This window comes from Gracilibacillus oryzae, from assembly GCF_009498735.1.
In the GTDB taxonomy this organism is placed as follows: domain Bacteria; phylum Bacillota; class Bacilli; order Bacillales; family Amphibacillaceae; genus Gracilibacillus; species Gracilibacillus oryzae.
This window is the reverse complement of record NZ_ML762424.1, coordinates 44,298-85,717: the sequence shown is the minus strand read 5'-3', so window position 1 is coordinate 85,717 and position 41,420 is coordinate 44,298. Positions and strand designations below refer to the sequence as shown.

The 41,420-nt window shown below is 39.3% G+C and carries 42 protein-coding genes, 2 pseudogenes and 2 riboswitches; of the genes and pseudogenes, 36 read left to right on the top strand and 8 right to left on the bottom strand.

Going from position 1 to position 41,420, the window contains the following annotated elements:
* The 6 genes and pseudogenes from narH to F9U64_RS00415 form a co-directional block, all read left to right on the top strand.
* A pseudogene (gene narH, locus F9U64_RS22725) lies at positions 1 to 436 on the top strand (nitrate reductase subunit beta); the annotation flags it as partial.
* A gap of 14 nt (positions 437 to 450) precedes the next feature.
* Positions 451 to 1,080: a nitrate reductase molybdenum cofactor assembly chaperone gene (narJ, locus tag F9U64_RS00435; RefSeq protein ID WP_153400809.1), complete on the top strand. Its 630-nt coding sequence runs from the start codon at positions 451 to 453 to the stop codon at positions 1,078 to 1,080.
* A gap of 14 nt (positions 1,081 to 1,094) precedes the next feature.
* The gene (gene narI, locus F9U64_RS00430) at positions 1,095 to 1,775 is read left to right on the top strand and encodes a respiratory nitrate reductase subunit gamma (RefSeq protein WP_153400808.1); all 681 of its coding nucleotides are present in this window, start codon (positions 1,095 to 1,097) and stop codon (positions 1,773 to 1,775) included.
* 177 nt (positions 1,776 to 1,952) lie between these two features.
* Positions 1,953 to 3,320 carry a tetratricopeptide repeat protein gene (locus tag F9U64_RS00425; protein WP_153400807.1) on the top strand — a complete coding sequence of 456 codons (1,368 nt, stop codon included), beginning with the start codon at positions 1,953 to 1,955 and terminating at the stop codon, positions 3,318 to 3,320.
* Positions 3,321 to 3,368: 48 nt separating this feature from the next.
* Positions 3,369 to 3,542, top strand: coding sequence for a YozQ family protein (locus F9U64_RS00420; protein ID WP_228275533.1), 174 nt, complete (start codon positions 3,369 to 3,371; stop codon positions 3,540 to 3,542).
* A gap of 265 nt (positions 3,543 to 3,807) precedes the next feature.
* On the top strand, positions 3,808 to 4,377 hold the full coding sequence (locus tag F9U64_RS00415) for a biotin transporter BioY (protein ID WP_153400806.1): 570 nt from the start codon (positions 3,808 to 3,810) through the stop codon (positions 4,375 to 4,377).
* A 208-nt stretch (positions 4,378 to 4,585) separates the two neighbouring features.
* Here the strand turns inward: F9U64_RS00415 and F9U64_RS00410 are convergent, their stop codons facing one another.
* Entirely contained in the window at positions 4,586 to 5,449 is an 864-nt protein-coding gene (locus F9U64_RS00410; RefSeq protein WP_153400805.1) for an AraC family transcriptional regulator, read from the bottom strand.
* A gap of 124 nt (positions 5,450 to 5,573) precedes the next feature.
* Between F9U64_RS00410 and F9U64_RS00405 the strand changes: the two genes are divergently transcribed.
* Positions 5,574 to 7,850 (top strand): beta-L-arabinofuranosidase domain-containing protein, encoded by a 2,277-nt coding sequence (locus tag F9U64_RS00405; protein ID WP_407647251.1) that lies wholly within the window; start codon positions 5,574 to 5,576, stop codon positions 7,848 to 7,850.
* 52 nt (positions 7,851 to 7,902) lie between these two features.
* On the opposite strand, the gene F9U64_RS00400 is transcribed toward F9U64_RS00405, so the two are convergent.
* From F9U64_RS00400 to F9U64_RS00385, 4 genes are all read right to left on the bottom strand, one after another.
* A complete protein-coding gene (locus tag F9U64_RS00400; protein ID WP_153400803.1) occupies positions 7,903 to 8,052 on the bottom strand; it encodes a YjcZ family sporulation protein in 150 nt (49 codons plus the stop codon).
* A gap of 347 nt (positions 8,053 to 8,399) precedes the next feature.
* Positions 8,400 to 9,200 carry an HAD family hydrolase gene (locus tag F9U64_RS00395; RefSeq protein ID WP_153400802.1) on the bottom strand — a complete coding sequence of 267 codons (801 nt, stop codon included), beginning with the start codon at positions 9,198 to 9,200 and terminating at the stop codon, positions 8,400 to 8,402.
* Positions 9,201 to 9,215: 15 nt separating this feature from the next.
* Positions 9,216 to 10,163, bottom strand: a complete 948-nt coding sequence (gene lipA / locus F9U64_RS00390; protein ID WP_153400801.1) for a lipoyl synthase — start codon at positions 10,161 to 10,163, stop codon at positions 9,216 to 9,218.
* Between the two features lie 12 nt (positions 10,164 to 10,175).
* Positions 10,176 to 10,994, bottom strand: a complete 819-nt coding sequence (locus F9U64_RS00385) for a lipoate--protein ligase family protein (RefSeq protein ID WP_153400800.1) — start codon at positions 10,992 to 10,994, stop codon at positions 10,176 to 10,178.
* A 284-nt stretch (positions 10,995 to 11,278) separates the two neighbouring features.
* Here F9U64_RS00385 and F9U64_RS00380 point away from each other — a divergent pair, with 284 nt between their 5' ends.
* From F9U64_RS00380 to F9U64_RS00255, 26 genes and pseudogenes are all read left to right on the top strand, one after another.
* Positions 11,279 to 12,190 carry an AEC family transporter gene (locus tag F9U64_RS00380; protein WP_153400799.1) on the top strand — a complete coding sequence of 304 codons (912 nt, stop codon included), beginning with the start codon at positions 11,279 to 11,281 and terminating at the stop codon, positions 12,188 to 12,190.
* A 21-nt stretch (positions 12,191 to 12,211) separates the two neighbouring features.
* Positions 12,212 to 12,958, top strand: coding sequence for a sulfite exporter TauE/SafE family protein (locus tag F9U64_RS00375; RefSeq protein WP_153400798.1), 747 nt, complete (start codon positions 12,212 to 12,214; stop codon positions 12,956 to 12,958).
* Positions 12,959 to 13,047: 89 nt separating this feature from the next.
* Positions 13,048 to 14,332, top strand: a pseudogene (locus F9U64_RS00370) (O-acetylhomoserine aminocarboxypropyltransferase/cysteine synthase family protein); the annotation flags it as partial.
* A gap of 258 nt (positions 14,333 to 14,590) precedes the next feature.
* A complete protein-coding gene (locus F9U64_RS00365) occupies positions 14,591 to 15,703 on the top strand; it encodes a sugar ABC transporter substrate-binding protein (RefSeq protein ID WP_153400796.1) in 1,113 nt (370 codons plus the stop codon).
* Positions 15,704 to 15,804: 101 nt separating this feature from the next.
* Complete coding sequence (locus tag F9U64_RS00360; RefSeq protein ID WP_153400795.1) at positions 15,805 to 17,313, top strand: sugar ABC transporter ATP-binding protein; 1,509 nt, start codon at positions 15,805 to 15,807, stop codon at positions 17,311 to 17,313.
* Positions 17,310 to 18,320: an ABC transporter permease gene (locus F9U64_RS00355; protein WP_153400794.1), complete on the top strand. Its 1,011-nt coding sequence runs from the start codon at positions 17,310 to 17,312 to the stop codon at positions 18,318 to 18,320. Before F9U64_RS00360 ends, F9U64_RS00355 begins: the two co-directional genes overlap by 4 nt.
* A 13-nt stretch (positions 18,321 to 18,333) precedes the next feature.
* The gene (mtnK, locus tag F9U64_RS00350) at positions 18,334 to 19,551 is read left to right on the top strand and encodes an S-methyl-5-thioribose kinase (protein ID WP_153400793.1); all 1,218 of its coding nucleotides are present in this window, start codon (positions 18,334 to 18,336) and stop codon (positions 19,549 to 19,551) included.
* Between the two features lie 12 nt (positions 19,552 to 19,563).
* Complete coding sequence (mtnA, locus tag F9U64_RS00345; RefSeq protein ID WP_153400792.1) at positions 19,564 to 20,628, top strand: S-methyl-5-thioribose-1-phosphate isomerase; 1,065 nt, start codon at positions 19,564 to 19,566, stop codon at positions 20,626 to 20,628.
* Positions 20,629 to 20,650: 22 nt separating this feature from the next.
* Positions 20,651 to 21,448 carry a class II aldolase/adducin family protein gene (locus tag F9U64_RS00340; protein WP_153400791.1) on the top strand — a complete coding sequence of 266 codons (798 nt, stop codon included), beginning with the start codon at positions 20,651 to 20,653 and terminating at the stop codon, positions 21,446 to 21,448.
* Complete coding sequence (locus F9U64_RS00335; protein ID WP_153400790.1) at positions 21,449 to 22,969, top strand: aldehyde dehydrogenase family protein; 1,521 nt, start codon at positions 21,449 to 21,451, stop codon at positions 22,967 to 22,969.
* Positions 22,970 to 22,979: 10 nt separating this feature from the next.
* Positions 22,980 to 23,300, top strand: a complete 321-nt coding sequence (locus tag F9U64_RS00330; RefSeq protein WP_153400789.1) for a BMC domain-containing protein — start codon at positions 22,980 to 22,982, stop codon at positions 23,298 to 23,300.
* Positions 23,301 to 23,322: 22 nt separating this feature from the next.
* Positions 23,323 to 23,610, top strand: coding sequence for a BMC domain-containing protein (locus F9U64_RS00325; RefSeq protein ID WP_153400788.1), 288 nt, complete (start codon positions 23,323 to 23,325; stop codon positions 23,608 to 23,610).
* Positions 23,607 to 23,987, top strand: coding sequence for a BMC domain-containing protein (locus F9U64_RS00320; protein WP_153400787.1), 381 nt, complete (start codon positions 23,607 to 23,609; stop codon positions 23,985 to 23,987). The genes F9U64_RS00325 and F9U64_RS00320 overlap by 4 nt, the downstream gene beginning before the upstream one ends.
* The gene (locus F9U64_RS00315) at positions 23,980 to 24,252 is read left to right on the top strand and encodes a BMC domain-containing protein (protein WP_153400786.1); all 273 of its coding nucleotides are present in this window, start codon (positions 23,980 to 23,982) and stop codon (positions 24,250 to 24,252) included. Before F9U64_RS00320 ends, F9U64_RS00315 begins: the two co-directional genes overlap by 8 nt.
* A gap of 286 nt (positions 24,253 to 24,538) precedes the next feature.
* Positions 24,539 to 24,814 carry a BMC domain-containing protein gene (locus tag F9U64_RS00310; RefSeq protein WP_153400785.1) on the top strand — a complete coding sequence of 92 codons (276 nt, stop codon included), beginning with the start codon at positions 24,539 to 24,541 and terminating at the stop codon, positions 24,812 to 24,814.
* A gap of 13 nt (positions 24,815 to 24,827) precedes the next feature.
* Entirely contained in the window at positions 24,828 to 25,493 is a 666-nt protein-coding gene (gene pduL, locus F9U64_RS00305) for a phosphate propanoyltransferase (RefSeq protein ID WP_194287233.1), read from the top strand.
* A 28-nt stretch (positions 25,494 to 25,521) separates the two neighbouring features.
* Complete coding sequence (locus F9U64_RS00300; RefSeq protein WP_153400784.1) at positions 25,522 to 25,776, top strand: EutN/CcmL family microcompartment protein; 255 nt, start codon at positions 25,522 to 25,524, stop codon at positions 25,774 to 25,776.
* Between the two features lie 33 nt (positions 25,777 to 25,809).
* Positions 25,810 to 27,141 carry a CoA-disulfide reductase gene (locus F9U64_RS00295; RefSeq protein ID WP_153400783.1) on the top strand — a complete coding sequence of 444 codons (1,332 nt, stop codon included), beginning with the start codon at positions 25,810 to 25,812 and terminating at the stop codon, positions 27,139 to 27,141.
* Positions 27,142 to 27,165: 24 nt separating this feature from the next.
* Entirely contained in the window at positions 27,166 to 27,999 is an 834-nt protein-coding gene (locus F9U64_RS00290; RefSeq protein WP_153400782.1) for a CoA transferase subunit A, read from the top strand.
* Complete coding sequence (locus F9U64_RS00285; RefSeq protein ID WP_153400781.1) at positions 27,993 to 28,712, top strand: CoA-transferase subunit beta; 720 nt, start codon at positions 27,993 to 27,995, stop codon at positions 28,710 to 28,712. Before F9U64_RS00290 ends, F9U64_RS00285 begins: the two co-directional genes overlap by 7 nt.
* 107 nt (positions 28,713 to 28,819) lie before the next feature.
* Positions 28,820 to 29,857, top strand: a complete 1,038-nt coding sequence (locus F9U64_RS00280; protein ID WP_153400780.1) for a BMP family lipoprotein — start codon at positions 28,820 to 28,822, stop codon at positions 29,855 to 29,857.
* A gap of 117 nt (positions 29,858 to 29,974) precedes the next feature.
* On the top strand, positions 29,975 to 31,480 hold the full coding sequence (locus F9U64_RS00275; RefSeq protein WP_153400779.1) for an ABC transporter ATP-binding protein: 1,506 nt from the start codon (positions 29,975 to 29,977) through the stop codon (positions 31,478 to 31,480).
* Entirely contained in the window at positions 31,473 to 32,525 is a 1,053-nt protein-coding gene (locus F9U64_RS00270; protein ID WP_153400778.1) for an ABC transporter permease, read from the top strand. The genes F9U64_RS00275 and F9U64_RS00270 overlap by 8 nt, the downstream gene beginning before the upstream one ends.
* A gap of 1 nt (position 32,526) precedes the next feature.
* Positions 32,527 to 33,450: an ABC transporter permease gene (locus F9U64_RS00265; protein WP_153400777.1), complete on the top strand. Its 924-nt coding sequence runs from the start codon at positions 32,527 to 32,529 to the stop codon at positions 33,448 to 33,450.
* A 20-nt stretch (positions 33,451 to 33,470) separates the two neighbouring features.
* Positions 33,471 to 34,136 (top strand): sulfite oxidase-like oxidoreductase, encoded by a 666-nt coding sequence (locus F9U64_RS00260; protein WP_153400776.1) that lies wholly within the window; start codon positions 33,471 to 33,473, stop codon positions 34,134 to 34,136.
* A 1-nt stretch (position 34,137) separates the two neighbouring features.
* Positions 34,138 to 34,854 carry a nucleoside phosphorylase gene (locus F9U64_RS00255; protein ID WP_153400775.1) on the top strand — a complete coding sequence of 239 codons (717 nt, stop codon included), beginning with the start codon at positions 34,138 to 34,140 and terminating at the stop codon, positions 34,852 to 34,854.
* A 545-nt stretch (positions 34,855 to 35,399) separates the two neighbouring features.
* Here F9U64_RS00255 and F9U64_RS00250 read toward each other — a convergent pair.
* A complete protein-coding gene (locus tag F9U64_RS00250; RefSeq protein WP_153400774.1) occupies positions 35,400 to 36,572 on the bottom strand; it encodes an aminotransferase class V-fold PLP-dependent enzyme in 1,173 nt (390 codons plus the stop codon).
* Entirely contained in the window at positions 36,565 to 37,692 is a 1,128-nt protein-coding gene (locus tag F9U64_RS00245; RefSeq protein ID WP_194287232.1) for a methionine biosynthesis PLP-dependent protein, read from the bottom strand. Before F9U64_RS00245 ends, F9U64_RS00250 begins: the two co-directional genes overlap by 8 nt.
* A gap of 107 nt (positions 37,693 to 37,799) precedes the next feature.
* Positions 37,800 to 37,901: riboswitch (SAM riboswitch) on the bottom strand.
* 247 nt (positions 37,902 to 38,148) lie between these two features.
* Positions 38,149 to 38,249, top strand: a riboswitch (SAM riboswitch).
* Positions 38,250 to 38,331: 82 nt separating this feature from the next.
* On the opposite strand from F9U64_RS00245, the gene F9U64_RS00240 reads away from it, so the two are divergent.
* Together F9U64_RS00240 and cobA are read left to right on the top strand one after the other, a co-directional pair.
* A complete protein-coding gene (locus F9U64_RS00240; protein ID WP_153400772.1) occupies positions 38,332 to 39,411 on the top strand; it encodes an inorganic phosphate transporter in 1,080 nt (359 codons plus the stop codon).
* Positions 39,404 to 40,156, top strand: a complete 753-nt coding sequence (gene cobA, locus F9U64_RS00235) for a uroporphyrinogen-III C-methyltransferase (RefSeq protein WP_153400771.1) — start codon at positions 39,404 to 39,406, stop codon at positions 40,154 to 40,156. The genes F9U64_RS00240 and cobA overlap by 8 nt, the downstream gene beginning before the upstream one ends.
* A gap of 176 nt (positions 40,157 to 40,332) precedes the next feature.
* Here the strand turns inward: cobA and F9U64_RS00230 are convergent, their stop codons facing one another.
* Complete coding sequence (locus F9U64_RS00230) at positions 40,333 to 40,599, bottom strand: hypothetical protein (protein WP_153400770.1); 267 nt, start codon at positions 40,597 to 40,599, stop codon at positions 40,333 to 40,335.
* A 131-nt stretch (positions 40,600 to 40,730) separates the two neighbouring features.
* Between F9U64_RS00230 and F9U64_RS00225 the strand changes: the two genes are divergently transcribed.
* Positions 40,731 to 41,162 carry a cell wall hydrolase gene (locus tag F9U64_RS00225; RefSeq protein WP_153400769.1) on the top strand — a complete coding sequence of 144 codons (432 nt, stop codon included), beginning with the start codon at positions 40,731 to 40,733 and terminating at the stop codon, positions 41,160 to 41,162.
* The last annotated feature ends 258 nt before the right edge of the window (positions 41,163 to 41,420 follow it).

The following is a 41,420-nucleotide window of genomic DNA, read 5'->3' as shown; positions in this document are numbered from 1 at the left end:
AATGCCAATGGTTTGGTATATTCCGCCATTAAGTCCTGTGATGAATATGATTGAAGGAAAAGGAAGCACTGCAGATGTTGACGATATTTTCCCTGCGATTGATGATATGCGGATTCCAATTGAGTATCTTGCCAACCTGTTAACAGCAGGTAATCAGGATCATATCCGAACTGTACTGAAGAAAATGGCGGTAATGAGAAGCTTTATGCGTGCGGAAACAACAGGCAAAACGTTTGATGATGAAATTATTCTTGATCTTGGACTTGATCGAGAAGAAATTCGCAAAATGTACCGTTTATTAGCAATTGCCAAATATGATGATCGTTTTGTTATACCGAAAAGCCACCGTGAAGAAGTACGTGACTTATATGATGACCAAGGAGCATGTGGTCTTGACTTTGCTGGCGGACCAGGCAGCTGTGGTGTTTTATCTTAAGGAGGCAGAAGCACATGAAGCAGGAATTTATCGCACCAACCTACCAACTGATCAGTTTCTTGCTCCGTTATCCGACAGATGAGCACATGCTGGCAATGGAGGAAATCGAAGCATTTATACACGAAATCGAGACAGGGTCTGTTAGCAGATCGCTGACAGACTTCCTCCACTCCATCACTGATTGGAACAAAGAGCAATGGGTGGAACATTATATTGAAGTATTTGATTTTGGCAAAACTTCTAATTTATATATGACATATTTAAAACTTGGTGAACAGAAAGAGCGTGGCCTCGAATTACTGCGTTTAAAGAATTATTATCAAACAGCAGGATTTGAAGTAACAGATAAAGAGCTCCCCGATTACTTACCAGTCATGTTAGAGTTTTGTTCCCAAGTAAGTAAAGAAATCCGCTGTGATTTATTAGAAAAATATACATTGGCTATTGTGGAAACAAAAGAAAAACTTGCTGAATTTAACAGCCACTATGCTAAGGTGTTGGAAGCATTGCTTGGTGTGATGAAAGAAGAAGGCATGCAAGTAGAAGAAGTCGGAAAGATGTACCAGGAACAGCCATTGTCATTAGAAGATGCACGGATCATGCAAACGATGAGAGACCAGCTGATTCGCAATCAGTTAGGCTAGAAAGGAAGATAGGTATGAATAACTCAATAGATTGGCTCTTATGGGGAATTATTCCATACATTGTTTTAACGATTTTTATCGGCGGCCATATTTACAGGTACCAAAAAGATCAATTTGGCTGGTCCTCCAAGTCCAGTGAATTTTTAGAGAAAAAGTATCTTCGTATCGGATCGATAATGTTTCATTTCGGAATATTTATGGTATTAGGCGGCCACTTTCTCGGAATCCTTGTACCTGTAAGTGTGTATAATTCACTTGGTGTTACGGAACATCAATACCATGTAATGGCACTGGTTTTCGGGATACCAGCAGGGATAGTTGCTGTGATCGGTTTAGCTATTTTGTGCTATCGCAGATTATCTGTCAAACGGATTATGAAAACAACATCAAAAGGTGACTGGGCTGTCCTGTTTTTCTTAATGGTTGTCATCATATCAGGCCTTTCCGCTACTTTTTTAAATGTTGATTCCCATGGATTTGATTATCGGACAACAATAGCGCCATGGTTTCGCGGACTGTTCGTTTTCAATGTTCAGCCAGAATTAATGGCTGAAGTCCCGGTCTGGTTTAAGATCCATTTGATTGCGAATTATGCCTTTGCATCGATTTGGCCGTTTACCAGAATGGTTCACGTTTTCAGTTTTCCTGTAAGATACTTATCAAGAAGCTTCGTGATTTATAAAGCGAGACTTTGATCAGTGGGGGGATTTTATATCCCCCACTGATCATTAGCGAAACTTATCAGGATGCTTAGCGTCTGTTATTCCCCTCTTACCATATTAGTGTTACTCGAGACTTGAAGGGGGGATTACAGACGGTTAGCGCTGTGACAAACGCCAAGTGAAAAAACAAGCATAAGGTGGTGATTTTGAATGAAGACTTCCGCAATTATTAACTTAGAAAATCAGGTGAAAGACGAGAGCTTAAGCGGTGTAGATCGTTTGTACCTTCATGATAAAATTGCTCGGTTTTATATGGAAGAAGATAATTATGCATTAGCATCCCACCACTTCCAGCAGGCAACAAAAAACCGCTATACTAATACAGAATCAGAAAAAGTCTGGCTGGAGGCGCATTCGGCTTTTGCCAAATTAGCGGAACAGTTTAAACAGTATAACCAGGCACGAATGACTTTGGCTAAAGTGTTGCAATACCTGGAGAAAAATAATAAGCCGATAGAAGCAATAGCAAGTGTCTGCCAGCGTATAGGGTGGCTCTTCTTCAGAGAAGGGGAATATCATCAGGCACATACTCAATTAGAACAGGCGCAGAAACTTTTCCTGGAAGTGCTAGATGGGAAAGATCCACGAGTGTTGCGGGTAAATGATCAGCTGGCAGATGTTTATATCGGGTTAGAGCAGCCAGAGTTGGCGATTCGTCTACATGAAAAACATTTTGAAACAAATAGTCAGTTCTTGAAAGAGGAAGAAAAAGCCTTACTTTTAATAAAAATCGGTGAATTATCTTTTCATACAGATTTGAAAAAGGCACGCAAAACGATTATAGAAGGCATGGAACGTGTGAAGGAGGAAAATCCGCTATTTATTAGAGGATCAATGCTCCTGGCAGAAATTGAAGAAACACTTGGGGCATTTCCGCGAGCGATAAAATATTATAAAGACGCCTTATGTGTAGTGGAAGAGCCTTTTCTAGTTGTATTTCTTCATGCAAAACTCGGCACACTTTATTTGAAGACAGCACAAAAAGAAGAGGCACAATCTTTCTTGGAAAAAGGTCTTCCATTATCTGCTGACTATCCAAAGATAAGGATGCAATTCCTTTACGCTTTAGGAAAAATTTATTCAGACCAAAAGAATTATGAGCTGGCCTTTGAAATGTATACAAGCTTCCTGCAAGGGTTGGATGCAGAAGGAAAGACAAGGACATTGGCATATGCGAACACTTTACAGGCAATTGCTTATAATTATCTGGTTCAAGAAGATATTAATAATGCATTAGTCAGATATAGTGAAGCTTTAAACATATATAATAAGTTGGGTTCTAATTGCCGCGAAGAAAAAGGATTAGCTGCTATTCGTTTAGCCTACTGCTACCGTGAGATGGGGGATTTATCCAAAGCAGAAGTCTATTATAAACAAGGTACAGCGGTTGTGGAAAAAGTAAAAGATAAAGGATTAAAAGAAGAAGCATTAATGGCAATCATTGATTTTTACCGGATGACAAATCAATCAGGCAAAAGCAGTGTGTATGAAAATAAATTAATCAAACTATCGTCATAACGCATAATTGGCTATATTTTTCACAACCTATATCCAGAGGTGGTTATTGTGAAAAATAATAAAATAAATAAAAAAAGCAACCAAATTGCAGAACGTAATTATACTACAGAAGATTACACGAAAGATGATGAACTGAGCCAGGCTTTATCCCAAACACATGAGCAAGCATCAGATGCCTATATGCAGCACGGTACGCGCAATGAAGAAAGAACTTCCAGATAAAATGGGAGTTCTTTTTTTATGAAGGTGCAAATCGGAGTAGCCGTTTCAATGCCAAACAGTGGTGGGGAAAATCCAATTTTACATTGAGCAATTGTTAGCAAAATATAGGAACAGCTATCCCTTCACTACCGGCCGGCATCATTACTAACACTAAAAGATAATAGTCAGAAAATATATTGCAACTATTCCGTTTTTATGTTAACTTATAAAACATATAAGTTAACGTTAACTAAAATTAATTAAAAGTATACAAAGAGGTGTGCTAATGCAATCAAACAATTTAAGAGGAATTATTTTATCTAGTATTTTTGCAGCGATCACAGCAATTCTCGCACAGGTGCAATTCGATGTATCTATTGTGCCTTTTAGTGGGCAAACATTGGCAGTCGGCTTAACAGCAACCATTATAGGGAGCAGACTGGGAAGTCTTTCCATGATCTGTTACATGCTGCTTGGTGCAATTGGATTGCCTGTATTTTCTGGATTTTCCGGCGGTCCGCAGATTATTGCCGGCCCAACTGGAGGGTTTATTATCGGATTTATTTTTACAGCATTTGTTACTGGATGGATTTTGGAGAAGACAAAATTTACTATTCCAGTCGCGATTTTTGCGAATATTATCGGCATGATTATCACCTTAACCTTTGGAGTAGTTCAGTTAAAATATATTGCAGATATGTCATGGAATGCTGCCATGGCTACAGGGGTATATCCTTTTATCATTGTCGGAATAATGAAAGCTGTCTTAGCAAGCTGGATCGGGATTATCGTCCGCAGAAGACTAGAGAAAGCCAGATTATTATCGATAACGAGTGAAGAAAGAAAAATAGCGTAACGAGGAAGAATCTATCGGCTCCTCACAACAAATAATCTCCTTCTCTGCTGCAGGAGATTTGTTCTTAATCTTCAAATGAGAAGAAGGAGTTCTCATTAGAGTAATGTCGGAAAATAAAGACAGGAATAAATAATCCGAATGTTTGCGAATAAACATTCGGATTATACTTTGCACAATATCCATTTGTCCAAACCTCTTCTATTTAATCTCATCTCCGGTAAATCCGTTCCAGATAAGTAGTTGGAGCAACTCCGGTTACTTTCTTGAAAACTCTGCTAAAATAAAAAGGGTTGGAAAAAGCTAATCTGTCACTAACTTCCGAAACATTGTAATTCTCATTTTTAAACAACTGAATGGCGTGTTCAATTAATATTTCATTTTGATATTGAGTGATGCTTTTACCTGTATGTTTTTTAAAAAGGGAAGATAAATAGGAATAGTTCATCCCTAATTCCTGTTCAATCTGATTGCTTGTCAACTTTTTTTCTTTATTCTTATGAAATAAGTCAATCATCTTTGTGACAATCCGATTGGTAGTTGAATAGGAATCTGTTCTTTTTTCCATATAAAGTTTCAGAAATAGTTCATATATCTCCATGCTTGCATTAATCGGACGCAAAGGATGGGGTGATTCAAATATCTCCATTATCTGTTCCAGTTTCGATTCTATATAAGTGATCTGGTCTGTGACCCCGCTTTTTGGCAAGGGGAGGGTTGTATCATATAGCTTACTGGGAATAATGGATGTCTGGCGATAGGTAGAAAATGTTTTTTGTTTATTATCAATGTCTTTACTGTAAAAATGAATATAGAACCATGCGGAGCCCTGTTCGTAAAATTCTTCTCCCCAATGATGCTTGTTTTTGCAAAGAAAAAGATAGGAACCTTTCGTTAAGTCATAAGATATTCCTTCTTCAATTACCTTTAATCTGCCGCTGACCACATAAATAAATACATGTAAATCTGACATAACCCGATCTGGATGGAGAAATACTCCTTTATCATCTCGGACATAGCCAACCTCATGAATTAATGGTAAAGAATTAGTTGCTATTTCGATTTGATGTTCCACAATAATTCCCCCTTGTTACTATCATACTTATAAATCCAAAAAAAAGATAGGTATTCCGATAAAATGAAATGTACTTTTTCTATTATAACCTTCATACTAAAATAAAGCACTTACAATGGAGGTATTGTCATTTGAAAAAATAATATTAAAAGAAGGTTTATTTAAACAATCCCAGGAAAAAGGGAAAGAATATTTACTATACTTAGATGTTGATAGATTAATAGCGCCATGCTATGAAGCGGTAAATCAGCCAGCAAAAAATGAAAGATATGGCGGCTGGGAAAAAACGCCGATTGCAGGACATTCCATTGGTCACTGGCTCTCTGCTGCTGCCCAGATGTATGCTGTCACCCATGATCCGCAGCTTAAAGAAAAATTAGACTATGCGCTGACAGAATTAGAGCGCGTCCAATCATTTGATGAGGATGGTTATCTGAGCGGCTTTTCACGCGCAGGCTTTGATCAGGTTTTTACAGGTGAATTTGAAGTCGAGCATTTCAGTCTTGCTGGTTATTGGGTTCCCTGGTATTCGATTCATAAAATATATGCAGGTTTAATAGATATTTATCAATTATTAGGCGACGAAAGGGCACTGCAAATTGTAACTAAGATGGCAGACTGGGCTTACAATGGCTTGAAAAACCTGACTCATGAACAATTTCAGAAAATGTTAACATGTGAGCACGGTGGAATGAATGAGTCGTTTGCTGATCTATACAATATTACGAAAGATGAGAGATATCTAGAACTTGCCGAGAAATTTTATCACGAGCATGTACTGGAACCACTTGCTATAGAAAAAGACGACTTGGAAGGCAAGCATGCCAATACACAAATCCCGAAAATAATTGGTGTAGCAAAATTATATAATATTACCGGAAAAGAAAAATATAAAGCAATCGCCACATTTTTCTGGGACCAAGTTGTTCAGTATCGCACATATGCGATTGGCGGAAACAGCATTCGGGAACACTTTGGACCGGAGAATGCGGAAGAGCTTGGTGTATTAACAACAGAGACATGTAATACGTACAATATGCTGAAATTGACAGAATTACTGTTTGGCTGGTCTCATGAGGGTAAATTTTATGATTTTTATGAAAAAGCATTATACAACCATATCTTGGCATCGCAGGATCCTGAATCAGGAATGAAGACATATTTTGTTTCTTCAGAGCCAGGTCATTTTAAGGTGTATAATTCAAAAGATCATTCGTTCTGGTGTTGTACTGGAACAGGGATGGAAAACCCTGCAAGATATAATCGCGGCATTATTTCCAAACAAGATCATACGGTCTATGTGAATTTATTTATTTCTGCTAATTATGAAACAGACAATATCAACATCAGCCAGCAAACAGACTTCCCGCAAGTAGATGAGACAGAATTATCGCTGGAGAAAATAACTCCGGAAACAAAGATTGCGATTCGAAAACCATACTGGTTAGCTGAAGAAATAGTAATTGAACATAATGGCAAGAAAATTCACTATACTGAAGAAAGTGGTTATCTTTTTATTGAAGAAAACTGGCAAAATGGTGATCAATTAAAGATGAAGACACCAATGAACTTACACAAATATATTGCAAAAGATGATCCGAAAAAACAGGTGATTATGTATGGTCCTGTCGTTCTTGCTGGTGCATTAGGCCGGGAAAATTACCCTGAAACAGACATATTAGAGGATCATCAGGCATTAAATAATTATCCGTTAATTGAGGTGCCTGCACTTGTTACAAATAAAGATAAGTTAGATCAGTGGATTCATGTGAAGGATAAAGAAAAACTGATTTTTGAAACGGATGCTGTCGGACAGCCAGGTGATCAAAAGCTCACACTGAAGCCATTCTATGATATTCACCATGAAAGATATACAATTTACTGGAATATCATGAATGAAGAAAGCTTCCAGAATTTTGTTGACGAGGAAAAAGCATTGCGTGACCGCATTCAGAAGGTAACAGTTGATGTTGTTACACCACATGAGCAGCAGCCGGAAGTTGATCATCAGATGGAATCAGATAATTCTTCCTCTGGTTATTTGAATGTTGTTCATAGTGGTTATCGGGATGCAAAAGATGGCGGATTCTTCAGTTATGAAATGAATGTAGATCCATCAAGAGAAATGTTTGTACTAGTTACTTATTTTGGCGGGGATATGCCGATGCATACTGATGGGAAATGGATGCAGCGAGAATTCTCCATTCTGGTTGATGAAGAGAAGATTGGTGAACAAACGCTTGATAACAATAAGCCAGGTCAACTATTTACTGTCAGCTATCCAATCCCAGGTCAATTAACAGAAGGGAAAGATAAAGTACGGGTAAAATTCCAGGCAGACAAGGATAAGATTGCCGGAGGAGTATATGAAGTACGGATCCTGAATGAACGTAATATATAGTGGATAACAAATTGCAGCGCCCGATTACTCGGGCGCTGCAATGTTAACTAAATTAGCTGTAGAATGAAGCACCTACAATGATCAATAAGATAAATAGTACAACGATCAAAGCAAATCCGCTTCCGTAACCGCCACCATAACCGTAGCCGCCACCGTATCCACTGCCGTATCCTCCACATGGATTACATCCGTAGTAACTCACAAATATCAACCTCCTTCATTGTTTTCACTAATTAATGTATGTCAATTCGTCTAATCGGTTAGGGTAAATGTCTATATTTATGAAAAATGGGCGGTTAACAATTGTGGGGAAAAAGAGTGTAAGATATTATGACAAGAGAAGAGGCAACGGATTATTCGTTTGCTATAGTATGGATAACACCTAGTTGTTACATGTAAGTTAAAAAATACTTAGTCCACTTTTTTCAGCTTATATGTATGATGCTAGTTGCTCCCCAATCCATTTAAGGTGTGCTTTCACTGCAGGCAAAGTAAAAACCAGGCTGGTAACCCAACCTGATTTATACTTTGCTCTTTTTTTGTTTATGGTTAATCATCATCTTTAATTATTCCCAGTGTCTTCAATCCATTATAGATCCCGGATTCTTCAACAGAACTAGTCTGATACCTGGAATGTTTCAGTAATTCCGGATGGCAGTTTCCCATGGCAAAACTGTTGCCGACATATGCAAGCATTTGTTTATCATTCATACCATCACCAAATGCTATTGCTTCATCTGGTGAAATATTCAGTTCTATCAGGATTTTTTCAACTGCAATTCCTTTATTGACATTCTCCCTGATAACATCATAGCAATGCTCCATCCCTTTTACATTAACTTGGGATAAGTAAATCTCATCTCCATCCAGGTTGTATAATGCCGGCTCTTTTGGTTTTACATTCATAATGGTAATACCAAGAATATCATTGGCAAATTCTTCGGAATAGAGCTGGACATCCCCTAAGTGAAAATAGTCAATAAACTGCTTGACAACTTCCTTATCTAAAGATGTTAACAAATTCAATTTATTTGTATATAAGATCAATTCATGATTGTTTTCTTTTGCAACCTTTAAGTAATGTTCAATCATTTCAGCAGGCATTGTTTCATTAACCAGCACCTGATCTTGATAAAGGGCGTAAGCACCATTGTAACCGATAAAGGATGTAATATTTAGCGCTTCTGCGATATCACTAATCTCATGTAAGGGTCTTCCTGTTGCCAGAAATACTTCTATTCCCTGAGATTGTGCTTGTTTTACTGCAATTTTAGTAGAATCTTCAATGGAATGGTCTTCCCGCAAAATGGTACCATCAATATCTAAAAACAATGCTTTAGACTCTGCCATTGATATGCTCCTTTATTAAAATGTAAGGTTTGTCAGCTTTTCTCCGCTTGTTTCCTCATAGCCTTTCACATAATTCAAGCGGCGTTGTGCTGTTGATTTGTTTACTTGCTCATCCGCATGATAAGACGAACGAACAAGTGGCCCGGCTTCACAATGTTTGAATCCTTTTGAAAATGCGATCTCTTTTAATTCTTTGAATTCATCTGGATGATAATAACGTTCCACCTTCAAATGCTTTTTCGTTGGCTGCAGGTATTGACCGATTGTCATAATATCTACATTGTTTGCTCGAAGGTCATCCATTGCTTCAATAATTTCTTCTTTTGTTTCACCTAAACCAACCATAATGCTTGACTTAGTCGGAGTATTAGGAGCAATTTCTTTTACACGGCGTAATAATTCCAATGAACGATCATACATCGCAATAGCACGGACTTTTTTGGTTAACCGTCTTACTGTTTCAATATTGTGGTTAAAAATGTCTGGCTGACCGTCCATTAATGTATGTAAGCTTTCATAATCACCTTTCATATCAGAAGGCAATATTTCAATCGAACAGCCTGGTACTCTTTCGCGAATTTGACGTACTGTTTCCGCGAATACAGCTGCACCGCCATCTTTTAAGTCATCACGGGCAACAGCTGTTACCACAACGTGTTTCAGACCCATGATCTCTACAGATTCAGCAACACGTGCCGGTTCGCCCCAGTCTAATTCATTCGGCAGACCGGTTTTTACTGCACAGAAACGACAGCCTCTTGTACAAGTGTCCCCTAAAATCATAAATGTCGCTGTCTGGCGCTCACTCCAGCATTCGTGGATATTCGGGCATTTCGCTTCTTCACAGACAGTGTTTAGTCTTTTATCACGCATTAAGTGTTTTAATTTGTTATAAGATTTGTTTGTGTTAATTTTAATTTTCAGCCATTCTGGTTTACGTAAGTGTTCTTCTTTATTTGCCATCAACATCGTCTCCTATCTAGATAAGTTCCAGGAATCATCCATATACTTTGTTTTCATCAGTTCGTCAATTTCTTTTAATTGGGACTCTGAAAAATCATATGCAACGAAATCAATATTTAATCCTTTTGCAAAACCTTGGTGAAATGCCTTTTTGGTATCTTCCATTGTGACTTTTTTGGATAACACATCTTGAATAGCAACAGCCTTATCTTTAAAAGCTTTCTTTGCCCTTTCTTTTACCTTTTCATTTGAATAAAGGAAAAAATCATACAATTTGTCATCATCGATCGTAATCGGAATCGACCCATGCTGCAAAATAACTCCTTTTTGCCTTGTCTGCGCACTGCCTGCTGCTTTTTTGCCATCGATCACTAATTCATACCAGGAAGGTTCTTCAAAGCACACAGCGGATTGCGTTGTTTCCAGTTTTCCTTCAGGGATAGCGAATGAAGCATCAACCCCCAGCAGGTGAAAACCTTCCAGAAGACCTTGAGATATCACCCGATAAGCATCCTTTACCGAATGCGGCATGTCCGGATGATCTTCTGAAACAACCACACTATATGTCAGTTCCTTGTCGTGCAGTACTGCTCTTCCTCCAGTTAACCTTCGAACTAGCGGAATATTCTGCTTTTTTAATGCGTCTAAATCAATCTTATTTGTTGTTTTTTGGAAATACCCGACAGATAATCCTGCAGGCTCCCATTCATAAAAACGGATGACTGGCGGGATCTCTCCCTTGCTGTGCCAATTTAACAGACATTCATCAACCGCCATATTATAAGCAGGATGACATTTGCCTGAGTCGATAAAATACCATGTTTCTCCCATTGATATTAGGCGATGACCGTTATGAAATCATTCGCCCATTCCCCCCCACTGCTAGAAGTATTATGTAAAATTAAAGTTGAAAGAGGAACTGAATTATCACAGTGCTGAACGTCTGCATTAACCACTGCTGATTATAGCAACATTATACCATTTTCAACCATTATCATCGTACAACTTATCAGGTATCCTGTCAAAAATAGAATATTACATTGTGTCTGTATTCTGTTAGTATATACTTATGTGCATTTGGCACCATTTTCAGATAAAAAGAGAAGGAGCAGCATATGAGTGGATTTAATGAACAGTTTTTCATTTCAGTACTTATTATAGCAATCGGTTTTCTGCTGAAAAAGGCGAATATCGTAAAAGAATCAGATGGGGAAGGCGTCGCTCGAATCATCTTTAATATCACATTGCCGAGTCTTATTATTGTTACTTTTAGTGATGTTGAATTTACTTCTTCTTTATTCTACTTAATCGTGATTTCATTTGTTTATGGAATTATGGGTGGATTTATCGCATTATTTATCTTTAGAAAACAATCAAGACATGATCGTGGCATGTTCAGTATGATGGTGCCTGGCTTAAACATTGGCCTGTTTGCTTATCCATTAGTGGAAGGGCTCTTTGGTTTTGAAGGGTTAAAGTATTTTGGCATGTTTGATGTCGGGAATGCGTTTATCGTATTTGGGCTCAGTTATATTATTGCAGGAATTTATTCAGAGAATAACGGTATGTTGGAAACAAGAGGAATTATCTATAAATTGGCTAAATCCATCCCTTTGCAAACTTATATTATTATGTGTTTACTAAGCGTTTTTGATTTTAGTCTCCCTGATTTTGTTGTGGATGTTTCCAGTGTGATATCAATGGCAAATATGCCTTTATCCTTATTATTACTTGGTCTTTATTTGAATTTCTCCTTTGCGAAAGGATATGGCAAATTAATCACATCATTTCTAGTAACAAAGTATGGAATCGGATTAGCACTTGGTTTATTAAGTTATTATTTCCTTCCTGCTGATGAAATGTTTCGTTTTACATTGTTAATTGGCTTTATTTTGCCAACATCGATGTCTGTTTTACCATATTCGATCCTTTTTGGATATAATCAGCGTCTTGTCGGTACGGTATCGAACATGACAATGATGATCAGTTTTATCTTAATCTGGCTGATTGTAAATCTAATAGTGTAATAGCTTGAAAGGTGGAGAAGCATGTTTGATTTAACCTTAATGGAATGGATTGTCGTTATTTTTTCTGCACTGTTATTAGGATTTTCTAAAGCAGGTGTAGCAAGCATGGGAATTCTTGTTGTAACAATCTTTATGATTATCTTCCCTGCAAGAGAATCTGTCGGAATTTTACTTCCATTGTTAATTGCCGGTGACTTATTTGCTGTCACTTATTACCGCAAAAATGTTGTCTGGAAATATCTTTTCTCTTTAATTCCATCTGTTTTGGTTGGTATTATAGCAGGATATGGTATACTGAGTTTTGTTACAAGTGAGCAATTAAAGCCGATGATCGGGATTCTAATCCTTGTTTTGATTGTTCTCCATATCAGCAGGGACCGATTAGGGGAAAGATTTAATCAGCTTTTGCCAGAATCGAAACTGTTTACTTTTACAATGGGCGTATTAGCTGGATTTGCCACAATGATTGGCAATACAGCAGGTGGTGTTATGGCGATTTATTTTCTTGTCAAAGGCCTGCCGAAAAAAGAGTTTGTTGGAACGGGTGCCTGGTTTTTCCTTATGGTTAACGTCATAAAAGTACCATTTTATATTTCATTAGGCATCATTACAGCAGATTCAATTCTGTTTAATTTATGGCTGATACCTGCTGTCCTGGCAGGTGCTGTTATAGGTGTAAGCGTGCTGAAAATCATTCCGCAGCGCTTGTTTCAGATCCTTGTCTTAGCATTTGCGGTAATTGGAGCGATTCGTTTAATTATTGGTTAATAAGTATGTGAAAAATTTCGACAAAATTCTGAAAATTTATGGTATGATATCCTTAGTCAAATAGTCGAACAGTTTTGGAGGTTTCATTTATGAACAATAAACGTTTAGAAACGTTATTATTACATGGCGGGCAGACACCTGATCCGACAACAGGATCGCGTGCTGTACCGATATATCAAACAACTTCATACGTGTTTGAAGATACAAATCATGCAGAGAAATTATTCTCGCTGCAAGAGAATGGAAATATTTACAGTCGATTAATGAATCCGACTTTAGATGTATTTGAAAAAAGAATGGCATTGCTGGAAGGGGGAGCAGCTGCTGTTGCCACCGCTTCTGGTATGGCAGGTATTTCGATGGCGATTATGAATATTGCATCAGCAGGTGATGAAATCGTCGCAGCAACCAATCTTTATGGTGGTACATATAACTTATTTGCGATAACTTTACCTCGCTACGGAATTAAAGTGCATTTTGTTGATCCGACAGACCCAGATAATTTCAGGAAAGCCATTAATCACAAAACAAAGGCACTCTTTGCAGAAACGATTGGTAACCCAAGTCTGCATGTGCTGGATATTCCGGAAGTATCGAAAATTGCCCATGATGCCAACATTCCGTTAATTGTTGACAATACATTTGCGACACCATATGTTTGCCGTCCGATTGAACAAGGTGCAGATATTGTCGTACATTCTGCAACAAAATGGATTGGCGGACATGGTACATCAATCGGCGGTATCGTTGTAGATGGCGGGAATTTTAATTGGAATCAGTCAAAGTTTCCTGGCTTTATTGAACCAGACCGCAGTTATAACGGGATTGTTTATGCAAAAGATTTTGGCGATATTGCATTTGCGACGAAATTGCGTGTGCAGTTATTAAGAGACCTTGGCGCATGTTTAAGTCCTTTCAATGCGTTTCAATTATTACAAGGGCTGGAAACATTGAATTTGCGTGTGGAACGTCATAATCAAAACGCGTTAGATTTAGCCCAAAGACTGGAACGCCATCCTGCAGTAAGCTGGGTAAGCTATCCTGGTCTTGCTTCACACCCATCCCATCAATATGCCAAGAAGCATTTAGAGAATGGATTTGGTTCTGTCGTTGTGTTTGGGATTAAAGGCGGCAGGGAAGCAGGAAGTGCGTTAATTAATAATATGCAGTTATGGTCACATCTGGCGAATGTAGGCGATGCAAAGAGCTTGATTATTCATCCAGGCACAACTACCCATTTGCAATTATCGAAGGAAGAATTGGAAGCAACAGGTGTAACAGAAGACTTGGTGCGATTATCTGTTGGTCTGGAGAATATCGATGATCTTTATGAAGATTTGGATCAATCATTACAAAAGGCAACAGGTATGAGCCAGCAGACTAAAGCATCCAATCAGGCTGAGAACAATACAGAAGACATCGTTCAATTACTAACACAAGAAGTAATCAAACAACTGCAGCAGAAGAGAATCTGATCATTCACCATGATAAAGTACAAGCTTCTATTTCTTATTGGAACATGGGGCAAGTCCCCTTGTTTCTATTAAAGTGAGATCATGGATATACCGTATCGACTACAAACAAAAAATCGATACGTTTATCATAATATAATACTATATAGGGGGAGTTCGTATGAAAGGTTCAAAACTTTTCGCGCTATTATTTGCAGCATTTTTCGTGTTAATACTAGCAGCATGTGGGACTGGCGATGAATCATCATCTGACAGCGGTTCAGAAGAGCCAAGTGATACTGCTGACTTGGAAGGAGTACCAGAAGCATTTCAGGCAGAGGAAGCATTAAAGATCATGGTTGTCCGCAAAATCGGCGGAGATGACCATACTGCCCAATTCCTTGCTGGTGCACAGCAGGAAGCAACTGCATTAGGAATGGAAGTAGATACATTCTCTGCAAACGGAGACACAGAGACATTCTACAACACTATTCAGCAGGCAATTGATCAGCAATATGATGGACTTGTTATCTCACACGGTGATGATGCAAGAACAGTTGAAATGGTTCAGCAGGCAAGAGATGCAGGGATCGAGGTTGTGACATTTGACTCTGAACCAAAATTAAAAGATGTGGAAGGTGTTACATTAACTTCACAAAACGATGAAGCACTGGCACAGCTCGTACTTGATAAATTAGTGGAAGAACAAGGCCCAGAGGCGAAAATCGGATATTTATGGGTTGATGGATTTCCACCAATGGTAAGAAGAAATAATGTGTATACTAGCGTGTTAGAAGAAAATCCGGGTATTGAAGAAGTAAAACGTTTTGGAGATGCAACAGATCCGCAAATGAAAACACAAAACGCTGTTTCCGCATGGTTAACAGAATTGCCTGAAGGGGAACTTGATGCAATCTTTGCTACATGGGATGCTTTTGCGACAGGAGCAACACGTGCGTTAATCGAAGCTGGACGTGAAGAAGTTGCAATTTACGGTATTGATGTCTCAAATGCTGATCTTCAATTAATGCAGCAAGAAGGAAGTCCATGGAAATATACAGCGGCTGTAGATCCGAAATTAATCGGTGCTGTCAATGTTAGATTACTAGCAAAGAAACTAGCAGGTGAAGAAACACCACAAGAATACTCTTTAGAACCTTCTTTAATTTCACAGGAAGAATTAAATGCTTCCGGCGAGGAAGTGAACATGGAAACATTAAGCGAAGTTATCGAAGGCTGGGGGCAGTCTGATGCCTTCCTTGAAGACTGGATGGTTACATTAAAGGAAAATTAATCGAAAAAGCAAACATGATAGAAAGCAATGGTCCGGCCATTTGCTTTCTATCTTTTACATATGCCTTGCTAAACGAATTGAGAGCAAAGTAGGTGAAAATGATGTCAATTGCATTGCAAATGAAAGATATAACAATAGATTTCCCTGGTGTGCGTGCACTGGATCAGGCAACTTTTCAAATTGATTCAGGGGATGTTCACGCATTGATTGGGGCAAATGGTGCAGGAAAATCAACGTTGATGAAAGTATTATCAGGAGCGTATACCCATTATTCAGGAACAATCGTAATAGATGGAAAACAAGTAGAGATACGCTCACCAAAAGATGCGAAAGCCCACGGTATTCAGATTGTTTATCAGGAAGTTGATACGGCATTAATTCCATATCTAACGGTAGGAGAGAATATTATGCTGAATCATCTCGTCAGTGATATGGGAAAAAGCCAGTGGGTAAATTATCAAAAAATTCATCAGGAAGCGAGCAGAGTGTTAGAGGATCTGCGTATTAACGTTTCCTCAAAGCAATTAGTCAGTTCATTAACATTAGCAGAGAAACAAATGGTGTTAATTGCACGAGCTATTTCAAGTAAGTGTCGTTTCTTGATTTTAGACGAACCAACAGCTCCTTTAAGTACAGCAGAGACAGATCAGTTATTTCGAATTGTAAGAAAGTTACAGGAAGAGCATGTTGCCGTTATATTTATATCCCACCGCCTGCAGGAGCTTTTTGAAATATGTAATTATATTACCGTCATGCGAAATGGCAGGTTTATTAGTGAGGATACGATTCAATCAGTTACAGTGAATGAGATTGTGGAAAAAATGCTTGGTAAGAAAATGGATGAACAATTTCCTGTAATCGAAAAAACGACAGGTGAGTCTATCTTAGAAGTAAACAGATTAAGAGATGCAGATAAAGTTAATGATGTCAGCTTCCATGTGCGAAGCGGGGAAGTAATTGGACTTGCTGGATTAGTTGGTGCAGGAAAAACTGAGATTTGCAAAGCACTTTTTGGGGCTTCAGAGAAAGTAGAAGGATCGATTACGTTACATGGCAAAAGAATCAAACCAAAGATACCAGCACATGCTGCAAAAGCAGGACTGGCATTTGTACCTGAAGAAAGACGGAAAGAAGGAATATTAGTGGAAGAAGATGTCGTCACTAATATGACTTCCGCTAATTTAAAAGACTTTACCAGATTTTTCTCTTTCCTGAATTTTTCCAAAGAGAGAAAGGTTACTAGTCAGATGGTGGAAAGGCTCGGGGTTAAGACACCAACGATTGAGACAAAGCTGCAAAACCTGTCTGGCGGTAACCAGCAAAAGGTAGCTATTGGCAAATGGCTTGTGACAGATGCAGATGTTTATATTTTTGATGAACCAACAAAAGGAGTGGATGTTGGCTCCAAAAAAGATATTTTCACATTGATTCTCGAACTTGCCAAGCGAGGCAAAGCTATCATCTATGCATCTAGTGAACTGGCAGAAATAAAAGGAATTACGGACAGAGCCTATATCATTTTTGATGGAAAAGTAGTTAAAGAAGTAAATACAAAAGATGTGACAGAGGAAGATTTATTATTTTATTCGACAGGGGGAAGGGACGAATGAGTTCAAATTCCAGTGAAGCGAATCTGTCTTCTCCAAAAGAAAAGAAGAGTGGATTTGATTTCTTTCAGTTTTTATATAAATATGGCACGATCATTACGATTGTCGTATTGATTATCGTATTTTCGGTGGCAAATCCGTCATTTTTAAGTGTTAATAATCTGATTAATATCTTAAGATCTATCAGTATTGTTACCATTATTGCAATTGGACTTACGATTTCATTGTCTGTTAACGGATTTGATTTATCAATTGGTTCTGTTGCTTCATTAGCGAATGCTGTTGTTATCTCCATGTTCGTCTGGCATTCTCAATCAACGGTTGTTGCTATAGCTGTTGCATTGCTATGTGCACTCCTGGTCGGACTTTTAAATGCATTTCTTATTGTAAAAGTACGAATACCTGATATGCTGTTAACATTAGCAACAATGTTTGTTATCCAGGGTGTTGCCTTAACGTACACAAGAAGTGCAACCATTTCCGAAAATATGATCATGCCTGACGGGTCTTATTCCACAGGAACTATTTCTGAAATTTTCGGAAAAATTGGACAAGTACCATTCATCATTATCATAATGTTTGCTATTGTTATACTTGTACATATTTTTTTAACATATACGAAGCACGGCCGTTATATGTATGTGATTGGCGGCAATCAGGAAGCAGCAAGGTTATCAGGTATTCCTGTTAATAAATATAAGATTCTGGCATATCTGTTATCAGCATTATTCGCAGCAATTGGCGGGATCGTCTTAGCATCAAGGGTAATGACAGCAGAAATTAATGCTGGCGGCAACTATTTAATGGATGCAGTAGCTGCGGCATTTATCGGCTTATCTGTGCTTGGGGCTGGTAAACCGAATGCTTTTGGAACATTTGTTGGGGCTGTATTAATTGGTATTTTGGCAAATGGATTAGTCATGATGTCTGTGCCATATTATGCAATGGACATTGTCAAAGGTACAGTGTTTGCTTTAGCACTTGCACTAACATATTACAAAATGAAATAGGAGAGGGTTTAGTATGACAGACTTTTCTACTAAATATTTTACAATGAATGAAGAGCAGGCGATCGAATATGCCAAAGAAAAGCTTGGCTACTTTAAACAAGATGCAGAGTTAACATGCAAGGAAATTGGCGATGGAAACTTAAATTATGTTTTTCATCTTGTTGATCAGAAAAACGGAGATTCCATTATTCTGAAGCAGGCAGGACCTATTGCCCGTATTTCGGATGAATTTAAACTTTCACCAGACCGCAATCGAATTGAAAGTGATATTCTGAAAATTCAATATGATTTTGTACCAGCACACACACCGAAAACTTATCAGTATGATCCAATTATGAATTGCTTCGCCATGGAGGATCTGTCTGATTATGAAATTATGCGTGCAGCCTTAATTAAGCATGAAATTTTCCCTGAATTTGCAGACCATATTACAACATTTATGGCAAAAACATTATTATTAACTTCCGATATTGTTATGAATCATAAAGAAAAGAAAGAACTGGTGAAAAGCTTCATCAATCCTGAGCTTTGTGAAATCAGTGAAGATCTTGTTTATACAGAACCATTTTATGACTGTGAGCGTAACGAAGTGTTCCCGGCGACACGCCCATTTGTTGAGAAAGAAATCTGGGCAGATGATACTTTACGTCTGGAAACAGCAAAATTAAAATTTGAGTTTTTAACAAATGCCCAGTCCTTGATTCATGGTGATTTGCATACAGGATCTGTATTTATTAAACAGGGAGAAACAAAAGTGATTGACCCAGAGTTCGCTTTTTACGGGCCTGCAGGATATGATATAGGTAATATTGTGGCAAATTTAATTTTTGCTTTCGCCAATGGACAAGCGACAATGACAGATGAGTCAAAAAGAAATGAATTCACTTCCTATATACTAACAACGATAGAAGATGTGATCGACTTATTTAAACAGAAATTCGGTAAACTGTGGCAGGAAGCAGATAAAGAGCTTGTCGCAACATATGACGGCTTTTATGACTACTATTTAAATAGTATTTTGAAAGATACAGCTGCAGTTGCAGGGTTAGAATTATCGCGCCGGATTATCGGTCTGGCAAAAGTTGCCGACATTACTTCAATTGAAGACGAGAAGGCTCGTCAACAAGCAGAAGAAAACTGTTTAACAATTGCCAAACAATTTATCATAAACAGAGATCAGTACCTTAATGGTGCAGATTTTGTCAATCAAGTAAAGAAAGTGTTTCAATAAGGAGGATACACCATGTCAGAACATATTACCGTTATCGAGTCAGTCAAACTGGATGACGCAAAAGATCAAATTATTTTACTTGATCAAACCCAGCTGCCTAATAAAAAAGTTTTCCTCGAATTGAAAACTGTTGAGGATGTATGGGATGCGATCTATCACTTAAAAGTGCGTGGAGCGCCTGCGATCGGAATTGCTGCGGCATATGGAATTTATTTAGTGACGAAAAACAGTGACGCCAGCAGTTACGAGGAGTTCGCTCAGACTTTTTCCAAAATGAAGGAGAAGTTAGCATCTTCAAGGCCGACAGCTGTAAATTTATTCTGGGCGCTTGATCGGATGGAAGCAAGACTCGAGAGAGAGAAAGGTCAATCCATTGATCAGATCAAGCAAGCGTTAAAAGAAGAAGCTGATCTGATTAAGAAAGAAGATGAAGAGGTTTGTGAGGCGATCGGTCAATATGCATTAGAGTTATTAGAGCCAGGTATGGGCTTATTAACACACTGTAATGCCGGAACCATCGCGACAGCAAAGTATGGAACTGCACTTGCCCCGATTTACCTGGGACAGGAAAAAGGCTATGATTTTAAGGTATTTGCAGATGAAACGAGACCACTATTGCAAGGTGCCCGCTTAACGGCATGGGAATTAGACCAGGCAGGGGTTGATGTGACTCTTATTTGCGATAATATGGCATCAATTGTCATGAAGCAAGGGAAGGTGCAGGCAGTGCTAGTCGGTTGTGACCGTGTGGCAGCAAACGGTGATGCCGCAAACAAAATCGGTACATCAGGTGTGGCAATCCTGGCAAAACATTATGGTATTCCTTTCTATGTTTGTGCACCAATGTCCACAATTGACTTAAAATCAAAAACTGGGGAAGATATCGAAATTGAGCTTCGTCCAGAAGAAGAGATTAAGACAAAATGGTATAGTGAACCTATGGCGCCAGAAGCTGTGAAAACATATAATCCTGCTTTCGATGTGACAGATAGTTCGTTAATTACAGCAATCATCACAGAAAAAGGCATTGTCTATCCAGACTATGAAGAAAATCTGGCGAAGATCTTCGCAGAGTAAGGACTAAAGGAGGTGCAAGCTAATGTACCAGAAAAAATATTATAGCGATTTTGAAGCAAAGAAATTAATTTGCGATATCGGTAAGCGGGTCTATCAGAAGAATTTCGTTGCAGCAAATGATGGGAATATTTCGGTAAGAGTAGGACCAGATACGATCTGGACAACGCCAACAGGTGTAAGCAAAGGTTTTATGACGCCGGATATGATGGTGAAGATGAATTTAGACGGTAAAGTATTGGCAGGTAATCGAAAGCCGTCTTCAGAAGTGAAGATGCATTTGCGTGTCTATCAGGAAAGTGAAGAAACGAATGCGGTTGTACATGCCCACCCGCCTGTTGCCACATCTTATGCAATTGCCGGAATCAACCTGGAAAAACCTGTTTCACCTGAAGCGGTCGTTTTGCTGGGAAGAATCCCCGTTGCACCATATGCAACACCAGGGACAGAAGAAGTGCCTGATTCTATTACACCATTAATTAAAGACCATCATGCGGTCTTGCTGGCAAATCATGGGGCATTAACATGGGGAAGAGATCTGATTGAAGCATATTACCGCATGGAATCATTGGAGCATTACGCATTAATGTTAACCTATTCGACCAATATATTGAATAAAGCAAATGAACTGAATTGTAATCAGATTTCTGATTTAATTGATATCAGAAATAATATGGGAATAAAAACAGGCGGAGTTCCACCATGTGATCTTCCACAGCAGCAAGTACAGCAAGAACCGGATAAAGAGGCAGTTATTCAGGAAATCGTCGAAAAAGTAACCAAGCGTGTGATTGAACAACTGCAGAAAGGAGGAGCACTGTAGATGCAACTTAATGAAAAAGATATTCAAACAATAGTAGATTCGGTATTGAAAAATGTGGAGGCAGCTATTGAAAACCGTCAGCCGGCAAGCCATTCACCACAACCAGTGAAGATGAAACAATTGTCTCCTCAATCTGTGTCTTATCGTCAAACAAGTAGTTCTAATCAGGATGGTGTTTTTGAAAATGTTGATGATGCAATTGAAGCAGCATCCTTGGCACAAAAGGAATGGCACCAGGATTATAAACTGGAGGACCGGAACAGCATTATTGAAGCGATCCGTAAAGCAGTTTTAGAGAAAGTCGATTATTTTGCGAAAGCAACACTAGAGGAAACAAAACTTGGCAACTACAATGATAAAGTAGCCAAACTGAGCCTGACGGTTGAAAAAACACCAGGGACAGAAATTTTACAGACAGAAACATTTACAGGAGATGATGGCTTAACATTTGTTGAGCAAACTCCTTTCGGGGTGATTGGAGCAGTGACCCCTGTCACAAACCCTGTAGATACGATTGTGAATAATGGAATTGGAATGATTGCAGCAGGAAATTCAGTTGTCTTCAATGTCCATCCATCAGCAAAACGTATTTCAACAGAGATGGTACAACTGTTAAATCAAACGATCGTCAAGGCGGGAGGACCTGCTAATCTGATCACAATGGTAAAAGAACCAACAATCGAATCTGTCCAGGAAATTGCCAATAACAAGCATGTAAAACTGCTTGTTGGAACAGGCGGACCTGGGATGGTTAAGAGCTTGCTCAAATCAGGGAAAAAAGCGGTTGGAGCAGGTGCAGGAAATCCCCCGGTAATCGTTGATGAAACGGCAGATTTAAAACAAGCAGCAAAGGATATTATGGAAGGGGCATCTTTTGATAATAATTTGCTTTGTATTGCAGAGAAAGAAGTGTTTGTTTTAGATCAGGTTGCTGATGATCTCATTTTTGAACTATTAGCAGAAGGTGCTTATATGCTGGATCATCGCCAAGTGGAACAGGCAATGCAGCTTACGCTGAAAGAGAATAAAGAAGGCGTGCCTGGCGGGTGTTCCTATATGGCAAGAGATTACCTTGTTTCAAAGAACTGGGTAGGAAAAGATGCTTCCCTGATTCTGGAAAACATTGGTGTGCAGAATGTGCAGACAAAACTGTTATTATGTGAAGTAGATGCAAACCATCCTTATGTTCAATTGGAGCAGCTTATGCCAATCTTGCCGATTGTTCGTGTCCAGTCGATTGATGAAGCAATTGAAAAAGCTGTGGATGCTGAGCATGGCAACAGACATACTGCTGTGATGCATTCCAATCATATCGGCAATGTGACCAGATTTGCCCGCGCGATTGGTACAACGATTTTTGTTAATAATGGTTCTTCGTTGTCTGGTGTTGGTTTCAGAGGAGAAGGCTTTACAACAATGACAATTGCAGGACCAACAGGTGAAGGTGTCACTTCAGCAAGAACATATACTAGACAACGCAGAACTGTAATCGCTAGTGGCGGTTTTAATATAAAAGGGTAGGTGAACCGGAATGGCGAAAGCAGTCGGACTATTGGAAGTGCTTGGTTACAGTGTGGCACTTGCAGCAATGAACCAGGCCTGTAAAGCGGCAGATGTGCATATTGAAGCAATGGATTGCAATAATCCAGCATCAGGTGACAATGCCAGTATCCCTGTTGTCATTCAGGTCAAATTTACTGGGAATGTTTCTGATGTGAGGATTGCATTGGATGTAGCCAGAGCGGAAGCATGTAAGTACATTGCTGATGAAGAAGTTGTGACAAGGTTAATCAGCCACCAGGCACCAGGTTTAGAGAAGTTATTATCGATCGGTAAAGTAAAGTTACCATAATGACAGGCAAGGGGAATAAACGATGAATCAATCGTTAGGAATAGTAGAAGTAGAAGGCTTAGTAACAGCGACAACGACGATTGATGCAATGTGCAAGCACGCATTTGTTGAGGTTGTTCATTTAGAAAAGACGGGATCAGGCTGGATCACCATTATGATACAGGGCGATTTAGCATCAGTCCAAGCAGCTTTGGAAGCTGGAGAAGAAGCAGCTTATCGTCATGGACAAGTTGTCGCAGTCAAAAGTATACCAAGACCAGATGAAGGGCTGTATGGCAAGCTGATCCCGAAAGCAGGTGACAATGGATGAAAAAATATGAAGCGATCGGTGTTATTGAAACAAAATATTTTGCTGTAGCGATGGAAATGTTAGATCAAGTCAGCAAAACAGCTGCAGTGGAATTTCTATCAAGCCAGAACCAATTAGGTGGAAAACTTGTATCCATCATCGTTGGCGGTTCCATATCTGACGTTTCATTAGCTGTCGAGACAGCGAAGCGAGTGAATGAAATGAAGCAGGACAGTCCATTGAAAAATGCGGTGATGATTACAAATCCGCATGAAGAGATCATGCGATTTGTCGTACCAGAAGCTAAGAAAACTGTCAAAAAGCAAATTAAACCACGAGCCAAAACAACCAAAAAAATAGAAGAAAAACCATTAGAGGAGGATAATAACCATGAATGAATCATTAGGTATTATCGAAACAAGAGGACTAACAGCATCAATTGAAGCAGCAGACGCAATGTTAAAAGCAGCAAACGTGGAAGTAGTAGGAAGCGAGAAAATCGGCTCAGGCCTCGTATCTGTCATCATCAAAGGAGACGTAGGCGCAGTCAAAGCCGCAACAGAAGTAGGAGCAGAAGCAGCAGGCCGCGTAGGCGAAGTAGTAGCAGTTCACGTCATCCCAAGACCACATAGTGATGTAAACAAATTATTGAAATTGTCTTAATACCGCTACGGAAATATACTTCGCTTTCCGCGGGGACCGCAGGAGAGTCTTCGTATATTTCCTCCGCTGGTTAGAAGTATAATAGAGAAAGTGCACTATATATGATGGTTGATTGGAGTGGAGGACAGTTGACTCCTGCGGGAAAAGCAACAACTAAAAATCCCGCAGGAAGCGTTCTTTGCTTTCGAGGAAGTTGAAGTGTTGCCCGCGGAAAGCGACTGTCCGCAACGGAAATCAACTTGCTCATTTTATTTAAAATACTTATATTTTCCAAGGAGGAATACCAATGAGTGATTCATTAGGGATTATCGAAACAAGAGGACTTACAGCGGCAATTGAAGCAGCTGATGCAATGTTAAAAGCAGCAAACGTAGAAATAGCAGGAAGCGAAAAAATCGGTTCAGGCCTCGTATCAGTGATCATCAAAGGAGACGTAGGTGCAGTAAAAGCCGCAACAGAAGTAGGAGCAGAAGCAGCAGGCCGCGTAGGTGAAGTAGTAGCAGTACATGTTATCCCAAGACCACATGGCGATATCGCAAAACTTTTACCTGACTTCCAATAAAGGATGATAGTAGATGACAGTCGAAGGAAACGAGACAATTTACCGCGCCATCCGTGATGCTGTCATGGACGAGATAAAAGCACATAACATTGAACTGGTACAGGAAAAGGATCAATTCGTACCAGTCAGTGTTTCTGCAAGACATATACATTTACAACAAGAGCATGCTGATATACTTTTTGGCAAAAATTATACATTTACCAAACACCGTGATATTTCACAGCCGGGGCAGTACTCATGTGTCGAGCAGGTGACGATTATCGGGCCAAAATCAAAGATGGAACGAATTCGTGTTGTCGCACCACTAAGAAAGCAGACACAAATTGAAGTATCCAAAACAGATGCCATTAAATTAGGTGTCAACCCGCCTGTCAGACATTCTGGTGACCTGAAAGGATCTGCAACGATAACGGTAGTCGGGCCGAGAGGGCAATTGGATTTGACGGAAGGCTGTATTATCGCAGATCGTCATATCCACATGTCACCGGCTGATGCTGATAAATTCGGTGTGAACGATCATCAAAAAGTAAAGGTAGAAGTTGACGGGGAAAAAGGCGGACTGATGTATGGTGTTACAATAAGAGTCAGTGATCGTTATGCGTTGGATATGCATATTGATACAGATGATGCGAATGCATTTGGAATTAAGGGTCAGGAATACTTAAAATTGATCAAGTAAACCTTATCCAGTTATGGAGGTTTATTTTATGGTAATTGGAAAAGTTGTAAGCAGAGTAATCTCTACAAGAAAATATGATACATTGCAAGGATATAAGTTATTAGTAATAGAACCTTACAATGGAGAGAATAAAGAATGGTTTGTAGCAGCTGATACGATCGGTGCCGGGGAAGGTGAACTTGTACTAGTCAGCTTTGGCAGTGCAGTTCAGCATGCCTTGCCTCAGAGCGCACCATTAGACGCGATTGTTGTAGGAATCGTTGATCAGGAGCCAAAATTCTAAAAAAACAGATTTTACGAATAGGAGACATCTGTCATGAAACTAATCGTAATTGGCGGAGTAGCAGCAGGAATGTCTGCTGCTTCCAAATTAAAAAGAGTAAATCCTGAGGCAGAAATTATCGTATATGAGAAGGGTGACTATGTGTCTTATGGTGCATGTGGTCTCCCTTATTATGTCTCAGGGGAAAATAATGACCATACCAAAATGATTGCCCGTACAAAGGAAGAGTTCCAGGAACGTGGCATTGAAGTGAAAACATGTCACGAAGTTGTCAAAGTAGCTCCAGAGCGAAAACAGGTGATGGTCAGAAACAGTAATTCAGGCCAGCTGTTTATCGATCAATATGACAAGTTAATGATCGCAACAGGTACTGTACCAATCGTTCCGCCATTTGATGGGCTCGAGCTTGATAATATTCATGTACTGAAAACAATGGAAGATGGCATTATTTTAAAAGAAAAAATCATAAACCAGAATATCCGCAATGTTGTTATCGTCGGAGGCGGCTATATCGGAATAGAGCTTGCTGAAGCCATGCACACATTAGGCAAGAATGTTCGGATTATCGAGCAGGCTGATCGAATTTTAACACCGTTTGACCACGAATTAACCGAAATCGCAACAACACATTTGAAAGAAAAGCAGGTCGATCTTCATTTGAATGAAAGTGTAAAAGGTTTTTCTGGAAATGGATCTGTTCAGAAAGTGATTACTGATAAATCAGATTATGAGGCTGATTTAGTGATTATGTCGATTGGTGTGAAGCCTGCAACGAAGTTCCTGCAGGGTACAGATATAAAGCTTGCTGATAATGGAGCAATTGTGATTGACCGTGAAATGCGTACAACGGTGGAAGATATTTATGCAGCAGGTGATTGTGCAGAAGTCTATCATTATGTTAAACAAGAAAATACTTATTTGCCGCTTGGAACGAATGCGAATAAATGCGGCCGTATCGCTGGTGAGAATATAGCTGGCTCACATCACAAATATATTGGCACATTAGGCAGTGCTGCAGTGAAGATTATTGATCTTGAATTAGCAAGAACAGGGCTTTCCGAACAGGAAGCAAAAGACTTAGCGATTGATTATACAACAGAATTTGTCAAAGCAGCGAATCATCCTGGTTATTATCCTGGGCAAAAACCTTTATGGATAAAAATTGTTTGCGAAAAGCGGACAAAGCGTATATTGGGAGCACAAGCAATCGGCGAATCTGGAGCAGTAATGCGGATCGATATGTTTGCCATCGCCATTCAGAACAATATGCCGGCAGATGAACTGGGAATGACAGACTTATGTTACGCACCGCCATTTGCAGGCGTTTGGGATGCCGTACATATTGCGAGCACTGCAGTAAAATAGAAAGGCCAGCTGGAGGTGAAGATATTGTATAAATTACAATCATTGAAAGAAGCAGCAGGAACGATTTCGAATCAATCAACCGTTGCACTGGGCGGGAATGTTTTGCACCGTGCACCGATGGCATTTGTCAGAGAACTTGCCAGACAAGAGAAAAAGGAATTGAGACTTGTAAAAACTGCCGGAGCACATGATATTGATCTGTTATGTGCAGTTGGAGCAGTTGGTACAGTGGATGCTGGGTTTGTAAGCTATGAGACAGTTTACGGGCTGCCGCCACATTACCGCAAGGCTGTTCAGACAGGTGAGGTCAAAGCAAATGAACATGCTTGCTACACTGTAATCAGTGCATTAAGGGGTGCATCAGCAAATGTTCCGTTTATGCCTGTCAGTGGCTTGAAATATGGGGATCTGCTTGAACATAATGACTATTTTGTTGTCGTGGAAGATCCATTTACAGGGGAACCTGTTACATTAGTCCGCACCATTTTTCCGGATGTTGCCGTCATTCATGTACAGGAATGTGATGAAGAAGGAAATGCGATCATAGATGGACCGAAATTCGAGGATGTCTTAATGTCCCGGGCAGCAGATCGTGTGATTATTACAACAGAACAGGTCGTTTCACCTTTTCGAATCAAACAAAACAAAGAGAAGATCGATATTCCGGCATTTTTGGTTGATGCCGTTGTTCATGTTCCGGGCGGAGCAGCACCTGCTTCTTGTTATAAAAAATATGATGTGGATGAAAAAGCATTACGAGAATTTATCGGCTTAAAAGAGAAACAGGAAATTATAGAGTTTGTCAGAAAGTATGATAAAAAAGATTATCAGCATGAGAGGAGGAACAGAACATGGTAAATTATCGGATCAGTGATTTAATGACATGTACAATTGCAGATATGCTCAAGGACGGAGAGACAGTTTTTCATGGTGTATCCTCGCAAATGCCGATGGTAGCAATGCATCTGGCAAGAAAATTACATGCACCAAATCTCGTGCATTTAAACATTCCGGGTGGTGTGAATCCAAGTTCTGTTAAGCAATCCTCCTATTCTTCTGCTGGTTCAGATTTAGTGGAAGCAGGAGAATCCTATTTCCCGCTTGATCAGATTTTTGATCTGTCGATGCGCGGCAAACTGGACGTCGCCTTTTTAGGTGGAATTCAGTTTGATATTAACGGAAATGTGAATGCATCGGTGATAGGTGATTATCATAAGCCAAAAGTTCGTTTACCAGGCGGGGCAGGGAGTGCTGTTTTGATCCCGACTGCCAAAAAAGCGATCATCTGGCGGACAAAGCATGATCCTCGAACGTTTGTTGAACAAGTTGAATTTGTAACAACAAGAGGGAACTTATGGAAAATTGTGACACCATTATGTGTATTTGTTTTCAAAAATGGAAAACTGCAGCTTGATTCGATTCACCCGCATACAACATTAGAAGAAGTGCAGAAGCAAACAGGCTTCGAACTGATTTATGATGAGGTACGGTACACGAAAGAGCCGACAGCAAAACAGCTGCAAATGTTAAAACAAATCGATCCATATGATTACAGGTCAGTGGAATTTTAAATTTTCAGAATTTGTCGAAAAAAGATTGATTTTCTGTACATTGTTCATTATAATCACGTTATGCAAGAACGCCAAAAGCTTAGAGGAAAATTAGGGGGACTATCAAAATGAAGAGAAGGTTATTATGGTTATTGTCTGCTGTCCTTGTCGTACTGTTAGCAGCATGTGGAACTAGTAATGACAGTGATGCAGCTGATGAGTCAGGCAATAGTGGGAATTCAAGTGAAGATGCAAAAAGAGTTGCAGTCGTATTAACAGATAAAATCGGGGTAAACCCTTTTTTTCAGCAAATCTCTGATGGTGCTACGAAAGCAGCAGATGAAGCTGGTTTAGAAGTAAATGTAATTGAGTCTTCAGATCCGACAGAAATTGAACAAAATCTTCAAGTAGCCGTAGCAGAAGACTATGATTTAATTTTAACAGCAACATTTGATGCAGTAGATGCTTTAACACGTGTTGCAGAACAAAACCCTGAACAGGATTTTGCGATTATTGATGCAGTAGTAGATTTACCAAATGTAAAAAGTGCGGAATTCCGCGAATATGAAGCAAGCTTTTTATTAGGTGCAGCAGCAGGGCTTTCAACAGAAACAAATAAAATTGGTATTGTCCTGGCAATGGATGTACCGCAAATCAATAAATATAAATCAGGCTTTGAAGAAGGTGTCGCGCATGTAAATAGTGAGGCAGAAGTTCTTTCAAGCTATGTAGGAAGTTTTGCAGATCCAGCCAAAGCGAAGGAAATTGCACTGCAGCAAAATGCAAATGGTGCTGATTTTATCGCTGCAGCATCTGCTGTTAGTGATTTAGGTGTATTCGAAGCAGCAAAAGAAGAAGGTTTCTACACGTCAGGACAAGATATTGACAGAACAACTGATGACCCGGAACACATTGTATTATCTCAATTAAAAAATACAGATGTTGTAGCATATGACTTTGTAAAAGAATATGGGGAAGGTAATTTTGAAACAGGAACACAATCATTCGGTGTTGCTGAAGATGGTGTTGGTCTAACATTTGTAACAGCAGAATCAGAATCCCCGTTAAGTGACTTTATTGGTCAGGAAACAATTGATAAAGTAACAGAATTAAAAGATCAGATTATTTCAGGTGAATTAACAGTAACTAATCCATTAGCACAATAAATCAATAGAACTACGGGCTGCTTTCCTATAAGCAGCCCATTCTTACTTAATTTTGGACTTTTTTACATAGATGTAACGTTAACTTCTTATTATTTAAGCAAAGAAGGTGTATTCCCATTGTTGTTAGAACTAAAGGATATAACAAAAAAATATGGTGATTTTAAAGCAAATGACCAGGTGAGTTTCTCATTAAACAAGCAGGAGATACATGCGATTGTTGGCGAGAATGGTGCAGGAAAAACAACGCTTATGCGCATGCTCTATGGGATGGAAAAACCAACCTCTGGCGATATTTTTATTAATGGAAAAAAACAGAATATTGACAATCCGAATATTGCAATAGAATTAGGGATCGGAATGGTTCACCAGCATTTTATGCTTTTTCCTCCTTTTACGATCGCAGAGAATGTTGTCTTCCATCATGAACCAAAAAAGGGCTGGCGATATGATCGCAAGAAAGCTGCGGATGAAGTAGCTCAATTAGCAGAAAAATTCGGAATGAAAATAAATCCATTAGATATTGCAGGCGACGCTCCAGTCGGAATTCAGCAGCGTGTAGAAATTTTGAAAGTGTTATACCAGGGCGCAGATGTTATCATCCTTGATGAACCAACTGCTGTGTTAACACCACTTGAGGTGAAAGAACTGCTAGTGAGCTTACGAGAATTAGTAAAAATGGGCAAAAGTATTATCTTAATCACACACAAACTAAATGAAGTGATGGAAATCGCGGACCGTGTGACTGTTTTACGTGATGGCAAAGTAACAGGAACCTTAACAACGAAAGATACCAATCCCGAAGAATTGTCTCGTTTAATGGTTGGAAGAGAATTAAAAAATAACCCATTGCCAAGTATCGAAAAAGGTAATGAAATACTGTCCATTAAAAACATAGAGATGACGTCAAAAAAAAGCGGCAAAACGTTGCTTGATGATGTTACCCTTCAGGTGCGGCAAGGAGAGATTGTCGGGATAGCTGGTGTTTCAGGAAATGGTCAATCTGAGCTTATTCAGGCAATAACAGGTTTAGCTCCAGTTAACAAAGGATCTGTTACATTAAATGGTGCAGATATGACAAACCGATCGGTTAAACAGATAAGGGACCAGGGGTTGTCTCATATACCGGAAGACCGCTACTTATGGGGTGCAGCGAAAGAAGCCAATCTTGTAGACAATATGATGATGACAGACTATGCAAAACCGGCATTTCAAAAGGCTGGTGTATTAAAATTAAAAGAAATTCGCCGATATGTTGCAGAAAGTGTTAAGAAGTTTAATGTAAAAACAACCTCTATAGATACAAGTGCACAGTTTCTGTCTGGAGGTAACTTACAGAAGCTGATCGCCGCAAGGGAAATACAGAAAAATACACCGTTTTTGTTAGCAGCTGAGCCAACACGGGGTGTAGACATTGGTGCAATGGAATTTATTCATGAACAACTGATCGAAAAACGAAATAATGGTGATGCTGTATTGCTTATCTCATCAGAGTTGTCCGAGATATTAGCATTGTCCGACCGTGTATTCGTTATGTATGAAGGGAAAATTGTCGGTGAGTTTGATCACCAAAATGCTAGTGAAGAGAAATTAAGTATTTTAATGGCAGGTGGTAACAATGAATAAACTGAAGACAAATGCCACTGTTTTCATTCAACCATTATTAGCAGTCATTGTCGGACTTCTGGTTGGTACTATAGCGATTATGCTGTCAGGGGAGTCTGTTATTGTCACATACCAGGAGATGTGGGATGGTGCGTTTGGTAATCTCTATTTTCTTACCAATACATTAGAAAGGGCTATTCCTATTATACTAGCAGGTTTAGGTGTTGCCTTTGCCTTTCGTGCCGGATTTTTCAATTTAGGGGCAGAAGGACAGCTTGTCATGGGAGCTGTTACAACCGCAATTGTTACAGTTTACTTGCCGTTTCAAGGCTTGCTTAATATGGTTATTTCCATCATAGCAGGGATGTTAATTGCAGGCCTTTATTCCTTTTTAGCGGGATGGATGGAGCAGCGGTTTCAGATCAATCTGCTAATCTCTACATTGCTATTAAACTATATAGCTGTATTGTTTGCTGGTTATCTTGTAAGTGAGCCATTCCGTGACACATCAAGTGCCGGTGGTGTTCCGCAAACCGTTATGGTGGATGAGGCAAGCCGTCTTCCAAAGTTATTAACAGGGATGAACCTTCATTATGGGTTTGTTATTGCTATCATTCTTGCAATCGTGATTGCTTTTATTATGAAAAGAACTACATTTGGCTATGAAGTTAGAATGTTAGGACAAAACGTCTTCTTTGCTCAATATGGCGGGATTAACCGGAAGAAGATAATGTTTACAAGTCTATTAATCAGCGGTATGCTTGCAGGTCTTGCAGGAAGTGTGGAAGTACTTGGGATACATTACCGATTTATTGAAGGAGCATTATCCAATCCGCAGTTTGCATGGACAGGCTTAATGGCAGCTCTCTTAGCTAATTCCAATCCAATTGGGACAACGGTTGTTGCTATTTTCTTAGCGGCACTTGATACAGGATCTTTAGGAGTAGAAAGAAATACAGATGTACCAAACTCTATTTCCGGTATTATTCAGGCAGTATTAATTTTATTTATTTCAGCAAAATTCACGATGAATTTTCTAAACCAGAGAAAGAAAGAGGGGAAATAAGATGGAGAGTTTATTTGATTTATCTTTAATCAATTCGACATTACGGATGATGGCCCCTCTTCTATTGGCAGGATTAGGTGGTGCGATTTGTTCACGTGTTGGTGTCTTTAATGTAGGGTTAGATGGTTTGATGCTTATGGGAGCATTTCTTGGGGTTGCAGCAAATGCCTATACACATAATGTCTGGCTGGCGATCCTGATTGCCGTTATTGGTACAACTATATTCTCTGCATTATATGCATATATGACGATTAACTTACAAGCGAATATGATTGTAACAGGGATTGCGATCAACTTTTTATCAATTGGTATAACCACATTTGCATTGCGAACCATTTTTGACGTTCAAGGTGCTTACTATAATAATGAAATGCAAGGCTTGCCTACATGGGAGATTCCGGTGATTGATCAGATTCCATTGCTCGGCAATCTTTTGTCAGGCCAGTCCCCCATTGTTTATTTAGGGATTTTGTGCACAATCGTAATGTATTTCTTTTTCAAGAAAAGTGTTGCAGGTTCACACTTTGATGCTGTCGGCATTAACCCGATTGCTGCGAAAAGCCAGGGGATAAAGGTAAAAAGAATTCAGTATCAGGCAGTTCTGATTTCTGGTGTATTATGTGCGTTAGCAGGGGCACAGCTTTCATTGGGACAAGTTACAATGTTCAGTGAAAATATGACAGCAGGCCGTGGTTTTATTGCCCTTGTTGCAACAATGCTTGGTCAGTCGAATCCGATCGGTGTGTTCTTATCAAGTGGGTTGTTCGGTTTTACGGAAGCAATCAGTATCAGATTACAAGGTTTAAATGTACCAACAAACTTTACACTGATGCTGCCATATGTAATAACAATTTTGGCAATGTTCATTTTTAAAGATAAAACACAATTAAGTGCACTGAAAAATAGTGCAGGAAGTTCAAGATAAATTCAGGGGAGGTTCTCACTATGTCAAAAAAAGCAGATCGTTTGAAAAAATCCAAAGTACCGCCAAGAAATGAGAAATATGGGGATCGATTACCGCCAGGACAAACATTAACGGAAAAGTTTCCTATTCTTCATGAAGGAGAAGTACCGGAATATGATTTAAAAGACTGGAATTTACGCGTTTTTGGCGAGGTGGAAGAAGAAACAGTATTCACTTATGATGATTTAATGAAAATGCCACAGACGTCGATCGTGCGTGACATTCATTGTGTTACTCGCTGGTCGAAATTTGATAATACCTTTACTGGTGTGAAATTTACTGACTTTTTAGAAGCAATCAATGTAAAAGACACGGCAAAATATGTGATGGTTTATGGTGATCATGATTATGAAAGCAATGTACCTTTAGAAGATTTACTGAAAGAAGATATATTAATTGCCCACAGCTATGATGGGAAACCATTAACACCAAAACATGGCTATCCATTCCGTCTGATCGTGCCACACTTGTATTTCTGGAAAAGTGTAAAATGGATTCGCGGAATTGAATTTATGAAAGAAGACCGTCAAGGATTCTGGGAACGAAATGATTTTCATAATTATGGTGATCCATTTAAAGAGGAACGCTTTTCAATAGAAGATGCATATATGCCTGATGATGAGTGGCATAAGAAGGAGTTTGATTAATATGTTCTTACCAAATTTAAAGCTGGACTCTAAAGATTTACCCGAAAAAGTGATTGTATGTGGGGATCCAGACAGAGCGAAATTAATTGCAGCAAATCTGGATGACGCGAAATTACTTGGACAGAACCGTGAATACCATACATACGTTGGACATTACCAAGGAGAGTATATTGGTGTAGTAAGTCACGGTGTAGGTTCTCCTGGTGCTGCGGTATGTTTTGAACAATTGATTCAAGGCGGTGTGAAAGAATTAATTCGTGTCGGAACAGCAGGCTCTTATCAGAAAGAGATTGAGCCCGGGAGTCTTGTAATAAGTACAGCAGCAGTTAGACAGGATGGATTAAGCAGTCAGATTGTACCAGAAGGCTTTCCAGCGGTTGCTGATATTACATTGACCAATCGTTTAATTGAAAAATCTCGTGATTATTCTATTGCTAGTTATAGTGGTATTACTTTAACATTAGATGTATTTTATCAAGGAGCAATTGTTTTTCCGCATAACCAGTATCAAGCAGCAGGCGTCCTGGCTGTTGAAATGGAGATTGCCTCATTATTCACCATTGCAAGCATAAGAGGTATCCGTGCAGCAGCAATTGTCGCGATTGACGGCTATGCCGATGCCGACTTAGCTGAAGAATATGATCCACATACAGATCAGATGAAACGTGCAATTGAATTAGAAAAGGAAATTGCGTTAGAAGCAATTGCAATGAAATAAAATAAGATAGAGAACTGTCCGGCTGGGGAAGGCTGGGCAGTTTTTTTGTTTTTGTGGGCATGCCTGGAATAGTGGGGATTTTTGATATATTATGCAGTTAAAAAATGGCCTTAGCTGTTAAAGTGAGAGAGTCAGGAGGTGTTTTGCTGGCATGTGGTGATCATAACTGCAAAAGTGGGAGAGCCAAGAGGAGTTATGCATCCAAGAAGTGATCATACCTGCAAAAGTGGGGGAGTCAAAAGGAGTTATGCATCCAAGAAGCGTTCATACATGCAAAAGTGGGAGAGTCAAGAAGAGTTATGCATCCAAGAAGCGTTTATACCTGCAAAAGTCTGAGAGTCAAGACAAGTTATGCATTCAAGAAGCAATCATAGCTGCAAAAGTGAGATAGTCAAGACAAGTTATGCATTCAAGAAACAAACATAGCTGCAAAAGCAAATGACCCGAGACCAGGAATGCAGCCAAGAAACCTCCCAACATAGAAAAAGACCAAATCAGATGTGTGACCACACCATGATTTGATCTTTTCCAAACAATCATAAAAATTAATTCCCAACAACAACCGATTGTTCTAATGCCTGTGTTAGATCTTCCAGGAGATCGTCCAGATTTTCGATTCCTACAGATAAGCGGAAAAGGCGATCCTCAATGCCGCGTTCTTTTCGTTCGGCAGGTGGCATTGCGGCATGTGACATTGTCGCAGGGTGTGACAAGATGGATTCAACTGCACCTAGGCTGACAGCGAATACTGGCAGCTTCATGCTTTGCACAAACTGATTGCAGTCAATTTTTTCATCTAGCAAAAATGATAAGACTGCGCCGCCGCTGCTAGATTGAGAGACATGAACAGCATGTCCTGGATGATCTTCTAATCCTGGATAATAGACTTTTTCCACTGAAGGATGCTCATGTAAGAAACTAGCAATTTTTGCCGCTGATTGACTGGATTTTGTCAGTCTTGTTTCCAATGTTTTCATCCCCTGAATCAATGTGTAGCTGTCATGCGCACCTAGTATTGCGCCAAATGTATTTTGGACAAACTTCAGTCGATTTGCTAATTCCTCATCATTTGTGACAGCTAGTCCTGCAATGATATCACTATGACCTGATAAAAACTTTGTTGCACTATGTAAGACAACATCGACACCTAAATCAAGCGGATTCTGGTAAAGTGGTGTCATAAACGTATTGTCTAAAAAGGTTAAAGCATCATTCTGTTTTGCTAATTCTACTACTTTACGAATATCTGTCACTTGAAGTAAAGGATTAGCAGGTGTTTCGATATATATTACTTTTGTATTCGGTCTGATTGCCTGCTCAATTTCTTCGTTGTTTGTCATATCAACAAATGTGTAATCGATTGAAAACTGTGTTAATAGTTGGCTTACAAAGCGGAATGTACCGCCATAAACATCTTTTGTTACAACAACATGATCGCCTGCCTCTAGTAACAGGAAGGCTGAAGATATTGCAGCCATTCCTGATGAAAAAGCAAAGCCGGCGATGCCATTTTCAAGTTCGGCAATTGTTTTTTCTACTATCTCTCTTGTTGGATTTCCGGAACGGCTGTAATCAAAAGGGCCGAATGAATGCAGCTGGTCCTGATGGTATGTTGATGAAACATAGATCGGAGGGTTAACCGCACCTGTTTTCCTTTCCTGATATCCTCTTTCCACACCTGCGTGGATTAGTTTTGTATCTAGTTGATGTTTAGACATGAACGATTTCCTCCTTGCTTTTTACTAACGCCTGATTAATGTCATTCTTTAAGTCTTCAATATGTTCAATTCCAACTGAAAAACGTAACAGCCTTTTACAGACACCGCGACGGTCACGTTCTGCCTCAGGAATATCGGCATGTGTCTGTGTTGTTGGATAGGTAATAAAACTCTCTACACCGCCAAGGCTCTCGGCAAAAATAATGGTTTCAAGGCTGGAAAGAAATCCAGGAACCATTTCTTTGTCTTTCACCCGGAAGCTCATCATCCCGCCTCTGCCAGGATAAAGGACATCTGCTATCAGCTCATGGTCTGCCAGAAATGCTGCCAGATCCTGAGCATTTTGCTGTTGCTTCTCCAAGCGTAAGCCAAGTGTCTTCATCCCGCGGATAAGCAGGGTACAGTCAAATGGTGAAAGCACTGCACCAATCGCGTTGTGAAGATAATACAGCCTTTCTGAAAGTTCTTCTCCTTTTGCCACAACTAATCCTGCCAGCACATCATTATGTCCGGCCAAATATTTTGTGGCAGAGTGGATCACAATATCAGCACCATCATCGAGCGGCTTCTGCAAGTATGGTGTATAAAATGTATTGTCAACAATAAAAAGCAGATCGTGTTTTTTAGCTATTGCTGCAATCTCTTTAATATCTAATTCTATTAATAATGGATTAGTGGGTGTTTCAATAAACAAGGCTTTCGTCCGGCTTGTAATATTTTCTTCTATTTTATCTGGTGTTACATAAACTGGTTCTATATTATAAGCCTTCTGATAGTGATCGAATAACCGGTAACTGCCGCCATAGACATCTTCTGTCACAATAATCTGATCATCTTTCTCAAACAAAGAAAAAATCAGCTGTATTGCCGCCATTCCGGATGTACAGGCAAAGCCTCTTGTGCCGTTCTCCAGTTTTGCAATCGTCTCTTCAACAATATCTCTCGTCGGGTTTTTTGATCTTGTGTAATCATATCCAGTTGATTGTCCGACTGATTTGTGCTGATAAGCTGTCGATAAATAGATTGGTGCTTCTACTGCGCCTGTAGCCGGGTCTGAGCCGTTTCCGATTTTCGCTAAGATTGTATCAATATGTTTCAATATGCCCACTTCCTTTATCATCAATTTTTAACTTTTTCTTATACTTAGAACTTCAAAATTTCTAACGTACAAAAAAGGCTTTCCTCTTTGATAAGAAGAAAGCCTTGTAAGTTTAAGGTTTAACAGTCTCCTTATCTTTGGTAATAAAACCGTCTGGAATTAGCACCATGCATCGAATGCTGGTTGCTGAGGTGTCAACGGGCCAGTCCCTAAACCTCTCTGGATAAGTGTAAATCAGAATATTTAGTTTTTTGAATGTACCTAATATCTTACAACTGAATATGATAAATTTCAAGAAAAATTTTTAAAAAGATAAAAAACCAAGTAAATGCATGGGATATAAGGGCTTAGGGTAAAAAAGCCTGTTAAATCAAGAAATTATAGTATTGACATGCGATGGATTTACCATTATATTCAATACAAATCATCATATAAAAAATATTTTTATTCATACCGAATACGATCCCGTAACAATATTTCTTATCAAGAGAGATGGAGGGGCTGGCCCATTGAAGTCTCAGCAACAGGCAAAATGCACTGTGCTAATTCCAGCAAGTTCATTACTTGGCAGATAAGAAGGAGGTAAAACTTCTGCTTTTTTTGCTAAAGCGGGAGTATTTTTTTACACACAATTGTTTAATTTTTATTACAGGAAGTAGGATGAATATGTTAGTTATTATTGCAATATCAGCAGCGTGTTTATTTGCTTTTAATATTGGTGCAAGCGGTTCTGCAGCTAGTATGGGTGTCGCTTATGGAGCGAAAGTAGTAAAATCAAGAAGAATAGCCTTGCTGTTAGCAGGTCTAGGTGCGATCATCGGTGCGTTATGGGGTGGACACCATGTTACGAATACACTGGGAAAAGGCATCATTTCAGAAGAGCTGATTGATGTGCCGATTGCAGCAATCATCTTATTAGTTGCTGGAGGAACACTGCTCATTACAAATTATATCGGCATCCCATTGTCTACCAGTGAAGTAACGGTTGGCGCCATTGTTGGTGTAGGGATATCCTTTCAGCAATTGTATGTGACCAATATCCTTCATATCATCAGTTTATGGCTTATCATTCCTTTTGCGGCATTTATGATCACATTCTCGTTTGAAAAAATACGGACAAAATGGCTGCACAAGTTTAAACTGAAACGATCTCATAAATGGTTAGCGGTATTGCTGCTTTTAACAGGATTTTTTGAAGCGATTGCTGCAGGGATGAACAATGTGGCAAATGCTCTAGGTCCGCTTGTTGGTGCAGATATTATGTCAATGGAAGTTGGGCTGCCGTTGTTTGCTGTTATTGTAGCATTGGGAAGTTTCCTTTTTGGAGGAAAAGTATTAGAAACAAATGCCAAAAAGATTACAAGCCTATCACTTGCCAATGGTGTCGTTATCTCAAGTACCACAGGTTTTCTGGTAATTATTGCGTCATTCTTCGGTATTCCGATTCCAATGACACAAGTAACAACAACTGCTATTGTAGGTATTAGTGCAACAAAAAGCTGGCAAAGTGTCTGGAAGCAGAAGATAATCCATCAAATTGTAAAAGTATGGGTAACTTCACCGGTTATTTCCCTGGTCATTGCCTTTAGTCTGACAGAAATGATTGTCAAACAATCTTTTTACACTGTTGTAATATTAATATTAACGATCATGATTACATTTGTCCTGTTAAAATATGAAGTAAAAGTCGACAAGAAGATACAGAAGCAAACGAGAAGGGAATGGCAAGCAAATGAGTAAAGTATACATCGTAGGAGCAGGTCCCGGAGATAAAGAATTGATCACATTAAAAGGACTAAGAGCAATTAAAGAAGCGGATGTCATTTTATATGACAGATTAATCAATAACGAATTACTGGATTATGCCAAAGAAGATTGCGAGTTAATTTTTTGCGGGAAAAAGCCGAGATTGCATGGCTTGATTCAGGAGGAGATTCACCGTTTACTTGTGCAATACGCCAAACAAGGGAAAGTTGTGACAAGATTAAAAGGCGGCGACCCATTCATATTCGGCCGCGGCGGGGAAGAAGGTCAAGTGCTGAAGGCGGAGAATATCCCATTTGAAATTGTGCCTGGGATCACATCAGGGATCAGTGCAGCAGCTTATGCAGGAATTCCGTTAACCCATCGAGGTGTCAGTGGCTCTGTCAGCTTTATCAATGCTTCCAATCCGGATAACCGCTCAGAAGAAGAATGGGAGCATATAGTTAAAGGTGTAGACACTCTTTGCTTTTACATGGGTGTCAAACATTTTCCAAGAACTGTACAGTACTTAATAAATGCAGGTTTGAAGCCTGATACACCTGTTGCCATGATTCATTGGGGAACATTCGCTCACCAGAAGACAATTGTTGGGACATTAGCGGATATTGAGGGAAAAATGAGTGAAATCAGCAACCCTTCAATGATTGTGATTGGTGAAGTCGTAAATTTACACAAAGAATTGCAATGGTTTGAACAAATTGCAGCCGAGCAGTTGAACTAATGTGGGAGTTTTGCTGGGGTGAGAGATAATATTTTCTCAACTGCTGATCAATATCGCTTCGAGAGAGTTTGATCTCCTGAAGCGACTTTTTTTTATCTTCCTTATATCAAAAGTCAGCATGAGAAGAAGAGTTTTGATAGGAAGACCGCTTGGCTCCAATCTCCTGGACTTTCAATTTAATCCTGATCCAGCACTTGCTTTATTTGCCGTTGTTCTTCTTCCCAATCCCACTTCGGGTTAATCTGATCAAGGAATGCCTGAATCTGTTCCTCTGTTAAGTCCTTCTTGCCGTTTGTATTATTTAAATAGGATTTTAATTCCCATTCCCCGCCTTTTTTATTTTCTGGTGTTTTCCATTTCACCGTAAAAATGTAGTCAGTCTGATTAATGTCTGCATGAATTAATAATATTTCATTGTGAAGAATCATATTAGTTAGTCTCATGAAACATACTCCTCTCCTGAAGTAAAGTACTTAACTGCATTATACCATAATCTGAAAGTGCTTTCTTTTATAAATCGCACTTTTTTTGTTTGATTTGAATATATAGGAAATAGGCGAGGAGGGGATCTGCCGTGTCTGTAATTAAAACAAATGAAGCGGATGTTAAACTTTTGGCAAGGTTGATACGTGCGGAAGCAGAAGGTGATGGGAAGCTGGGAATGTTAATGGTTGGGAATGTGGGCGTGAATCGTGTAAAAGCACGTTGTCTTGATTTTAAAGACATCAATTCAATCAATCGAATGGTCTTTCAAAACCCTGGTGGATTTGAAACAACACAGAAAGGATATTTTTATCAGCGGGCGAGACAGCAGGAAATCGATTTGGCCAGAAGAGTAATTAACGGCAATCGATTTCACCCGGCAAGCAATGCTTTATGGTTCTTTATGCCATCAGGAACTTGTCCTTCCCAATGGTACGGACAATGGAATTCAGGCAGATTCAAGAGCCACTGTTTCTATACACCATTAGAATCTGAATGTCCGAGTGTTTATCAGACATTTTAGGTAGAAAAACTCGCATTCGCTCGTCCTTTACCGAATGTGTTCGTTTTACTTATACTTTGACCATCAATGCTATGTGGCCTATAATTGCTTTCCAAAATTTATGCATTCCTATCGTACAAAAAAAGGCTTGTCGCATAACAAGAATACGACAAGCCTTCTATCATTCATGCTTTGGACTTACCTTTGGGAAAAATAATAAAATGATCATTGTAAGAATACCGATAACAAACAGTCCCTGATAAACATCATGCAATGCAA

Coding starts and splice junctions, on each gene's coding strand:
- narJ (WP_153400809.1), top strand. CDS start 451: ATGAAGCAGGAATTTATCGCACCAACCTACCAACTGATCAGTTTCTTG.
- narI (WP_153400808.1), top strand. CDS start 1,095: ATGAATAACTCAATAGATTGGCTCTTATGGGGAATTATTCCATACATT.
- F9U64_RS00425 (WP_153400807.1), top strand. CDS start 1,953: ATGAAGACTTCCGCAATTATTAACTTAGAAAATCAGGTGAAAGACGAG.
- F9U64_RS00415 (WP_153400806.1), top strand. CDS start 3,808: ATGCAATCAAACAATTTAAGAGGAATTATTTTATCTAGTATTTTTGCA.
- F9U64_RS00395 (WP_153400802.1), bottom strand. CDS start 9,200: ATGGCAGAGTCTAAAGCATTGTTTTTAGATATTGATGGTACCATTTTG.
- lipA (WP_153400801.1), bottom strand. CDS start 10,163: ATGGCAAATAAAGAAGAACACTTACGTAAACCAGAATGGCTGAAAATT.
- F9U64_RS00385 (WP_153400800.1), bottom strand. CDS start 10,994: ATGGGAGAAACATGGTATTTTATCGACTCAGGCAAATGTCATCCTGCT.
- F9U64_RS00380 (WP_153400799.1), top strand. CDS start 11,279: ATGAGTGGATTTAATGAACAGTTTTTCATTTCAGTACTTATTATAGCA.
- F9U64_RS00375 (WP_153400798.1), top strand. CDS start 12,212: ATGTTTGATTTAACCTTAATGGAATGGATTGTCGTTATTTTTTCTGCA.
- F9U64_RS00365 (WP_153400796.1), top strand. CDS start 14,591: ATGAAAGGTTCAAAACTTTTCGCGCTATTATTTGCAGCATTTTTCGTG.
- F9U64_RS00360 (WP_153400795.1), top strand. CDS start 15,805: ATGTCAATTGCATTGCAAATGAAAGATATAACAATAGATTTCCCTGGT.
- F9U64_RS00355 (WP_153400794.1), top strand. CDS start 17,310: ATGAGTTCAAATTCCAGTGAAGCGAATCTGTCTTCTCCAAAAGAAAAG.
- mtnK (WP_153400793.1), top strand. CDS start 18,334: ATGACAGACTTTTCTACTAAATATTTTACAATGAATGAAGAGCAGGCG.
- mtnA (WP_153400792.1), top strand. CDS start 19,564: ATGTCAGAACATATTACCGTTATCGAGTCAGTCAAACTGGATGACGCA.
- F9U64_RS00340 (WP_153400791.1), top strand. CDS start 20,651: ATGTACCAGAAAAAATATTATAGCGATTTTGAAGCAAAGAAATTAATT.
- F9U64_RS00335 (WP_153400790.1), top strand. CDS start 21,449: ATGCAACTTAATGAAAAAGATATTCAAACAATAGTAGATTCGGTATTG.
- F9U64_RS00330 (WP_153400789.1), top strand. CDS start 22,980: ATGGCGAAAGCAGTCGGACTATTGGAAGTGCTTGGTTACAGTGTGGCA.
- F9U64_RS00325 (WP_153400788.1), top strand. CDS start 23,323: ATGAATCAATCGTTAGGAATAGTAGAAGTAGAAGGCTTAGTAACAGCG.
- F9U64_RS00320 (WP_153400787.1), top strand. CDS start 23,607: ATGAAAAAATATGAAGCGATCGGTGTTATTGAAACAAAATATTTTGCT.
- F9U64_RS00315 (WP_153400786.1), top strand. CDS start 23,980: ATGAATGAATCATTAGGTATTATCGAAACAAGAGGACTAACAGCATCA.
- F9U64_RS00310 (WP_153400785.1), top strand. CDS start 24,539: ATGAGTGATTCATTAGGGATTATCGAAACAAGAGGACTTACAGCGGCA.
- pduL (WP_194287233.1), top strand. CDS start 24,828: ATGACAGTCGAAGGAAACGAGACAATTTACCGCGCCATCCGTGATGCT.
- F9U64_RS00300 (WP_153400784.1), top strand. CDS start 25,522: ATGGTAATTGGAAAAGTTGTAAGCAGAGTAATCTCTACAAGAAAATAT.
- F9U64_RS00295 (WP_153400783.1), top strand. CDS start 25,810: ATGAAACTAATCGTAATTGGCGGAGTAGCAGCAGGAATGTCTGCTGCT.
- F9U64_RS00285 (WP_153400781.1), top strand. CDS start 27,993: ATGGTAAATTATCGGATCAGTGATTTAATGACATGTACAATTGCAGAT.
- F9U64_RS00280 (WP_153400780.1), top strand. CDS start 28,820: ATGAAGAGAAGGTTATTATGGTTATTGTCTGCTGTCCTTGTCGTACTG.
- F9U64_RS00270 (WP_153400778.1), top strand. CDS start 31,473: ATGAATAAACTGAAGACAAATGCCACTGTTTTCATTCAACCATTATTA.
- F9U64_RS00265 (WP_153400777.1), top strand. CDS start 32,527: ATGGAGAGTTTATTTGATTTATCTTTAATCAATTCGACATTACGGATG.
- F9U64_RS00260 (WP_153400776.1), top strand. CDS start 33,471: ATGTCAAAAAAAGCAGATCGTTTGAAAAAATCCAAAGTACCGCCAAGA.
- F9U64_RS00255 (WP_153400775.1), top strand. CDS start 34,138: ATGTTCTTACCAAATTTAAAGCTGGACTCTAAAGATTTACCCGAAAAA.
- F9U64_RS00250 (WP_153400774.1), bottom strand. CDS start 36,572: ATGTCTAAACATCAACTAGATACAAAACTAATCCACGCAGGTGTGGAA.
- F9U64_RS00245 (WP_194287232.1), bottom strand. CDS start 37,692: ATGATAAAGGAAGTGGGCATATTGAAACATATTGATACAATCTTAGCG.
- F9U64_RS00240 (WP_153400772.1), top strand. CDS start 38,332: ATGAATATGTTAGTTATTATTGCAATATCAGCAGCGTGTTTATTTGCT.
- cobA (WP_153400771.1), top strand. CDS start 39,404: ATGAGTAAAGTATACATCGTAGGAGCAGGTCCCGGAGATAAAGAATTG.
- F9U64_RS00230 (WP_153400770.1), bottom strand. CDS start 40,599: ATGAGACTAACTAATATGATTCTTCACAATGAAATATTATTAATTCAT.